A 54592-nucleotide genomic window follows, 5' to 3' on the forward strand; every position below is an offset into this window, starting at 1 on the left:
GCCGACGCGAACACCGGCGCATGGGTCGAGGTCCACCGCCAGGGCGGCCGGGTCGGCGGCGACGGCAATGCTGCGCGTGCGCAGTACAACGGCACCGCAGCGCTGGTCGGCATCGACCGTCAGTTCGATGGCGGCTGGCGGGTCGGTGCCTTCGGCGGCGTCGGCAGCACCGACTTCGACGTGCGTAGCCGCGCCTCCAAGGGCGATGCCGACACGCGGCACGTGGGTGTCTACGGCAGTCAGACCTGGGACGGCCTGGGTCTGCGTGTGGGCTACACCTACGCATGGCATGAGCTCGACGTCGAGCGAGACGTCGCATTCGCCGGCTTCGCCGATGGCGTGCACGGGCGTTACGACGCGACCGCCTGGCAGGCCTTCGCGGAACTGGGCTACCGCTTCGGCAACGAGCGCTGGGAACTGGAACCGTACCTGCAGTACGCCCATGTCGAACTCGACCACGACGGCTTCGTCGAGGACGGCGGCGCCGCGGCGCTGCGCGGCCGCGACGGCGATACCCGCGTCGACCTGACCACGGCCGGCGTGCGCTTCAACGTCAACCTGCGCGGCACCGCCCAGGCGCAGAGCTGGCTGAGCCTGCGCGGCAACCTGGGCTATCGCTACGCCGGTGGCAACCAGGTGCACGACGCGCAGTTGTCGTTCGATGGCAGCCGCTGGTACGGGGTGACCAGCCCGTCGATCGCCGACGAGGCCACCTTGGTCGAGTTGGGCATCGCCGCCCGGACATCGGCCAACAGCCTGCTGGAGATCGGCTACAGCGGCGCGTTGTCGGACGACGCCCGCGACCACGGCGCCAGCGCCCGGTTCTCGCTGCAGTTCTGAGTGCCCCTGCAATCGGCACGAACAAAAGGGGCGGCTTCGGCCGCCCCTTTTCATTGCGGCGGTGGGCCGCGAAAACGAAGGGTCACCCCCGTTACAAGGGCCGCGGTCAGCCGCTGACGCGCGCCACCGCGTCGTGCGCGTGCAGGCTTTCGAAGTGAGCGACGGTCGCCTCGAACCTCGCGACGCGCGGGTCGGCGGTCAGCACCGCGGCGACGCGCCGGGCGGCGTCCTCGCAGAACATCAGGTGCTCGGCATTGAGCGCGGCGAATGCCTGCTCGTCCTCGCGCTTGACCGCAGTCTGGACCGGCGTACCGAGCGCGAGTTCGAGTGCGTCGATCAATGACAGGACCGGCAACGCATCGACATCGGGCGACAGCCGCAGACGCACCGTCGCGCGGCTGCGCTGGGCATGCGGGGTCGCCGCCAGGCCGCGCGGCGAGGCCAGCCAATCGTGCACGGCGTCGAAACTCGGTGCGCTGCCGGCGAAGTCCACTGCGAACCGCGCCGCGTTGAGCTGGCGCGACAGCGCCGCCGAGGCCGGGCAGGTGCTGGAGTACTCGACCGAGAGGGTCAGCGTGAGCGCCAGGCCGTCCGGGCCCAGCACCGCGTCGAGTTCGATCGGATAGGTCTTCCAGCCGCTGTGATCGCTGGCCAGGGCGCGGCGCCGCAGCAACTGGCCGTACTTCAAGGTCAGTTGCACGCGATCGGCGAGGCCGCGCTGGGAGTCGATGCAATCGGCCAGCACGCGTGCAAGCGTGTCGCGCCCGAGCGTCTCGCGCGCCAACGCGTCCTGCAGGTGCAGATACAGCCGCGACATGTGGATGCCGCGCGCATCGGGATCGATCAGGTTGACGCCGATATCGGCGCGCGCCGGCACGGTGACCGCCTGCCCGTCGCCGTCCTCGATACGCAACGGCAGCGCGATCTCCGCCATACCGACCCAGTCGAGCAGGCGCGCCGCCTGGGCCTGGTCGCCAGCGACATCGGGAAGGACGGGGGGACGGACTGGATCGCTCAAGGCTGCGCTCGCGGGGGGGGGACGGGACGACACCCTTGCGGGCGTGGGCCACGCAGTTTAACGACTCTGCCGGCTGCCGCTCTGCAACGCAGCGTGTCGCAAGGGATGTGGCGCTCAACCGCGCGCCGCGCGCCAACCCAGCCAGAGCACGGCCAGTCCGTTCGCAGGACGCAGTTGTCCGTGGCGGGCGAGCGCCCGCAGACGCGCGGCGAGGATCGCGTTGCCGATCCGACGCGGCCGGGTCCCGCCGTCGCGCTGCGGCCAGCGAGCAAGCAGGCGCGCGGCCAGCGACTGGTCGCCGCGCAGCATCGCCTGCGGTGCCAGCAGCGGTGCCGCGGTGATACGTCCGTCCCCGCTGTCGCGGCGTCCGTCGCCGAACAGCACCATCTCGCACGCGGCCACCGCCAAGGCGAGGTCGTGCAGCCGCTCCAGATGCGCGGCCGGCTCGGGCACCGCGTCGCGCGTGGCCGGCAACAGCCGCAGCGCGAGCGCCAGCGTGCCCCAGGGGGCGGCGTGCCGTTGCAGATGCACGGCCAGCGGATGCCGGCGCGCGCCCTTGTCCCAGCCCTGCAGTTCTTCCTGCCACCAGGCCAGCTTGGCCAGTCCGGGTGTCGGGTCGCTACCGCCCCAGGCGGCCTCGCCGAACTCGTCGAGCAATGCGAACCAGGCCTGCACCCGCTCGCGCAGGTCCGGGGCGACGAAGGCCAGGCCGATGCGCCATTCCGGCCATCGCGCCTGCCACTTGGCCAGGAAGTCGTCGTCGTGCGGGGCGGCGCTCATGTCGGACGCGGCCAGGCGGCGGGGTGCGCCAAGGCATCGGGCGTGTCGAGCATCGCATCGCCCTGCCAAGCGATCGGATCGTCGTCGTCCAAGCGATACCCCCACAGCGCGACGATCGACGGCATGCCGGCCGCACGCGCGGCGAGGATGTCGCGCGCGTCGTCGCCGACGTAGACGCAATCGCGTGCTGGAATGCCGATCACACTGGCAGCGTGCAGCAGCGGCAACGGATGCGGCTTGCGCTCGGCCAACGTGTCGCCGCCGATCAGGACCGCGCAGCGGTCCTGCCAGCCGAGCTGCGGCAGGATGCGTTGCGCCAGCCCTTCGGGCTTGTTGGTGACGATGCCCCAGCGCGTGCCGGCGGCCTCGAGTGCGGCCAGCATCGCCTCGACGCCATCGAACGGGCGGCTGTGCCGGCCCAGTTCCTCGCCGTAGACCGCCAGGAACTCCGGTACCAGCGCGACCACGCCGTCGGCATCGAGCTCGGGGAACGCGACCGCGGCCATCGCCCGCGCGCCACGCGAGACCACCGGGCGGATATCGGCCAGCGCCAATGGCGGGCGGCCGCGCGCGTGCCGCATCCGGTTGACCGTCGCCAGCATGTCGGGGGCGCTGTCGAGCAAGGTGCCGTCGAGATCGAACAGCGCGCCGGCCGGGAATGTCGTGGGGACCTGCACTGCCGCGGTGCCGCTCACGCCGGCTTCCGCGCCCAGGCGACGTAGTTGACGTCGGTCCGGCGGACCAGCCGGGCGGCGTTGCGCCATGGCTCGTACATCAGGCCACTGACGTCCTCGAGCTGCAGATCGGCTTCGCGCAGCCAGCTGGCAAGCTCGGAAGGTCGGATGAAGCTTTCGTAGCGATGGGTGCCGCGCGGCAGCAGCCGGGCGACGTACTCGGCGCCGACAATCGCCAAGGCGAATGCGGCCGGGGTGCGGTTGAGGGTGGACACGAACAGGTGGCCGCCTGGGCGCAGCAGCGTCGCGCAGGCCTGCAGGATCGCCGCCGGATCGGGCACGTGCTCAAGCATTTCCATGCAGGTCACGACGTCGTAACTGGCTGGACGCTCGGCGGCCAGCGCCTCGACCGACTGCACGCGGTAGTCGGCCTGGATGCCGGTTTCCAGTCCGTGCAGGCGCGCGACCTTGATGAGGTCCTCGGCCAGGTCGATGCCGGTCACCTTACCGCCGACCCGGGCCATGGCTTCACTGAGCAGGCCCCCGCCGCAGCCGACGTCGAGCACGTCGGCGCCATCGAGCCGGGCGCGGGCGCGCACGTATTCCAGCCTCGCCGGATTGAGCGCATGCAGCGGGCGCTGCGGCCCGTCGACATCCCACCAGCGGCTGGCCAGCGCGCCGAACTTGTCGAGCTCGGCCTGATCGTAGTTCTCGTGTCGAGCGTTCATGCGGACCTCGTCATGCGCCGGTGCGTAGCGTTGAAATGCGGTCCCGCCACTGGCGGGCATTGGCAGTGATCGCCTCGAGATCGAACCCAAGCAGCGCGCGCTCGCGCAGCTTGGGCTGGCCTGCGATCCAGACATCGCTGACCTGGTGGCGACCGGTCGCGTAGATCAGTTGCGAGACGACATGGTGCAGCGGCTGGGTCTCGATCGGCGACAGGTCGACGCAGATGAGGTCAGCCTGCTTGCCGACCTCGATCGAGCCGATCCGATCGCCGAAGCCGATCGCGCGGGCGCCGCCGAGCGTGGCCGCGCGCAGCGCGGTGAACGCGTCGAACCCGGCCGCGTCGCCGGCCACCGCCTTGGCCAGGATCGCCGCGGTGCGGGTCTCGCCGAACATGTCCAGATCGTTGTTGCTGGCCACGCCGTCGGTGCCGATCGCCACGTTGACGCCTGCGCGCTCCAGCGCGCAGGCCGGACAGAAGCCCGAGGCGAGCTTGAGGTTGGACTCGGGGCAATGCACGACGCTGACGCCGCGCTCGGCGCACAGGTGGATCTCGCCCTCGGTCAGCTGAGTCATGTGCACCGCGATCAGGCGATCGTTGATCAGGCCCAGCCGGTCGAGCCGCGCGATCGGCCGCTGGCCGTACTGCTGCAGCGACTGCTCGACCTCCTGGGCGGTTTCGTGCAGATGCAGGTGGATCGGCACGTCGAGCTGGTCGGCGAGCATGCGCACGCGCTCGAAATTGGCGTCGTTGACCGTGTACGGCGCGTGCGGTGCGAACGCGGTCGCGATCAGCGGGTCGTCGCGCCACTGGTCGTGGACCTCGCCGGCGCGATCGAAGTACTCGTCGTCGCTGCTGGCCCAGGCGGTCGGAAAATCGATGACCGGCAGGCCGATACGCGCACGGAACCCGTGCTGGCGGTAGACCGCGGCCTGGACGTCGGGGAAGAAGTAGTTCTCGTTGACGCAGGTGGTGCCGCCGCGCAGCATCTCGGCCAGCGCCAGCGTGATGCCGTCGGCGACGAACTCCGGCCCGATCACGGCGGCCTCGACCGGCCAGATGTGCTGCTGCAGCCACACCATTAGCGGCAGGTCGTCGGCGATCCCGCGCAACAGCGTCATCGGGTTGTGGGTGTGCGCGTTGACCAGGCCGGGCAGCAGCGCCGACTGCGGGCGGCTGACCGTCTGCGCGGGCGCGAAGCGCTGCCGCGCCTCGGCGATCGGCAGCACGGCGACAATCTCGCCCCGGTGCACCGCGACGGCGTGATCGTCGAGGACGACCGCGTGCGGCTCCACCGGCACGACGTGACCGGCTTCGATCAACAGGTCGATGGACTGGGGAGCGGAACTGTCTGTCATGCGTGACCTCGATCGATGCGACGGAAGCGGTCAGCTTGCCAGACCGCAGAGCGCCGCCGCGCGGCGCGCCGAACACGCGTCCCGCCGAAGCGGGAACGCGGCCACCGTCGCGCGGATCGCGCTGCAGTGGCGTTGCGGATCGATCACTTGACGCGGCTGACGTACTCGCCGGACCGGGTGTCGACCTTGATGACTTCCTCCTGGCCGACGAACAGCGGCACACGGACCACGGCGCCCGTCTCCAGAGTCGCCGGCTTGCCGCCGCCGCCCGAGGTGTCGCCGCGTACGCCAGGATCGGTCTCGGTGATCTGCAGTTCGACGAAATTCGGAGGCTGGACCGCAATCGGCGTGCCGTTCCACAGCGTCACCACGCACTCTTCCTCGCCCTTGAGCCACTTCTCCGCGCCCCCCATGCCGGCCTTATCGGCCTGCACCTGCTCGAACGACTCGGGATTCATGAAGTGCCAATACTCGCCGTCGCTGTAGAGGTACTGCATGTCGGTATCGAGCACGTCGGCCGCTTCGACCGAATCGGTGCTCTTCATGGTGATTTCCTGCACCCGGCCCGTGCGGATCTGGCGGTACTTCACGCGCGTGAACGCCTGCCCCTTGCCCGGCTTGACGTATTCGGTGTCGGTGATGACCGCGGGCTCGTTGTTGACCAGGATCTTCTGGCCATTCTTGACGTCGTTCATGCCATAACTGGCCATCGCTCGCTCCTGCTGGGCCGGCGTCGCCGGCGGCTACACTATGAGGTTTACCGGCAGCGGTGCACGCGGCCGGCTCGAATTGGATCGCAGTCGCACATGATACCCGCAGCCCCCCTTCCGACGCAGCCGCGCCGCTGGCAGCAGCTCTGGCGCGATGCCGTGCGCGATCCGCGCGAGTTGCTCGACCTGCTCGGCCTGCAGGCGCAGGCGCTGGGCCTGTCGCCCGAAGCGGCGGCCCAATTTCCGCTGCGGGTGCCGCGCGGCTTTGTGGCGCGGATGCGTCCGGGCGACCCTACCGACCCGTTGCTGCGCCAGGTCCTGCCGCTGGATGACGAACTGCGTCCGGCGCCGGGCTTCGGCCTGGACGCGGTCGGCGACGGCGCGGCCAAGGCCGGCCATGGCGTGATCCAGAAATACGCCGGGCGAGCGCTGCTGGTGGCGACCGGCAGCTGCGCGGTGCATTGCCGCTATTGCTTCCGCCGCCATTTTCCCTACGCCGAGGAAACCGCAGCGGCCGGCGGCTGGGGCGCGGCACTTGCAGCGATCCGCGACGATGCCTCGATCGAGGAGGTCCTGTTGTCGGGCGGCGACCCGCTGTCGCTGTCGACCGCCAAGCTCGTCGAACTGACCGATGCGCTGCGCGGCATTCCGCATGTGCGTCGCCTGCGCATCCATACCCGGCTGCCGATCGTGTTGCCCGAGCGGGTCGACACCGAACTGACCGACTGGCTGTCCGCACTGCCCTGGCCGCTGGTGATCGTGGTCCACGCCAACCACGCCAACGAGTTCGACGGCGAGGTCGATGCGGCGATGCGGCGCCTGCGCGCCACCGGCGCGGTACTGCTGAACCAGGCAGTCCTGCTCAAGGGGGTCAATGACCGCGTCGAGACGCTGGCGGCCTTGGCCGAGCGTGGGCTCGAGGCCGGCGTGCTGCCCTACTACCTCCACCAGCTCGACCGCGTGGCCGGTGCGGCCCATTTCGAAGTCGACGATGCCACCGCACTCGCATTGCACGCCGCGCTGGTCGCCCGGCAATCGGGCTATCTGGTGCCGCGCCTGGTCCGCGAGGTCGCCGGCGACACCTCCAAGCGCGCGCTGACCGGCACGCCGGATGGACGCCTGGCGCCCCCCGTGGCATAAGGCGCACTTCACAGGAGGCCGCCATGCCAGACAGCAACGCCGATTCCGCGCTGCGCCTGTTGATCGTCGACGACCGCGTCGAGGATGCCGAGGCGGTCGTGAGCGGATTGCGCAATGCCGGCATCGCGGTCCGCCCGTTGCGGGCGACCTCCTCAGAGGAACTGGGCCGCCTGCTGGTCGGCCAGGTGATCGATGTGGCGATCGCCGCGCATGCGGCCGTCACCCTGCCCTTCGCCCAGGCGATGCAGTGCATCGCCGACAGCGGCCAGGACATCCCGGTCATCGTGCTCGTCGACGCGCTCGATGAGACCGCATTCGTCGACGTCATGCTCGGCGGCGCGCGCACGATGGCGCTGCGCCACGCGCCGCAGCAGCTGCTGGTGGCGGTGCGCGATGCCTGGGCCGATCGCCAGGCGCGGCGCAACCTGCGACTGCTCGAGGCCCGGCTCCGCGAGAGCGAGCGCCGCAGTGACGCGCTGATCGACTCCTCGCGCGATCCCATCGCCTACATCCACGAGGGCATGCACATCCGCGCCAACGCGGCGTACCTGGAAATGTTCGGCTACGGCGACTTCCAGCAGATCGAAGGCGTCTCGCTGCTGGACATGGTGGCGCCGCAGCATGTCGATGCTTTCAAGGCCCTGCTCAAGTCGCTCAGCCGCGGCGAACCGCCACCGCTGCGCCATGAGATCGAGGCCCGCGATGCCGATGGCCATTCGTTCCCGGCCGCCATGGAGTTCACCGCCGCCCAGTACGAGGGCGAGCCCTGCCTGCAGGTCGTATTCCGGCGTCGGGAGCTGATCGATCCGGAGCTCGCGCACGAGCTCGAAGCGCTCCGCCAGCGCGACCACGTCACCGGCCTGCTCAATCGCCCGGCATTCCTGCGCGAGCTCGAGGACGCTGTCGACGATGCCGCGCGCGGGCAATCGCGGCACGGCTTTCTGCTGATCGAACCCGACCGGCACCAACAGTTGCTAGCCGACATCGGCTTGGACCATGCCGACGACCTGCTCGCCGCGGCCGCCGCCAGGCTCCAATCGCTGCTCGATGCGTCGGCCATCGCCGCGCGCTACGGCGGCACGACCTTCGCCGTGCTGCTGCGCGAGGGCGACTACCACGCCACGGCGGCCCTGGCCGAGCGATTGCGGGCGGGCTTCGCCGACCATGTGTTCGACGTGGGCGCGCGCTCGACCGTGGTGACACTGAGCATCGGCGGCATCCAGATCGGCGAAACCAGCGCCAATGTCGGCCAGGTGCTGGCACGCGCGACGCAGGCGCTGGAGTCGGCATCCGGCGCTGGCGGCGACCAGTGCGAGGTGTTCGACCCGGGCGCTGCTGACCGGCTGGAGCAGGAGCGGCTGCAGCTCTGGATCGCGCGGCTGCGCACCGCGCTCGATCACGATGGGTTCGTGCTGCATTACCAGCCGGTGGTCAACCTGCAAGGCGATACCGCGCCAGTCTACGAATGCCTGCTGCGGCTCGACGGTGGCGATGGCGAACTCGTCGCGCCGGGCACGTTCCTGCAGATCGCCAAGGATCACGGCATGCTCGCCCAGATCGACCGCTATGTGGTCGCCCGCGCGATCGCCGCGATCGCCCGGCGCCTGCACGAGGGGCGGCCCACCACGCTGTTGGTGAAGGTCAGCGAGGCGTCGCTCGAGGCGGCAGGGCTGGCGACGTTCATCGGCGAGCAACTTGCCCGGCATCAGGTGCCGGGCAAGTACCTGGTCCTGCAGTTGCCCGAGTCCAAGGTGTTCACGCATCTCAAGGCGACGCAGGCGTTCGCGGCCCATGTCGCGCGCTTCGACTGCGCATTCGCGCTCGAGCAGTTCGGCGCAGGACTGGATTCGTTCCAGTTGCTGACCCATCTGCAGCCGAATCTGCTCAAACTCGACCGCAGTTTCACCCAGGGGCTGCCGACCAATGCCGAGAACCAGGCGCGCCTGGGCGAGATCGCGGCGCGGGCACGCGCGCTCGGCATCCGCACGATCGCCGAGTTCGTCCAGGACGCGGCCAGCATGTCGATCCTGTTCGCCGCTGGCATCGACTACGTGCAAGGCAATTTCCTCGCGCCCGCCGGCCCGGGCATGCACTACGACTTCGAGTAGCTCATCGGTTTCGCCCTAGGCAGAAATCGGCCTAGGCCGCGTAATAGCGCTGCGCAAAGCGATCCTCGCGGTCGGGAATCCACTTTCCAAGGCAAATCCACACCCGACTCCGGATGGGCATCGGCCTGCCGGCCGGAAGCCGCTCTCCCCTCGGCAGGCCGATGCGCGTCCGAAGGAAGATGGCTCTCACGGCAATCCCCCCTCATCTGAAAAAGGCCAATCAAGAGAAAGCCAAAAGAAAAAGCCCGCCGAAGAGGCGGGCTTTTCGTTTCACTGCAGCGAAAGCTCAGGCCACCACGCCCTGCCGGATGCTGCTGCCGTCGAGATTGGCATGGCGCAGCGCGGTGATGCGCTCCTCGAGCGGCGGATGGCTCATCAGCAGGCGCTTCAGGCCGCCACCGACGCCACCGCTGATGCCGAACGCCGCAACCTGCTTGGGCAGCGTGCTCTCGCCGTAGGTCTGCGCCAGCCGCTCGAGCGCGGCGATCATCTTCTCGCGACCCGCCAGCTGGGCACCGCCAGCGTCGGCGCGGAACTCGCGATGGCGCGAGAACCACATCGCGATCATCGACGCGAACAGGCCGAAGATCATGTCGAGCACGAACACGATCGCAAAGTAGGCAATGCCGCCACCGCCATTGTCGCGGCCGCCGCTCAGGTAGCCGTCGATCGCCCGGCCGACCACGCGGGCCAGGAAGATCACGAAGGTATTGAGCACACCCTGCAGCAGCGTCATGGTCACCATGTCGCCATTGGCGACGTGGCTGACCTCGTGCGCCAGCACGGCCTCGGCCTCTTCGCGGGTCATCGCACGCAGCAGACCCGTCGACACCGCCACCAGCGAAGCGTCGCGGCGGGCGCCGGTGGCAAATGCGTTGATCTCCGGCGCATCGTAGATCGCGACCTCCGGCATACCGATGCCGGCCATCTGCGCCTGGCGCTGCACGGTGGTCAGCAGCCAGCGCTCGGCCTCGTTACGCGGCTCGGTGATCACCTGGGCACCGGTGAAGCGCTTGGCCGACCACTTGGAGATCGCGAGCGTGAAGAAGGCGCCGCCGAAGCCGAACAGGGCGGCAAACACCAACAAGCCGGCGTAGGTGGATGGATTGATGCCGAGAACGGCCATGACGATGCTGACCAGGGCCAGCACGGCAAAGTTGGTGGCAATGAGGAGGGCGTAGCGCTTGAGCATCGGGGGCCTTTTGAAGGTCTGCCTGCGTCTGGCGGGAATCGGAGTGTGTGCGAAGAATTTGCGCACGCACCTCCATGATTTCAATTCACGGGCGGCGATGCCACAGTGTGCGCCCCGTGACAGTTCATGTTCGAGACAGTTCCGGCGCGATGTCGCCCCCTGCCCCGCCTCCATGCGGCCGCTTCGCGCCGTCCCCGACTGGCCCCCTGCATGCCGGCTCGCTGGTCGCCGCGCTCGGCAGCTGGCTGATGGCCCGCCGCAGCGGCGGGCAGTGGCGGGTGCGAATCGAGGATGTCGACCGACCACGCGAGGTCGCCGGCGCCGCCGACGCGCAGTTGGCGATGCTGCGCGCCTGCGGCCTGGACTGGGACGGCGAGGTCGTGCGCCAGAGCGCGCGCGGCGCCCTGTACCAGTCGGCGCTCGACCAGCTGCTGGCCGACGGCCACGCGTTCGTCTGCCACTGCAGCCGCAGCGCGCTGGCGGCGTCCGGCGGGATCCATCGTGGGCGCTGCGTTGCCACCCACCCTCGCCCGGACCCGGCGATCCGCTTGCGCGTGCCGCCGGATACGCGGATCGCCTTCGACGATGGGCTGCGGGGACGGATCGAGCAGGACCTGTGGGCGGAGGTCGGCGACTTCGTGCTGCGGCGGGCCGACGGGTTGTGGGCGTACCAGTTGGCCGTGGTCGTCGACGATGCCGACCAGGGCATCACCGACGTGGTCCGCGGCGCCGACCTGCTCGATTCCACGCCGCGGCAGATCCTGCTCCAGCGACGGCTCGGGCTGCCCACCCCGCGTCATGCGCACTTGCCGCTGCTGCGCGACGCCGCCGGGCGCAAGCTGTCCAAGTCTCTGGGTGCGCAGGCGCCCGACCCGGCCGATCCCCTGCCTGCGCTGCGCGCGGCCTGGCAGGCGCTGGGGCAATGGCCGTTCACTGCCGACAACGTGCAGGCCTGGCGCGTGCACGCGCTCGAACGCTTCGATCCGGCACGGATTCCGATCGCCGATCCGGTGGGTGCATCGCCCACTGGACGCGCTTGTCAGCATGACTAGACTGGCTGGTCGTCGCCATGGGGGCGACGCCTGCATCGCAACGGGAGGGCGGCAATGAGCGCACGCGTGGCATTGGTCACCGGCGGCACCGGCGGTATCGGCACGGCCATCGTCAGGCGCCTGGCCGACAGTGGCTATCGCGTCGCCACCAACTACCGCAACGCCGAGAAGGCCGAGGCCTGGCAGCAGCAGCTGCGCGAGGCCGGCTACGAGGTTGCGATCGCGTCCGGGGATGTCTCCGACCACGTCGAGGCCGAGCGCATGGTGCGCGAGATCGAGTCCCAGCTCGGGCCCATCGACATCCTGATCAACAACGCCGGCATCACCCGCGACGGCACCTTCCACAAGATGCACGCGCTGCAGTGGCAGGACGTCATCAACACCAATCTCAACTCGGTCTACAACGTCACCCGCCCGGTGATCGAAGGCATGCGCGAGCGCAAGTGGGGGCGGATCATCCAGATCAGTTCGATCAACGGCCTCAAGGGCCAGTACGGCCAGGCCAACTACGCCGCCGCCAAGGCCGGCATGCACGGCTTCACGATTTCGCTGGCGCGCGAGAACGCCAAGCTCGGCATCACCGTCAACACGGTCTCGCCCGGCTACGTCGCCACCGACATGGTGATGGCGGTGCCCGAGGAGGTCCGCGCCAAGATCGCCGCCGACATCCCGACCGGCCGGCTGGGACGCCCGGAGGAGATCGCCTACGCGGTGAATTTCCTGGTGGCCGAGGAAGCGTCGTGGATCACCGGCTCCAACCTCGACATCAACGGCGGCCACCATATGGGGTGGTGAGGGCGCGATCGCGCCACGCGTCCATACTGCGGCGGACGGTCCACGGCGCCTTGCGGCCGGCCGCATTCATGCCTTGTTCCAGTTGCGCCCCCTTCCCCGCTGCGCCATGCTGCGCGGCATCAAAGACTTGAGTACCGGCTTCATGGGCGCCACGCGCATCATCAAGAAGTACCCGAACCGTCGGCTCTACGATACGGAAATCTCCAGCTACATCACCATCGAGGACGTGCGCCAACTCATCGTCGACGGCGAAAACTTCGAGGTGCGCGACGCCAAGAGCGGCGAGGACCTGACCCGCTCGGTCCTGCTGCAGATCATCTCCGACCAGGAGTCGGACGGCGAGCCGGTGCTCTCGACCCAGCTGTTGAGCCAGATCATCCGCTTCTACGGCGATTCGATGCAGGGGTTCATGGGCAGCTACCTGGAACGCTCGATGCAGGTCTTCCTGGACCAGCAGCAGCAGTTCCGCCAGCAGATGGGCGGCCTGCTGGGGCAGACGCCGTGGGCGATGATGAACCAGCTCACCGAGCGCAATCTGGAGATGTGGAAGGAGTTCCAGAAGACCATGACCGGCGGCGTCCACAACGACCGCCCGGGCGACAAGCGCGGCCGCTGAGCCGGCACGCATCGTGTCCGCGCCCGACCGGACGCCCGCGCACATGCGCGCGTCGCCTCGGATCGCATTGGTCACCGGCGGCCTGGGTGGAATCGGCCGCGCGATCTGCAGGCGTCTGGCCGCCGATGGCTGCCACGTGATCGCCGCCGACCTGGCGCGCGATCCTGCGCGGCCCGAGAGCGGCCGCGACCCGGCCGCGCCGCAGGTGGAAACGCTGGCGCTGGATGTCAGCGACTTCGACGCCTGCGCGGCGGCGGTCGCCGACATCGAGGCACGGCATGGCCGGCTCGACATCCTGGTCAATGCCGCCGGCATCACCCGCGACGCCACCCTGCGCAAGATGACGCGTGCGCAGTGGGATGAGGTGCTGCACATTGACCTGGGCAGCGTGTTCAACCTCTGCCGCCACGCGGTCGAGGGCATGACGACGCGCGGCTTTGGGCGCATCGTCAACATCGGCTCGGTCAGCGGCCAGACCGGCAATTTCGGCCAGACCAACTACGCCGCGGCCAAGGCCGGCCTACACGGGTTCACGATGTCGCTCGCACGCGAGGTTGCGGCCAAGGGTGTCACCGTCAACAGCCTGTCGCCCGGCTACGTCGCCACGCCGATGACCGCGGCGATGCCGCCCGAAGTGCTGGCGCGCACCGTCGCCAGCGTGCCGGTGGGCCGCGTCGGCCAGCCCGACGACATCGCCCGGGCGGTCGCGTTCCTGGCGGCCGACGACGCCGGCTACATCACCGGCGTCAACCTGCCAGTCAACGGCGGCTTGTTCATGAGCTTCTGAAGCGCCCGGCCGCGCGCGGTCAGCGTGCGGCGGTCTGCGCGTCCTCGCAGAACTTCGCCCGGTACTCGAGCGCCTTGGGCATCAGCGCTTCCAGGGTCTGGATGCGGGTGCCGGGATTGGGATGGGTCGAGGAGAACTCCGGCGGCGCCTGCCCGCCGCTGGCCTCGCCCATGCGCTGCCACAACGGCACCGCTTCGCGCGGATCGAAGCATGCCGCCGCGGCGAGCATCAGCCCGACCTCATCGGCTTCGGTCTCGTGCTTGCGCGCATAGGGCAGCAGATAGCCGTAGCCCATTGCCGCCATGACCATCTGCTGTTGCTGGGGATCCATGCCGCTCATCGCGCCGGCGGTCTGGCCGATCTGGGTCAGCCGCTGCTGGGCCATGCGCTGGGCGCCGTGCCGCAACAGCGCATGCGCGATCTCGTGGCCCATCACCACCGCCATCGCATCGGCGTTCTGCGCCACCGGCACCAGTCCGGTGTAGACCGCCATCTTGCCGCCGGGCAGGCAGAAGGCGTTGGCCTGGTCGGACTCGATGACGTTGACCTCCCAGTCGAAGTTCTCGGAAAAGCGTGTCGGTGCCAGGCCGTGCTCGCGCGCCAGCTCGGCCTCGACCACGCCGACCTTGGCGATCAACCGGTCGGCGATCGCGCGCACATCGCGGGCGACCGGGCTGTCAGGCGCCACCGCACGCTCCTGGCCCAGGATCTCCTGATAGGCCTGCAGGCCGAGCGTCTTCTCGTCGTCGACGCTCAGGCCACGGTCGATCAGCACAGTCTCGCCGGTGACCGGATCGACCGAGCGGTTGGAGATGTAGTAGTACGCGCCGTAGAGCCCGAACAGCAGCAGGATCACCCACCGCAGGTTGAAGCCGCGACGTGGCGCACGGCCGGGCTGTTGCCTGTCGCGCCCGAAGGGATCCTGTCTCATCTCGTTCTCCAGTGCCGGCAGGACCGGCGGCAGTCAAAGGTCGCGGACGACGCGGAAGCCGATTCTGGCATTGGTCGTGTCGACGGAGGCAAGTGCCCGCCAGCTGGCCCGGGTCTGCGCCGGCGAGCTCGCCCACGAGCCACCCCGGATCACCTGGTCGCGGCAGCCCGGGTTCACCCAGGCCGAGCCATCCTCCGGCGCCCGGCGGTAGGTCGCATGCCAGCAATCGGCCATCCACTCGCTGACATTACCCGCCAGGTCGTACACGCCCCAGCGATTGGGCGGGAAGCTGGCGACCGGGGCCGGTCCCCAGTAGCCGTCGCCGTAACCGGGGAATGCATTGCCCCAGGTCCGCCCCGAGGGCGAACGGTCGAGTGCGCCGGTGACGTTGCCGGCCTCCGGCGGCGGGGTCCCCTCGCCCCACGGCCAGCGCTCGCTGGTGCCGGCGCGATAGGCGTATTCGAACTCGGCCTCGCTCGGCAGCCGGTAACGCTGCCCGCTCTGCGCCGACAGCCACTCGACATAGGCCTGGGCGTCCTTGGCGCTGACGTGCAGCACCGGCATGGTGTCGCCGGCCGGGCGGCCGACATAGTCCGAGCGCCAGTCGACGTTGCTGCGGCGCAGGAAGTTGCCGGTGCGTTCGTCGTAGACCATCGAGAAGCCGCGGCGCATGGCGCGGGTCTGATAGCCGGTCGCCTCGATGAAGCGACGGAACTCGGCGACGCTCACTTCGCGCACGCCCATCGCGAAGCCGCGTTCGAACCGGATCGCATGGCGGGGCTTTTCGTTGTCGTCCGCGATCTCGTCGCCAGGCAGCGCGCCCATCATGAAACCGCCGTGCGGCAGCACGACCAGCTGCGGCCCGCGCGCGCCGCCTTCCAGCGCATCGGTGAACACCTGGCCGGGCCGGAAGTCGCCGTAGTGGACCGCCCGATCGATGCGCTCGCGCAGGTCCAGCGCCACCGGGTCACCGGGGGACGCGATCGCCAGAATCTCGGCCAGCCGTGCACGTGCGGTCGCCACGCCGTTGATCTTCGGCAGCGCCTCGACGCCGGCATCGCGCAGCCGCTGGATGCGCACCGCGCGCATGTGTGCGATGCGCCGCTCGGCATCGGGCACGGTCGCAAAGCCGGGCCGGACGGTCGTGGCGTACGCCAGCCAGCGCGCGGCGGTGCGGAAATCGCCCTGCGTGCCGGCGTCCTCGGCGCGCCGGATCAGCGCGCTCTCGACCGCGGCCAGCCCCTGCAGCGCCCGCGGCTGGCCCGGTCGCAACGCCGCCGCCTCGCGGAAACCGGCCAATGCGCCGCCGCCCTCCTCGCCCAGTTCGCCGGCGGCGAGCGCGCGCTCGGCCTCGCGGTTGAGGTCCCACAGCCGGTCGCTCTCGTCGACGCGTTCCAGATACCGGACCACGGCCTCGTCGTCGGCCGCGAGGTAACGCGCGACTGCGGCGAACTCGTGCGCGGCGCGCAGGCCGGCGATCGAATCGCGGTTATCGGCCTCGTCCAGCGCGCGATCGCCCAGTGCGAGCAGTTTGGCCTGCGCCCGGCGCAGTCCAGAGCGCGCCGCGCGCTCCTGACCGGGCACCTGCTGCAAGGCCAGATACAGCGGGATCGCCGAGTCGGCGGTCGCATGCAGGTCGTCGGCGGCCAGCGCGTCGGCGGCACGCTTACGGGCCTCGTCCGCCGCTTCGGGGGCGATCGCGACCGGTGGCGGCTGCCAGTTGAGCTCGCCGGCGATCCGGTCGTCGCCGCTGATGGTCACGCTGCCATCGCCGCCCGAGACCTTTTCGCTGCGCGTATCGCCGTCGCAGCCGCTGCCCAGCAGCAGCAACGCGCTCAGCACTCCGACCACGACGACTGCGCGCAACGCTGGCTCCCATGACCGCATCGCGTCAGATTAATCGATCACAGCCGGGGCGACGATGCGCCGGCCTCACGATTGCCGCTCCCGCATGCCGCCGTTAGGCTGTCGCGCATGCCTTCTTCCAATGCCTGCTGGATCGACGATCCGGCAACCCTCCAGACCCGACTCCAGACGGCATTCGCCCGCGTCGGGCTCGACACCGAATTCATCCGCGAGCGGACGTTCTGGCCCCAGCTGGCCCTGGTGCAGGTCGCGCTCGAACGCGACGACGGCGGCATCGATGTGCTGCTGGTCGACCCGCTGGTGCCCGGCATGCTCGACGCGCTGCGCCCGCTGCTGGCCGATCCGGCCATCGTCAAGATCATGCACAGCGCCAGCGAGGACCTGGTCGCGCTGGGCCATGCCTGCGGCGTGGCGCCGGCGCCGTTGTTCGACACCCAGATCGCCGCGGCGCTGGCCGGCACCGGCTCGGGGATGGGCTACCAGCGGCTGGTGCAGGACACGCTCGGCATCGCGCTGCCCAAGGGTGAAACCCGCTCGGACTGGTTGCGGCGGCCGCTGTCGCCGACCCAGCTCGACTACGCCGCCGACGATGTCGAGCATCTGTTCGCGCTGCACGAAACGCTGGCCGCGAAGATCGCGGTGCTCGGCCGCGAGGCCTGGCTGCAGGAGGACTGCGCGCGGCTGGTCGCGACGGCCGGCAACATGGAAGGCGAGCGTTGGCCGCAACTGGGCGGACGCACCGGCCTGTTCCTCGATGCCGACGCGCAACGCCGCTTGTTGCGTCTGCTGCGCTGGCGCGAACACTACGCCCGCAGCCACGACCGGCCACGCAGCTGGATTCTCGACAACGAACTGGCAACGCTGCTCGCACGCGACCCGCCGGCCGATCCCGACGCCCTGCAGCGCCGGCTCGACGCCCATCCCAAGGCCCCACGCAAGCTCGGCGCCGCGATCTGGGACGCGCTCGTCACCGAACTGCCCGATGAGGCCGAGGCGCCGATCGCGCGCGCCGAAGAGCCTGACCGCAAGCGCCTGAAGCAACTGCAACAGGCGGCGTCCGCACGCAGCGCCGAACTCGGCCTGCCCGACGGCGTGCTCGCCTCGCGCAAGTGGCTCGAAGCCTTGGTCGAAGGCGCCGACTGGCCCGGCGCGCTGTCGGGCTGGCGCCGCGCCCAGCTCGAGCCCACGCTCGCGCCGTTGCTCGAAAAGGCTGGCGGCCTGCTCGAACGCTCCGTATAATCGCGTCCATCGTGGGGCGGTAGCTCAGCTGGGAGAGCGTCGCGTTCGCAATGCGAAGGTCGGGAGTTCGATCCTCCTCCGCTCCACCAAGTCATTCCCGGCTCGAAAACGAAGGGTTGGACGGTCCGCCGTCCAACCCTTCGTCGTTATGGCGCAGATGCACGCCGATGCGCTTGGCGATGCACGCTACTTGCCCAGATGGCGACGCACATCCTTCGCCATCGGCCCCACGGCCGCGACCGCGTCGCGCAACTGCTCGGGGGTGACATCCAGCGCCTGGGTCCAATAGCGAAGCTCGTAATCCTCGTCGACGTTGATGCGATCGCGATCGGCGGCGCCGGTCTTGCTTTTGTCGTCCGACATGGTGATCTCCCAAAGGCTGCGGTGCCGCCAGCTTCCCGCTGCGGGCGTGGGCCGTGTGTGAACCGCGTCAGCCGACCGCGACCTCGATCCAAGTCGGCGCATGGTCGCTGGCACCGGGCTCGAGCCGCAGCCAACGGTCCACGCCCGCCTTGCGCAGCCGGTCGGCCAGTACCGCGTTGACCAGCAGATGATCGATGCGCAGGCCGCGGTCGCGCTCGGCGTGCTGCCGGAAATGGTCCCAGAACGTGTAGACCCGCGCCTCGTCGCCGAGCACATGCCGCAGCGCATCGGTCCAGCCCTGCGCCAGCAGCCGCTCGAACGCATCCCGCACCTCGGGCTGGATCAGCGCGTCCTTGCGCCAGGCCTTGGGATCGTAGACATCCGCATCGGTCGGGATGACGTTGTAGTCGCCCATCAGCACCACCGGATGCGCCAGTCCGACCAGCGCGCGCGCATGCTTGGCCAGCCGCCGCATCCACGCGAGCTTGTAATCGAACTTGGGGCCGGGCTGCGGATTGCCGTTGGGCAGGTACAGCGCGCCGACCACGATGCCGTGCACCGCCGCCTCGATGTAGCGGCTCTGCGCGTCATCCGGGTCGCCGGGCAGGCCGCGCCGGCTCTCGACCGGGACCGTATCGCGGCCAAGCAGTGCGACGCCGTTCCAGGCGCGCTGCCCCTGCCAGATCGCCCCATAGCCGGCCGCTTCCAGCGCCTGGGCCGGGAACGCGGCATCGGCGGCCTTGAGTTCCTGCAGCGCGACGATGTCCGGGCGCGCCGCCTCCAGCCAGGCCAGCAACTGCGGCAACCGCTTGCCGATGCCGTTGACGTTGAACGTGGCCAGCTTGAGGGTCTTCTTGCGCGCCATGGCGCCGGGCTCCGGTGACGGGACTGCGTGCGTGGCCGATGTATCGGCGACCGCCCGCGGTGGGCCCCGACCATAGGATCGGCGCGATGGCCGGCGGGTGAAAAAGCGCTTCGCCGACATCAGGAAAACCGGGGTCAGAGTGCATTTTCGCCTGGCGAAATTGCACTCTGACCCCGGTTTTCACTCGCCAACCTGGGCCGGAAGGTGTACAAATGTACACCATGACTCCGCTCCCGCCCCAACGTGCCGCCGTGCTGGCCTTCATCGGCGACCGAATCCGCGCCGGCCGACCGCCGAGCCTGGCCGAGATCGCCGCGCACTTCGGCTTCGCCTCGCGCAGCGCCGCGCACAAGCATGTGCAGGCCCTGACCGCAGCGGGCCTGCTGGAGGCGCATCCGCATCACAAACGCGGCCTGACCCTGCCCGGCGAGGACGCGCGCCCGCCGCTGCTGGCGCTGCCGGTGCTGGGCCGGGTCGCAGCGGGCGTGCCGATCGGCGCCGACATCGGGCTCGACCGCCAGCTGTGGCTCGATCGCGGCGTGTTCTCGCTGCGGCCCGACTACCTGCTGCAGGTGCAGGGCGACTCGATGATCGACGACGGCATCCTCGACGGCGATCTGGTCGGCGTGCACCGCAGCGCCGATGCCCGCGACGGGCAGACGGTGGTCGCCCGGCTCGACGGCGAACTGACGATCAAACGGCTGCGCCGCGAGGCCGACGGCATCCGCCTGCTGCCGCGCAACCCGGCCTATGCGCCGATCGTGGTGCCGCCGGGCGCCGACTTCGCGATCGAGGGCCTGTTCTGCGGACTGGTGCGGCAGGGCTGATGGGCCAGGTCCTGCCCCTGGATGCCTTGCTGGCCGCACGCACGGTCTGGCACGCCGGCCGCGGGACGGCGACGGCCGGCGATGGCGAACCGACCGGCCTGGCCGCGCTCGATGCGGTATTGCCCGACCGCGGCTGGCCGCGCGGTGCGCTGACCGAACTGCTGCTGCCGGCCGATGGCGTCGGCGAGATCGCGTTGTTGCTGCCGGCGCTGGCGCGCATGACCGCCGCCGGCGGACGGGTGGTACTGGTCGATCCGCCCTACATCGCCTATGCGCCGGCCTGGCAGGCCGGCGGCGTCGATCTGGCCCGGCTGGAGATCGTGGTCGCACCGCCGCGCGATGCCCTGTGGGCCTTCGAGCAGTGCCTGCGCAGCGGCGCCTGCGCGGCGGTGCTCGGCTGGCCGCGCACCGCCGACGACCGGGCGCTGCGCCGGTTGCAGGTCGCGGCCGACGCCGGCGACTGCTGCGCCTTCGCCGTGCGCGACCGCCGGCATGCGGTCAACGCCTCCCCTGCCGCGCTGCGATTGGAATATCTGCCTGCCGACGATGCCTGGCAGGTGCGCAAGTGCCGCGGCGCGCAGCCACCGGCGCGCCCGATCCGACTGGCTCACTGATGTCCCCGCGCCCGCACCCACGCCACGCGGCCCCGACCGCGCAGCTGCCTGCCCGTCGGCTTCCGTGGCGCCGGCCGCGCGCCGTCGCCCGCGCGCAGGCGTGAGCCCGCCATGCTCTGGACCTGTCTGCTGCTGCCGCAACTGGCGCTCGACGCCGTCCTGCGCCGCCTCGACGATCCCGACGCGCCGCTGGCGCTGGTCGAAGGCCCGGCGCAGTTACGGCGCCTGCACGCGGTCAACGCGGCGGCGGCCGCCGCCGGCCTGAAAGCCGGCATGCGGCTGTCGGCCGCGCATGCACTGCTGGCCGACGTGAGCACCGTCGATCACGACGCCGGGGCCGAGGCGCGCTGCCAGCGCTTCCTCGCCGCCTGGGCCTATCGCCACAGCTCGCTGGTCAGCGCGCAGTGGCCGCGTGCGATCGTGCTCGAGGCCCAGGCCAGCTTCCGTCTGTTTGGCCCCTGGCCGACGTTCGAACACCGGCTGCGCCAGGAGCTCGACACGCTCGGCTTCCGGCACCGCATCGCGCTGGCGCCGACGCCGCGTGCGGCGCACGTGCTCGCCGGACTGCGCGACGGCCTGGCGGTGACCGAGCCGGGCGCACTGCGGGCCCTGCTCGACCGCGCCCCGATCCGGCGCGCGGCGCTGCCCGACGACGCCGGCGAGCGCCTGCACCGCATGGGCCTGCGCCACCTGGCCGACGTGCGCGGCTTGCCGCGCGATGCGCTGCGGCGCCGTTGCGGGGTCGCGGTGCTCGACCACCTCGACCGACTCTATGGCGACGTCGACGACCCGCTCGACTGCTATGCCCCGCCCGACCGCTTCGATGCCCGCGTCGAGCTGGGCTACGAGGTCGAGAGCCACACCGCGCTGCTGTTCCCGCTGCGCCGGCTGATCGGCGATCTGGCGACCTATCTGTCGATCCGCGACGGCGGCGTGCAGCGCTTCACGCTGCGGCTCGAGCACGCCAGCGGCCACACCGATGTCGAGGTCGGCCTGCTCGCGCCCGAGCGCGACCCGGCGCTGCTGTTCGAACTGGCGCGCAGCCGGCTCGAGCGCACCGGGGTCGACCGCCCGGTCGTCGCGCTGGGGCTGGTCGCCCGCCAGTTGCCGCCGTTCGTGCCGGCCAGCCGCGACCTGTTCGATCCGCGTCCGCAGCAGTCCGTGGACTGGCCACAACTGCGCGAGCGCCTGCGCGCGCGACTCGGCGACGAGGCCGTGCATCGCGTCGCCCCGGCCGGCGATCCGCGTCCCGAACGCGCGTGGCGACGCGTGTCCGGCGACGACGCCGCCATCGAAGCCGCTCCGCCCCGGCCGCCGCGCCCGGCGTGGCTGTTGCCCGAGCCGGTCCCGCTGCGCGACCCGCGGCTGCGCGTGCTGTCGGGGCCCGAACGGCTGGAAAGCGGCTGGTGGGACGATGGCGACGCGCGCCGGGACTACTACTGCGTCGAGACCTCGAACGGGCAGCGCGCCTGGGCCTTCGTGCCGGTCGGCGAACGCGACGGCTGGATGCTGCACGGGTGGTTCGCGTGACCGGCGCGCGCGGGCCGGTTGCAACGCCTGCGGAACGGCTGCGATGAGCACGATCGACGGCGTCGACCGCGACACGCCCGGCGGCCAAGCGCCACGGGCCTGGACGGTCGCGCACCGGTTGCGCGAGGCGGCCAACGACGCGGTCGCTCCCGATGCGCGCGATGCCGGATCGCCGCCGTACGCGGAATTGCACTGCCTGTCGGATTTCTCGTTCCTGCGCGGTGCCTCCGATGCCGAGCAGTTGTTCCAGCGTGCGGCGCATTGCGGCTACGAGGCGTTGGCGATTACCGACGAGTGCTCACTGGCCGGGATCGTGCGCGCGCTCGAAGCCTCCGAAGGCACCGGGCTCAAGCTGATCGTCGGCAGCGAGTTCCGGCTCGTCGACGGCCTGCGCTGCGTGCTGCTGGTCGAGACAATCGCCGGCTACCGCAGGCTGTGTGCACTGATCACCCGGGCGCGCCGTGCCGCCGCCAAGGGCCACTATCGGCTCACGCGCGAGGATATGGCCGCCGTGCTGCAGGGCGATCCCGATGGGCTGTTCGCGCTGTGGCTGCCGGGCGAGACGCCCGATCCGGACGAGGGCCGCTGGCTGCACGGCCTGTTCGGTGCGCGCGTGTATCTGGCCGTGGAGCTGCACCGCGAATGCGACGACGCCGCGCGCCTGGGCGCGCTGCTGGCATTGGCGCGCACGCTTGGGCTGCCGGCGCTGGCCAGTGGCGACGTGCACATGGCCACCCGGCGCGAACGCATGCTGCAAGACACCCTCACCGCGATCGCCCACAACACCCCGCTGGCCGATTGCGGCGCGCACCTGTTCCGCAACGGCGAGCGCCACCTGCGTACCCGGCGCGCACTGGGCAACATCTACGGGCCTGCGCTGATGGAGGCGGCCGCGGCGTTGGCGGCGCGCTGCAGCTTCAACCTGCGCAGCATCCGCTACGACTACCCGGTCGAGCTCGTCCCCGACGGCTACACCCCGACCACCTGGCTGCGGGTACTGACCGAGCGCGGCATCGTCGAGCGTTGGCCCGACGGGCCCACGCCCCAGGTGCGCGAGCTGATCGAATTCGAGCTCGCGCTGATCGCCAAAAAGGGCTACGAGGCCTTCTTCCTGACCGTGGCCGACATCGTCGCCTTCGCCCGCAAGCAGGAGATCCTGTGCCAGGGCCGCGGCTCGTCGGCGAACTCGGCGGTCTGCTACGCGCTCGGCATCACCGCGGTGAACCCTGACGAGACCCGGCTGCTGATGGCGCGCTTTCTGTCCGAACAGCGCGACGAGCCGCCCGACATCGACGTCGACTTCGAGCACCAGCGGCGCGAGGAGGTCATCCAGTATGTCTACGCCAAGTACGGCCGCGAGCGGGCGGCACTCGCCGCGACGGTGATCAGCTACCGCGGCAAGAGCGCGGTGCGCGACGTCGCCAAGGCCTTCGGCCTGCCCGACGACCAGATCGCGCTGCTGGCCACCTGCTACGGCTGGGGCAACGGCGACACCCCGATGGAGCAGCGCATCACCGAGGCGGGCTTTGACCTGCACAACCCGCTGATCCGCAAGATCCTGCTGGTGACCGAGGGATTGCGCGGCCATCCGCGGCACCTGTCGCAGCACGTCGGCGGTTTCGTCATTTCCGATGCCCCGCTCTCGCATCTGGTCCCGGTCGAGAACGCGGCGATGGCCGACCGCACGATCATCCAGTGGGAGAAGGACGATCTGGAAACGATGCAGTTGCTCAAGGTCGACTGCCTCGCCCTGGGCATGCTGACCTGCATCCGCAAGACGCTGGACTTGGTGCGCGGCCATCGCGGGCGGGACTTCGCGCTCGCGACCCTGCCCCGTGAGGACGAGGCGACCTACCGAATGATCCAGATTGCCGACACCGTCGGCGTGTTCCAGATCGAATCGCGCGCACAGATGGCGATGCTGCCGCGCCTCAAGCCGGCGCGCTTTTACGATCTGGTGGTGGAAGTGGCGATCGTGCGCCCCGGCCCGATCCAGGGCGACATGGTGCATCCCTATCTGCGCCGGCGGCAGGGCCGCGAAGCGGTCGACTATCCCAACGACGAGATCCGCAGCATCCTCGAACCCACGCTCGGCGTGCCGCTGTTCCAGGAGCAGGTCATGGAACTGCTGATGAAGGCGGCCAACTACACCGACAGCGAGGCCGACCACCTGCGGCGCTCGATGGCGGCCTGGCGGCGCGGCGGCGACATGGAGCAGCACCGGGTGCGGGTGCGCGAGCGCATGCTGGCGAAGGACTACTCGCAGGAGTTCATCGACCAGATCTTCGACCAGATCAAGGGCTTCGGCTCCTACGGCTTTCCGCAGAGCCACGCGGCCTCGTTCGCCAAGCTGGTCTACGCCAGTTGCTGGCTCAAGCGCCACGAGCCGGCCGCATTCGCCTGCGGCCTGCTCAACGCCCAGCCGATGGGCTTCTACTCGCCCAGCCAGATCGTGCAGGACGCCAGCCGCGGCAGCGCGCAACGCGCACGCGTCGAGGTGCTGCCGGTCGACGTGCTGCACAGCGACTACGACAGCACCCTGGTCGGTGGCCGGCCCTGGCACAGCGAAGCCGATCCGGGCATTCAACCGGCAATCCGGCTCGGCCTGCGCCTGGTGACGGGGCTGCCCGAGACGGCCGCGCACCGCATCGTCGCCGAACGCGCGCGCCGCCCGTTCGCCGACATCGCCGATCTGGTCCTGCGCGCCGGCCTCGATACCAAGGCGCGCCAGGCGCTGGCCGAGGCCGATGCGCTGCGCAGCCTGGCCGGCCACCGCAATGCCGCGCGCTGGGCGGTGGCTGGTATCGAGCAGCGGCGACCGCTGCTGCCCGGCAGCCCCGACGAGACCGCGGTCGCCCTGCCCGCGCCCGCCGCCGGCGAAGAGATCCTGTCCGACTACCGCGCCCTGGGCCTGAGCCTGGGCCCGCATCCGATGGCACTGCTGCGCCCACAGATGGCCGCGCGCCGGATCATCGGCCTGCGCGAGTTGCAGGCCCGGCGCCACGGCAGCGGCGTGCATGTCGCCGGTTTGGTGACCCAGCGCCAGCGCCCGGCCACGGCCAAGGGCACGATTTTCGTCACGCTCGAGGACGAGACCGGCATGATCAACGTCATCGTCTGGTCGCACCTGGCGATCCGCCGCCGGCGCGCCCTGCTCGAATCCCGCCTGCTCGCCGTGCGCGGCCGCTGGGAGCGGGTCGACGGGGTCGCCCACCTCATCGCCGGCGACCTGCACGACCTCAGCGACCTGCTCGGCACGATGCCGCTGCCCTCACGCGATTTCCATTGAGCGGCGGTGAATGGCCGACGACGCATGGCAACCGCGCCATCCTATGGCGGCTCACTGCCTTCGCAGACGACGCTTGCGATCGCGCATCCGCCACGTCTGGAAGGTCGTCGTCCAGCACACCGTGCGCACAGGTGACCTACAATACCCCGATGGCCCCGTAGCTCAGCTGGATAGAGCATCCCCCTCCTAAGGGGAAGGTCGCACGTTCGAATCGTGCCGGGGTCGCCAGGTCCGCGACCATCCCCCAGCGGCTGTCCTGCCGCGTCGCACCCCCTTCTTGGCCAGCGCCGCCCTGCGGCGCCGGCGCACACCAGGAGTTTTTCGCGATGTCCCATCCCGTCCTTACCGCGCTCGGCCTCGAGACCACCGAATCGGGCACCTATCTCGGCAACAACGAATGGGCCCGCGATACCGGTGCCGGCACGCTGACCCCGGTGAACCCGGCCAGTGGCGAGTCGCTGGCGCAGGTACTGGCGACCTCGCAAGCCAACTACGAGACCATCGTGACCCGCGCCCAGGCCGCATTCCGCGAATGGCGCACGACGCCGGCGCCGCGCCGCGGCGAGGCGATCCGGCTGTGCGCCGAGGCGCTGCGCACGCACAAGGACGCGCTCGGCTCGCTGGTCGCGCTGGAGATGGGCAAGTCCAAGCCCGAAGGCGACGGCGAAGTGCAGGAGATGATCGACATCGGCGAGTTCGCCGTCGGTCTGTCGCGCCAGCTCTACGGCCTGACTATGCATTCCGAGCGCCCCGGCCATCGCATGTACGAGCAGTGGCATCCGCTGGGTCTGGTCGGCGTGATCAGCGCGTTCAACTTCCCGGTCGCGGTCTGGGCCTGGAACAGCTTCGTCGCCGCGGTCTGCGGCAACGTCACGATCTGGAAGCCGTCACCGAAGACGCCGCTGTCGGCGATCGCCTCGATGAAGATCTGCAACGAGGCGCTGCGGGCCGGCGGGTTCCCGGACATCTTCTTCCTGTTCAATGACGCCGGCAGCGATCTCGCCCAGGCGTTCGTCGACGACAAGCGCATCGCGCTGGTCAGCTTCACCGGCTCGACGCGGGTCGGCCGCCATGTCGGCGAGCGCGTCGCGCGTCGCATGGGGCGTTCGCTGCTCGAGCTGGGCGGCAACAACGCGATCATTGTCGACCCGACCGCCGACCTGAAGCTGGCGATCCCGGCGATCGTGTTCGGTGCGGTCGGCACCGCCGGCCAGCGCTGCACGACCACGCGCCGGCTGTTCGTGCACGCCTCGATCTTCGACGACGTGCTGGCCAAGCTCAAGACCGCTTACGCCCAGGTCGAATCGCGGATCGGCGACCCCACCGATGCGGCCAACCTGATGGGGCCGCTGAACTCGCGCGACGCGGTGGACGCCTACCTGGCCGCGATCGAGAAGGCCAAGGCCGCCGGCGGCACGATCGAGAGCGGCGGCAAGGCGCTCGACGACCGCAAGGGCTTCTTCGTGCTGCCGACCCTCATCACCGGCCTGTCGAACGATGCCGAGGTGGTGCAGGCCGAGACCTTCGCGCCGATCCTCTACGTGATGAAGTACGAGAATCTCGACGAGGCGATCGACATGCAGAACGACGTGCCGCAGGGCCTGTCGTCGGCAATCTTCACCAACGACCTCAAGGCCTCCGAGCGCTTCCTCTCGGCGCGCGGTTCGGACTGCGGCATCGCCAACGTCAACATCGGCACGTCCGGTGCCGAGATCGGCGGCGCGTTCGGCGGCGAGAAGGAAACCGGCGGCGGCCGCGAGTCGGGCTCAGATGCCTGGCGCGCCTACATGCGCCGGCAGACCAACACCATCAACTACTCCGACGCCCTGCCCCTGGCCCAGGGCATCAAGTTCGACCTGTGAGACGAACCAGCGCCCTGGCGGTCACCAGCCTGGTCTGCGGCCTGTTGGGCTGGAGCCTGCTGCCTTGGCTGGGCAGCCTGGTGGCGGTGATCACCGGCCATCTGGCGCGCGCGGAAATCCGCCGCACGCCCGAGCTCGACGGCGACGGCATGGCCGTGGCCGGGCTGGTGCTGGGCTATGTGCAGTTCGTCGCGACGGTCGTCGGCATCGTGGTGCTGATGCTGTTCTTCGGCGGCCTGTTCTGGCTCGGGACGGCGAGCTGAGGTGTACGGACTCGCCCGACCGCTGCTGTTCCGGCTCGATGCCGAACGCGCCCACCATCTGACGCTGGCCGCGCTCGATGCCGCACACCGCGCCGGCCTGTCGTCGATGCTCGGCGGTGCGCCGGCGCCGCTGCCGACCGAGGCGTTCGGCCTGCGCTTCCCCAATCCCGTTGGCCTGGCCGCCGGGCTGGACAAGAACGGCGCGCACATCGATGCGCTGTTCGCGCTGGGGTTCGGCTTCGTCGAGATCGGCACGGTGACCCCGCGCCCGCAGGCGGGCAATCCGAAGCCGCGGATGTTCCGGCTGCCGCAGCATCGCGCGGTGATCAACCGGTTGGGCTTCAACAATGCCGGGGTCGATGCGCTGGTCGCCAATGTCGAGCGCGCGCGCCGCAAGGGCGTGCTCGGCATCAACATCGGCAAGAACAAGGACACTCCCAACGACGCGGCCGCCGACGACTACCTGCATTGTCTGGCGCGGGTCTATGCGCTGGCCGACTACGTCACCGTCAACATTTCCTCGCCCAATACCGCGGGGCTGCGCGACCTGCAGGAAGCGCAGGCCCTGCAGCGCCTGATCGGCAGCCTGCGCGAGGCGCAGGAGCGGCTGGCCGCCCAGCACGGGCGACGCGTGCCGGTGCTGGTAAAGATCGCCCCCGACCTCGACGACGGCGGCATCGAGGCCGCGGCCCGGGTCTTCGGCGACCTGGCGGTGGATGGCGTCATCGCGACCAATACCACCATCGCACGCACCGGCGTCGAAGCCGATGCGACCGCCGCGCAGGCCGGTGGCCTGTCCGGTGCACCGTTGATGGACCGGGCCACCACGGTGCTGCGCAGGCTGCGTGCGCAACTGCCCGCGACCATCCCGCTGATCGGCGTGGGCGGCATCGTCTGCGGCGCCGACGCCGCCACCAAGATCGCGGCCGGTGCGTCACTGGTCCAGGTCTACTCGGGCCTGGTCTATCGCGGGCCGGCCCTGGTCGGCGACTGCGTGGAGGCGATCCGCGCGCGCCGCGATACCGCCGACCGCAGCCTTGCCCCGGAGCGCTGAGCCGCCGATGTCCGCCCCGTTCGATCTGCGCGAACGCGTCGACCTGCGCCCCCGCAACACCTTCGGCGTCCCGGCGCAGGCGCGTCGGCTGCTCGAGGTCGGCGATGCCGCGATGTTGCCGCAGGCGCTCGACGCACTCGGCGAGATGCCACCACTAGTGCTCGGTGGTGGCAGCAATCTGCTGTTCGTCGACGATGTCGACACGGCGCTGGCGATCGTCGACACCCGCCGGGCGCTCGTCGCCGATGACAGCGTCCAGGCGCAGGTCCGCGTTGCTGCCGGCGCGTCCTGGCACGATGTGGTGATGTGGTCCCTGGCTCAAGGGCTGGGCGGCCTGGAAAATCTCGCGTTGATCCCCGGCACTGTGGGCGCGGCGCCGATCCAGAACATCGGCGCCTACGGTGTCGAGGTCGCTGACCGCATCCATGCGGTCGAGGCCTTCGACCGCACCCGCGGTGCCCTGGTCGCGCTCGACGCAGCGGCCTGCGGCTTCGGCTACCGCGACAGCGTGTTCAAGCAGACGCCCGAGCGCTGGATCGTCACCGCGGTCACCTTCGCGCTTTCGCGCCGCGCCGCACCGGTGCTCGACTATGCCGGCATCCGCGACGCACTCGCCGCGCGTGGCATCACCGCGCCGACGCCGTCCGATGTCGCCGACGCGGTGATCGCGATCCGCCGCAGCAAGCTGCCCGACCCGGCCGTGATCGGCAACGCCGGCAGCTTCTTCAAGAACCCGATTATCGACGCCGCGATCGCCGCTGCGCTGCGCGAGACGCATCCCGAGCTGCCGGTGTTTCCGGTCGACGGCGCGCGCTGCAAGCTTTCGGCCGCGTGGTTGATCGACCGCTGTGGCTGGAAAGGCCATCGCGATGGCGATGCCGGCGTCTCGGCCGGGCACGCCCTGGTGCTGGTCAATCATGGCAACGCGCACGGCCGCGACCTGCTGGCGCTGGCGCGGCGCATCGCCGCGTCGGTGCGCGCCCGCTTCGGCGTGGACCTGGCCCCCGAGCCACGCATCGTAGGGGCGACCTGGTGAGCGGCCTGACGCGACGCTGGCAGCCGACCTCGGCATCCGGGCAGGCCGCACTGCTGATGCTCGGCAGCACGTCGGCATTCGCGCTGATGGCGATCACGATCCGCTTCGCGTCGGCGACCATCCCGACGACCGAGGTCGCGTTCTTCCGCAACTTCTTCGGCCTGCTCGCACTGTTGCCGATCCTGCTGCGCGCCGGCGGCGGACTGCCGCGCACGCACCATCTCGGCCGCTACCTGGTGCGTACGCTCGTCGGTCTGGGCTCGATGCTGTGCGCGTTCTGGGCGATCGGCCACCTGCCACTGTCGCAGGCGATCTCGCTGTCGTATGCCGCGCCGTTGTTCGCGACCATCGCCGCGGTGCTGTGGCTGGGCGAGATCGTGCGCGTGCGGCGCTGGATGGCGGTGTCGGCAGGCTTCGTCGGCGTGCTGGTGATCCTGCGCCCGGGCGTGGCGTTCTCACTGCCGATGCTGATCCCGGTGCTCGGCGCCCTGCTCGCGGCGCTGGTCGCGATCCAGATGAAGCAGCTGTCGAAGATCGATCCGCCCGACACGATCGTCTTCTACACCTATCTGCTGTGGGTGCCGCTGTCGCTGGTGCCGGCGCTGTTCCAGTGGGTGTGGCCCGGTCCGGTGACCTGGCTGTGGCTGATCGCCACCGGCGTGCTGGGCACGCTCGGCCAGTGGCTGTGGACGCGCGCGCTGCGCCTGGGCGAGGTCTCGGCCCTGCAGCCGATCAGCTTCGTGCAGTTGCCGATCGTGGTGCTGTTCGGCTGGTGGTTGTTCGACGAGACGGTCGACCTGTGGACGATGATCGGCGCGGCAATCGTGTTCGGCGCCAACGGCTACATCGCCCATCGCGAAGCGGTGCTCGCGCGCCGCGCCGCCTCCCAGCGCCCGACCGAGGCGGCCAAGCCCAGCGAGTAGCGCGGACTTCGGGCAGCTGGGCAGCGCCGCCAAGCGAGGCGCGCGGTTCGCCCTCAGACGTCGTCGCGCGCGACCTCGCGCAGCTTGCCCTGGTGCAGTTCCATCACCCGGTCGAGCTTGCGCGCCAGCCGGCGGTCGTGGGTCACCAGCACCAGGCTTGTGCGCTGCGCGCGGTTCATCTCCAGCATCAGCTCGAACACGGTCGCGGCGGTGCGCTCGTCGAGATTGCCGGTGGGTTCGTCGCCCAGCACGCAGGCCGGCTTGTTGACCAGCGCCCGCGCAACGGCCGCGCGCTGGCGCTCGCCCCCCGACAGCTCGCCCGGCTTGTGACCGAGCCGGTGGCCGAGCCCGACCGTCTCCAGCAGGCCGCGCGCACGCGTGGTCGCATCGCTGTCGCTGGCGCCGTTGAGCAGCGCCGGCAACATCACGTTCTCCAGCGCGGTGAATTCGGGCAGCAGGTGATGGAACTGGTAGACGAAGCCGAGCGCACGGTTGCGCAAGGTGCCGCGAGCCGCATTCGACAGCGCGCTCATCTGCTGCCCGGTGACGAACACCTCGCCCGCGCTCGGCACATCGAGCCCACCAAGCAGGTGCAGCAGCGTGCTCTTGCCGGCGCCCGAGGCACCGAGGATGGCGACGGTCTCGCCCGCCTGCACGGCGAAGTCGAGCCCGTCGAAGACCGGCGTATGCAGCTTGCCTTCGGCGTAGGTCTTGCCCAGGCCTTCGGCCGCCAACACGACGGTACCGGCTGTTTGCGGGTTCTCACTCATAACGCAGCGCCTCCGCCGGTGCGGTGCGCGCCGCGCGCCATGCCGGATACAGGGTGGCCAGGAACGCCATCAGCAATGCGATCACGCCGATCATCGTCACGTCGCTGGCCTGCAGGTCGATCGGCAGGCCGGTGACGTAGTAGACGTCTTCTGGCATCAGCACCACGCCGAACAGGCGCTCGAGGGCGCGCAGGATGTGTTCGAGATTGAAGGTCAGCAGCAGGCCGCCGCAGACCCCGAGCACCGTCCCGATGACGCCGATCATCGTGCCCTGCACCATGAACACCTGCATGACTCCGCGCGGGGTCAGACCCAGCGTGCGCAGGATCGCGATGTCGGCATGCTTGTCGGTGACCAGCATGACTTGCGAGTTCAACAGCGAGAACGCGCCCATCAGGATGATCAGCGACAAAAGGATGCCGATCATCGTCTTCTCGAGCTTCAGCGCCCGGAACATGTTGGCGTTCTCGCTGCTCCAGTCGCTGACCCGGTAGACCCCGCCCAGCCTGTGCACGAGGTCACGGGTGACCTGCTGGGCGAGATCCATGTCGTGCAGTTTCAGGCGCACGCCGGTCACGCCGTCGCCGATGCGCAGCAGCCGCTGCGCGTCCTGCAGGTTGACCACCGCCAGCCGGCGATCGAAATCCTGGTAACCGGCCTCGAACAGACCGCTGACGGTGAAGCGCTTGAGCTGCGGCACCGCGCCCATCGGCGTGACCTGAAAATCGGTGGTCACGATGACGCTGTCGCCGACGCCGACGCCGAGCCACAGCGCAAGTTCGCGGCCGAGCACGATGTTGAAGCTGCCCGGCTGCAGGTCCGACAGTTGGCCGACCACCATCGAGGTGGTGAGGTCGGAGACCTGGCCCTCGTCCTCGGGCGAGATCGCACGCACCGCGGCCGGCTCGTTGCGGCGGCCGCGCAGCAGCGCCTGCGTGTCGATGTACGGCGCCGCGCCGGCCACGCGTGGATCCTCGCGCGCGACATCGACCGCGCGTGCCCAGTTGTGCAGTGTGTCGCCCTCGGCGCTGATGGTCGCGTGCGCGACCATGCCGAGCATGCGGTCGCGGATTTCCTTCTGGAAACCGCTCATCACCGCCAGGGTCGTGATCAGCACGGTGACGCCGATCGCGATCGCGAAAATCGAGGCCAGCGAAATGAAGGAGATGAAGCCGTTGCGCCGTTTCGCCCGGAGATAACGCAGGCCAATGGCGGCGGGAATGGGTCTGAGCATGGGCGTCCGTCGATGGATGCGGGTCGTTGGCGATGGCGCGATCGCCGTGCCCGTCCCGCCGGGCAGCGGCTATGGTGCCATCGATTCCGCTGCGCGTGGCAGCGGACGCATCGCTGTAGCCAGACGCAGTTCACGGCGCCGCGGTGCCGGCAGGGTATCGGGCCACCACAGCAGTCTGTGCGTGCGCCGGCCCTCGCGCCAGGTCAGACGGACGATCGGCCCCCGCCAATGCAGGCGCGGGGCCTCGAGTGCCCGCCCATCGAGCAGCACCTGACCCGCCGCCTGCACGACGATGCGATGCGGCGGCTGTCGTGCGGTGCGCAGGATCGTGCGCAGGCCGCTGGCCAGGACGCAGGCGATGCCGAGCCAGGCGATCGGGCCCTGCAGTTCGGACAGCCGCAAGGCGCCGCAGGCGGCGAGCGTGAGCAGGCCCAACGCAGCGATCAGCAGACGCGACGGCCGCCAGTGCAGCCGAGCCGGCTCAGGGATCGGGCGGCAGCGCGCGGATGGATTGGACGAGGGCGTCGAGTTGCGCATCGGGCGACCGCTCATGGCCGAGGAACCACTTCCAGAGCCTATCGTCCTCGCATTCGAGCAGCCGTCGGAAAACATCCCGCTCGCTTTCAGAGGATGTCGCCCAACACCGATCAAGCCAGCGCTCGAACAGCCGATCGAGCTCGCGCATGCCGCGGCGGCTGCGCCAGCGCAGGCGCCGCAGTTCGGTGGTGTCGTCGTGATCGGTCACGGGCGTGCGTTCTGGGTGCGGGCGTTCGCGGCTGCGGCCGATGCGGATGCGTCGGCTTGGCGCTTCCACATCATTGGGGATGTTCTATGCCATCCATGGCGGCGCACTGCCGACTCCGGAGAGACCGGCCCGCACATCCGTGTGCGGGCGTTCGCGAGCGCAGCCGACGCGGATGCGTCGGCTTGGCGCTCATGACGCATCAGGCTTGTTCGGCGCCGTCCATGGCGTGGCAGTGCCGGCTCCGGTGAGACCGGCCCGCACATCCGTGTGCGGGCGTTCGCGAGCGCAGCCGACGCGGATGCGTCGGCTTGGCGCTCATGACGCATCAGGCTTGTTCGGCGCCGTACATGGCGTGGCAGTGCCGGCTCCGGTGAGACCGGCCCGCACATCCGTGTGCGGGCGTTCGCGAGCGCAGCCGACGCGGATGCGTCGGCTTGGCGCGCTCGCTCACCCACGTCGTGCGAGCATCAGTTGCTTGATCTGGCCGATCGCCTGGGCCGGGTTCAGCCCCTTGGGGCAGGTCCGCGCGCAGTTCATGATCGTGTGGCAGCGGTAGAGCTTGAACGGATCTTCCAGGTCATCCAGGCGCGCGCCGGTGTCCTCGTCGCGGCTGTCGATGATCCAGCGATAGGCTTGGAGCAGGATCGCCGGCCCCAGATAGCGTTCGCCGTTCCACCAGTAGCTCGGGCAGCTGGTCGAGCAGCATGCGCACAGGATGCACTCATAGAGGCCATCGAGCTTGTCGCGGTCCTCGGGCGACTGCAGCCGCTCGCGATCCGGCGCTGCCGTCTGGGTGCGGATCCACGGCTGGATCGACGCGTACTGCGCATAGAAGTGCGTGAGGTCGGGCACCAGATCCTTGACCACACTCATATGCGGCAGCGGGTAGATCGGCACCTCGCTCTTCTTGCAGTCGTCGATCGCGCGCGTACACGCCAGCGTGTTAGTGCCGTCGATGTTCATCGCGCACGAGCCGCAGATGCCCTCGCGGCACGAGCGACGGAACGTCAGCGTCGGATCGATCTCGTTCTTGATCTTGATCAGCGCGTCCAGGACCATCGGCCCGCACTTGTCGAGGTCGAGCTCGTAGGTGTCGGTGCTGGGGTTCTCGCCGGAATCGGGATTCCAGCGATAGATCTTGAACGTGCGCGTGCGCTTGGCGCCCGGCGCGGCCGGGAAGTGCCGGCCCTTCTTGATCTTGGAGTTCTTCGGGAGCGTGAATTCGGCCATGTGGGGTCTCCCGGCTCAGTAGACGCGTGCTTTGGGGGGCACGACTTCGACTTCGTCGTCGAGCGTGTACATATGCACCGGACGATAGTCGATCTTCGTGTTGCCGGCCTCGTCCGCCCAGCACAGGGTGTGCTTGTGCCAGTGCTCGTCGTCGCGGTCCGGGTAATCCTCGTGGGCGTGCGCGCCGCGCGATTCCTTGCGGTTCTCGGCCGAGACGATCGTCACCAGCGCTTGGCCCAGCAGATTCTCCAGTTCCAGCGTCTCGATCAGATCCGAGTTCCAGACCAGCGAGCGGTCGCTGACCTTGACGTCGGCGAACGAGGCGTGGATCTCGCGGATCTTGTCCACGCCCTGCTTGAGCGTCTCGCTGGTGCGAAACACCGCCGCGTCGTTCTGCATCGTGCGCTGCATGCGGTCGCGGATCACCGCAGTCGCGGTGTCGCCCTTGGCATTGCGCAGCTTGTCCAGGCGCGCCAGCGACTTGTCGCAGGCATCGGCCGGCAGAGGCTTGTGGCGCGCGTCGGGCTGGATCGTCTCCGCGCAGCGGTTGGCCACCGCGCGGCCGAACACCACCAGGTCGAGCAGCGAGTTGGAGCCCAGGCGGTTGGCGCCGTGCACCGACACGCAGGCCGCTTCGCCGATCGCGTACAGGCCGGGCACGACCGCATCCGGGTTGCCGTCCTTCAACTGCACGACTTCGCCGTGATAGTTGGTCGGGATGCCGCCCATGTTGTAGTGCACGGTCGGGATCACCGGGATCGGCTGCTTCTCCACGTCGACGCCGGCGAAGATCCGCGCGCTCTCGGCGATGCCGGGCAGCTTCTTGTGGATGTCGGCCGGGTCCAGATGGGTCAGGTCGAGATGGATGTGGTCCTTGTGCTCGCCGACGCCGCGCCCCTCGCGGATCTCCATCGTCATCGAACGGCTGACCACGTCGCGCGAGGCCAGGTCCTTGGCGTTGGGGGCGTAGCGCTCCATGAAGCGCTCGCCGCTGGCGTTGCGCAGAATGCCGCCTTCGCCGCGCACGCCCTCGGTGATCAGACAGCCCGCGCCGTAGATGCCGGTCGGGTGGAACTGCACGAACTCCATATCCTGCAGGCCGAGACCGGCGCGCAGCGCCATGCCGCCGCCGTCGCCGGTGCAGGTGTGCGCCGAGGTCGCCGAGAAATAGGCGCGTCCGTAGCCGCCGGTCGCCAGCACCACGCCCTGGGCGCGGAACAGGTGCAGCGTGCCCTCGGCCATGTCGAGTGCGAGCACACCGCGGCAGGCGCCCTCCTCGTCCATGATCAGATCGAGCGCGAAGTACTCCACGAAGAAACGCGCATCGTGCTTGAGCGACTGCTGGTAGAGCGTGTGCAGGATGGCGTGGCCGGTGCGGTCGGCGGCCGCGCACGTGCGCTGGGCGATGCCCTGGCCGTAGTGCGTGGTCATGCCGCCGAACGGGCGCTGGTAGATCTTGCCTTCCTGGGTGCGCGAGAACGGCACGCCCTGGTGCTCGAGCTCGATGATCGCCGGGATCGCCTCACGGCACATGTACTGGATGGCGTCCTGATCGCCCAGCCAGTCCGACCCCTTGATGGTGTCGTAGAAGTGGAAGCGCCAGTCGTCCTCGCCCATGTTGCCGAGCGCGGCCGAGATGCCACCCTGGGCGGCGACGGTATGCGAGCGGGTCGGGAAGACCTTGGTCAGGCACGCGGTCTGCAGGCCCTTGTGGGCCAGGCCGAAGGTCGCGCGCAGGCCGGCGCCACCGGCGCCGACGACGATCATGTCGTACTTGTGTTCGGTAATCGGGTAAGCGGTCATCACGGACTCAGGCAGTGAAGGCGATGCGGGCGATCGCGTACAGCGAGGCGATGGCGCCCAGCCCGCAGAGGAAGGTCACGAGCAGCTGGAGGGCCAGCTCGATGGACCGCTTGTGCACGTAGTCCTCGATCACGACCTGCAGGCCGAGCTTGGCGTGCCAGAACAGCGTGACCAGGAAGATCGAGAACAGGATCGCGTTCCACGGCCGGGCGATGATCGCGCGTGCCGTCTCCAGCTCCGCGCCGACCAGCGACAACAGGGTCAGCACGAACCAGACGACCAGCGGCACCAGGATGATCGCGGTGACCCGCTGCTTCCAGAAGTGCGTCGTACCCGACTTGCCCGAGCCCAGGCCCTGGGCGCGCTTGACCGGCGTGCGCAGCGGCACTGCGCGCGAGGTCTCTCCACCGCCGCCGCTCATGCCGCACCCCGCAGGCCGAAGAACCAGATGATGCCGGTGATCAGGAAACCGAGCACGAACACCGCGTAGCCCGAGGCATAGGCCTTGGGAATCTCGAAGCCCCACCCCGCATCCCAGAGCAGGTGGCGGATGCCGTTGAGCAGGTGGTAGATCAGCGCCAGCGTGAAGCCGAACAGGAAGATCAGCCCCATCGGCGAGGCCCATTGCCGGGAGGCGAACGCGTAGGCGTCGCCGCCTGCGGCGATGGACATCAGCCACCACACCAGGGAAATGCCGCCGACCGCCAACGAAACGCCGGTGATACGGTGGAGGATGGACATGGTCGAGGTCATCTGCGGTCGATAGACCTGCAGATGCGGCGACAGAGGACGGTTGGGATGTGCCATCGCTGGCTGGTCTCCTCGCTGGCGGCGTCGCGCCGCGTGGCTGGTGGTACACAGGGCCGCTCGCGCCGACGCGATGCGGCGGCGATCAGAAATCGATGCAGCGGCCGTTCTTTTCCCAGTCGCCATAACGGGTGGGATCGAGACCGTCACGGCCCCCGATCTCGACCGCTGGCTCCGGCTCGGGTGCCGGAACGGGCGTGACCGCCGGTTCCGGCCGCGGCGTTGCCGCGTCGTCGCCTATGATGTCCGGGGTGATCATTCGTTCAATTTTAGTTCCCACACCCATGGTAAACAAGCCACATCCCCTACCCGACGCGGATTTCGCCCTCTCCGGCCTGTATGTGCTGCGTCTGTCGGGCCGCGATGCGCTCGCATTCGCACAGGCCCAGTTCATGAACGACGTGTCCGCGCTCGCTGATGGCCAGTGGCAGTGGAGCGGCTGGCTGACGCCCAAGGGCCGCCTCGTCGCGCTTTTCGCGCTGCTGCGCCGCGACGCGCAGACACTCGACCTGGTCCTGCACGACGGCGATCCCGCCGTGTTCGCCGATGCGCTGAAACGATTCGTATTCCGCAGCAAGGTCACGATCGCGATGGCGGGCACGACCGCCACCGGCCGGTTTGCCGCCCCGGCGGTCGCGCAAGGCGCTCGGGCCGCATTCGATGGCGAGGCGACGGAACTGGACCTTGGCGTGCCATCGCAGCCGCGCACCTTGCGCCTGCAGCCGGTTGTGCCGGACGCAGCCACGACGCCGGCAGCCGATGCTGCGCCGCAGGCCGAGGCCGATGCGCACTGGCGCGCGATCGATCTGGCGCACGGGCTGCCGCGTTTGGCCGCCAGCGAGTTCGACCGCTGGACGCCGCAGCAGCTCTCGCTTGACCGCCTGCGGGCCTACAGCGTCAAGAAGGGCTGCTACCCGGGCCAGGAGATCGTGGCGCGGACGCATTTCCTGGGCCAGAGCAAGCGCGGCCTGGTCGCGCTGCACGGTGCCCACACCGCACAGGCCGGTCATGACGTCGCCGCCGACGGCGCGTCGGTCGGTCGGATCGTCGCCCTTTCGACGCAGGTCCAGCTTGCGGTGCTGCCGCTGGATCTGGGACCTGCGTCACTGACGGTCGATGCGTATCCAGTGACGGCCGTACCACTGTGCGACGGCTTGCTGCGCTGAGCGCCCCGCCCCCCCTTTTCATGCCCGACGCGACTGCTATGCTCGGCCGCTGACAGGGCGCGCAAGCGTTGGGGAATGTCGAAGCAGTCGCCGGACCGGCTGCGGTCCGGCGGCAGGGGAAACGGGAAAGCTCAAAGGGGATGTCATGAAGCGCACTCGCTTGTCCGCGGCCTTCGCCGCGTCCGTTGTTTCGCTCGCATTGGCGGCCTGCTCGTCCACACCGAAGACGCAGCCGCCGGCACCGCAGCCGCCCGCACCGTCGAGCGCCTTTATCGAGAAGCTCGATGCAGACGGTCTGTTCGCGTTCGGCAAGGCCGGCATCCGCGACCTCAGCCCGGATGGACGCACTGCGCTCGATGCGATCGCCGCCCGGCTCTCGGAAAACGCGCACCGGCTGGATATCGTCCACGTCATCGGCCACAGCGACCGCATCGGCAACGCCAAGGGCAACCTGCGGCTATCCAACCAGCGGGCCGAAGCGGTCCGCGCGTATCTGGTCGAACACGGCGTGCCCGCCGACCGGATCACCGCGGTTGGGCGCGGCGATGTGGAGCCGGTGGTCGAGTGCCGCAGCGAGCGCGGCCAGGCCTTGATCGCCTGTCTGGCGCCGAACCGCCGCGTCGAGGTCCGGGCCCGCTTCGCGGACTGATCGGACCAAACCCCAGGAGGGCCGGCGCATTTCGCCGGCCCTTTCGCGTCAGGCCATCGCCGACGCAGCGGCGACGATGTCGGCCTCCGACGGGATCACCAGGAACGCGGCCCCGGCCAGTGGCGTGAACGTGTCCGCGCCGACCACCCGGCGCAGCGGCCGGTCGCCGAAGCCCGCTTCGGTGATCGCGGTCACAATGCCCTCGCCCACCCCGGCGCTGCGCCGCCCCTCGTCGACGACCAGCACCCGCTCGCATTCGGCCACATGCCGGGCGATCGCCCCTTCGTTGAGCGGCAACAGCCAGCGCAGGTCGACCACGCGCACGCGCCAGCCGCGCTCGGCCTCGATCGTGCGCGCCGCGCGCAGACTCATCGGCACGCCGTTGCCGAACGTCAGCACCAGCAGATCGGTCGCCTCGGGCGCGTATACCCGCTCCTCGCCGAAGCCCATTGCCTGGTCCGGCGGCGGATACGCGGTCAGCCAGCCACCGTCGCCGGCCTCGTAGAGATCCTTGGTCATGTACAGCGCGATCGGCTCGAGAAACGCGCAGACCCGGCCGTCGACCTTCGCCAACGCGGCCAGCGTGCGCAGCATCGTCGCCGCGTCGTCGCCACGCGACGGGCAGCCGACGACGAGTCCCGGGATGTCGCGCAGCGCGGTGATCGAGTTGTCGTTGTGGAAGTGGCCGCCGAAGCCGCGTTGATACCCCAGCGAGGCGATGCGCATGACCATCGGGTTGCGGTACTGGCCGTTACTGAAGAACTGCAGGCTCGCCGCCTCACCGCGGATCTGGTCGCCGGCGTTATGGAAGTACGCCAGATACTGGATCTCGGGCAGCGGCAGCAACCCCATGTTGGCGTAGCCCTGCGCCAGCCCAAGCACGATCGTCTCATCGAGCAGGGTATTGAACACCCGACGCGGGCCGAAGGCCTTCTGCAGACCCTTGGTGACGGTGTACACACCGCCCTTCTGCGCGACGTCTTCGCCGAACAGCAGCGCTTCTGGATACTTGGCGAACAGGTCGTGCAGTGCCTGGTTGATCTGGATCGCCAGGTGCCGCGGCGGTTGCGCCTCGGGCAGCTTGGCCTCGCCGCCGAACACGGCCGCGCGCGCGGCGGCGTACTCGTAGCGCGTGGCCTCGGCCTGGACCTGGGCCGGCGAGTACGGGGCCAGCGGCTGCATGACCTCGGCCAGCGTTTCCAGCCGCGGCCGGCTGTCGGCGTCGTGCGCGGCCGCGAAGCAGCGCGCGCGCGTGTCCTCGTACAGCGCCAGCAGTGCATCGGCGCTCAGCAGGCCGGACTCGAGCGCGATTGCCGCCGACCGCAGCAGGGGATCGGTCGCCTCGACCGCGCACAGCTCTTCGAGCGAACGCCACTCGATCTCGAAATCGGTGCCCGCGTGCCCCATGATCCGGGTCGTGCGCAGGTGCAGAAAGGTCGGCCGGCGCGTGCGCCGGCAATGCGCGACCGCGCGCTCGACCTCGCCGTAGCCCGCAGCCAGGTCCAGGCCATCGGCGGCGAAGTAATCCAGATCGGGGCGCTGGGCGAAGTTGCGCGCGATCCAGCCGTCGGGCGTCTTGACCGAGATGCCGATGCCGTTGTCTTCGCAGACGAACAGCACCGGCGCCGGGAGCTTCTGATAGGCGGTCCAGGCGGCAGCGTTGAAGGCGGTCTGCGCGGTCGCGTGGTTGCTGGATGCATCGCCGAACGAGCACACGACGATGCTGTCGTCGGGCACCGGCAGCGCGTGGCCGATGCGCCGCGCCTGCTCGATCGCGACCGCGGTGCCGAAGGCCTTGGGCAAGTGCGAGGCGATCGTCGAGGTCTGCGGCAGCACCCACAGCGGCTTGCTGCCCCAGACCTTGTGGCGACCGCCGCTGGCGGGGTCTTCGCGGCTGGCTGCGAACGACAGCGCCGAATCCATCACCGGGTCCATGCCGGGGAGCTTGCGGAAGCGCTCGGCCATGAAGCCGCCGCTGCGGTAGTGCAAGAACGCGGGGTCGGTATGCCGGGTCAGGCGCGCGACCATCGCATTGCCTTCGTGGCCGCTGGACCCGATCGTGTAGAAGACCTTGTTCTGCACGCGCAGCACGCGCGCCATCAGGTCCAGGTGCCGGCTGATCAGCTGCGACTCGAACAATTCAACAAAATCGCGCGCATCCAAGGCACTGCCGGGCAGCACCGCCTCGGTATCGGCCGGGCGCGTCCGCACCGGGCCGCGCCAGTCCCGGACGAACTGCTGGAAGTTCGCGTCGCAGATCTCGGCGCGGTTGAGGCCCTTCATGCGGGCGGGGATCGGGGTCGGGACGGTGGCGAACATGCAGTCGGGCCTGCTAGCGGGAGGCCGCGATCAACGCGGCGTGTTCGGGTGCGGGCGCCGGCATCGCGACGAACCGCGGCGTCGCGCGCACGCGGGCCAGCCAGTCGCGCAGCGCCGGGTACGGCGACAGGTCGAATCCCCCGTCTGCGGCCGCATCGGTGTAGGGAAACAGCGCGATGTCGGCAATGCCATAGCGCGGGCCGGTGAACCAGGGATGCGCCGAGAGGTGCGTCTCCATGACCGCCAACGCCTGAGCGCCGCGTTCGTGCAGGCGCGGCAGTTCGGCACGGCGCGGCGAATCGAGCGGTGTCCAGCCACGGATGAAGCGGGCGACGGCGAGACAGGGTTCGTGGCTGTACTGCTCGAAGAACATCCACGACAGCGCCTGTGCCCGTTGCCAGGCATCGTCCGGCACGAACCCGCTGCCCTCCGCCAGCCAATGCAGGATCGCGTTCGACTCCACCAGCACCCGGCCGTCGTCGAGCTCCAGCATCGGCACCTTGCCGTTGGGATTCTTGGCGAGGTAGTCCGGGGTACGGGTCGCGCCACGGCTGCTGTCGGTCTCGATCCAGCGGTACGGCCGGCCGAGCTGTTCGAGCAGCAGCCGCAGCTTGTGGCAATTGCCGGACGGCGAGTAGCCGTGAATGGTGGTCATGCGAAGCGCGTTCGGTGCTCGCGCCATTGCGCGCGTGTCTGGCCCCAGATGTCGATGGGGAGGTCCTCGACTGGCGCCGGCAGCTGGCCGGAGCACAGACGGGTCGATCCCAGACGTCGGGCGACCTGCTGGGACGCGACGTTCGCCGGGTCGATGCAATGGATGATGTCGTCCCAGTGCAGCGCCGAGAACGCCCAGTCGATGGCCGCCACGGCCGCTTCCACGGCGTAGCCCTGGCCCCAGGCATCGGGATGGAACGCGTAGCCGATCTCGTTGCCCGGCCAGCCCTCCGGGCGCCACGGCCCAAGCTGACCAAGCCAGCGCCCGCCCGCCCGATCGACGACCGAGAACATACCGAAGCCCTGCAGCAACCAGGCGCCCGGCTGCTGCAAGAACTTGCGCCATGCGGCCGCGCGCGGCTGGCACCCGCCGATGTAGCGCGCCGCGGTCTCGTCGGCCAGCAGTTCGGCGTAGCGGTCGAAATCCTCGGCCTTGGGCAGGCGCAGGATCAGGCGGTCGGTTTCGAGGATCGGCGAAGCAGCGAAGGAAGGGATCGTCGACATCGTGCAGGTCTCAGAGACTGCCGGCCTTCTCGATCACGAGGATGCGGGCCTCGCCGATCGGATGGGCGACATGCGCGTCGCCCGCGCCGGCATGGAACAGATCGCCGGCCTCCAACACGACCGCGTGCTCGGCCTCGCCCTGGCGATAGCGCATCTCCACGCGTCCATCGAGTACGGCGAAGACTTCCTCGCCGTCATTGACGTGCCATTGGTAGGGACGATCGGTCCAGTGCAGGCGGACGGTGGCGCCCTCGATGGCGGCGACATCCAGCGCGCCCCACGCGCGGTCGGCGGTGAACTCGCGAGATCGAATCGTGCGCATGGTCAGAACGCGTTGATGCCGGTCAACTCGCGCCCCACGACGAGCTGGTGCACGGTCTCGGTGCCTTCGTAGGTGATGACCGATTCGAGGTTGAGCGCATGGCGGATCGGCGAATGCTCGGTGGTGATGCCGGCGCCGCCCAACAGATCGCGCGCCTCGCGGGCGATGTCGATCGCCATGCGGCAGTTGTTCCACTTCGCCAGCGAGACCTGGGTCGGCTGCATCTTGCCGGCGTCCTTCAGGCGTCCGAGTTGCAGCGACAGCAGTTGCGCGCTGGTGATCCGGCGCGCCCAGTCGGCGAGCTTGATCTGCGCGCTCTGGGTCGCGGCCACCGGGCGGTCGAACAGGATGCGTTCCTTGGAATAGCCCAGCGCCTCGTCCAGGCACGCGATCGCCGCGCCGATCGGCCCCCAGGTGATGCCGTAGCGCGCCTGGGTCAGGCAGCCCAGCGGGCCCTTGAGTCCCTTGACGTTCGGCAGGCGGTTGGCATCGGGCACGCGCACATCGTCGAAGTACAGCGCGCTGGTGACCGAGGCGCGCAGGCTCATCTTGTGCTTGATCTCCTGGGCGGAGAAGCCGGCGAAGTCCTTCTCCACGACGAAGCCCTGGATGCCGTCGTCGGTCTTGGCCCAGACGATCGCGATGTCGGCCAGGTTGCCGTTGGTGATCCACATCTTGGCGCCGTTGAGGATCCAGTCGCCGCCGTCGCGGCGCGCATGGGTCTTCATGTTCGCCGGGTCCGAGCCGCCGTGGGGCTCGGTCAGGCCGAAACAGCCGATGACCCGGCCGGCCGCCATGTCGGGCAGCCAGCGGCGGCGCTGTTCTTCGCTGCCGTAGGCATAGATCGGATACATGCACAGCGACGACTGCACGCTGGCGAAGCTGCGCAGGCCGCTGTCGCCGCGCTCGAGCTCCTGGCAGATGAGGCCGTAGCTGACCGCGTTGAGGCCAGAGCAGCCGTACTCGGTCGGCAGCGTGGCGCCCAGCAGGCCCAACTCGGCCATTTCGGGGATCAGCTCGGTCGGAAACCGCCCCTCGTCGAAGCAGCCGCCGATGATCGGCAGCACGCGCTCGTTGGTGAAGCGGGCAACGGCGTCCTGGACCGCGCGCTCATCTTCGTCGAGCAGCGAGCGCACGTCGTACAGATCGTAGGGATGCAGGGCCATGGCGGTCCGGTCTGGGCGGGATGCCGGCCATTGTAGCGATCCGCACGCCAGCGGCGGCGGGGCCCCGACGCAAGAAGGCCGGCGATGCGCCGGCCTTCTTTCAAGACAGCAATGTCGTCGTGCTCAACCGCGCTCGGGCGCGTCGTCGAGCGCTGCGGTCATCACCCGACCGTTGAGCACCGGCAGGCGCTCGCCCGGAGCTTCCCGCATGCGCAGCGTGTGCTCGGTACCCTCATAGCGATAGGTGACGTCGTAGCCGACCGTCTTTTCCTGGTCGCCCAGCAGGATCCGGTTGCCCGGCTTGCTGTCAGTGCGCATCGAACCGGTGGTGCCGTCGGGGTTGCGATAGGTCACGTTGTAGGCGACCACGCGCGAAGACTGCGAGGAATCCTGCACGGTGCGGCACTGGCGATCGACACGCTCGACGACGCGGCCGCCGACATGGTTGCGGTCGACCCGGTTGCCGATGAAGCCACCGGCGGTCGCGCCGGCGGCCGTCGCAAGCTTGCGGCCGTTGCCGCCGCCGACCTGATTGCCGACCAGACCGCCGACCAGCGCACCGACCACGGTGCCACCGACGTTGCCGTCGCGCTCGGGCAGACGCTCTTGGACCACCACGTCCTCGCAGACCTCGCGCGGCGAGGTCGAGGTCATCGTCTCGCGGATCGGCTCGCTGCCCAGCACGGTCGCGTAGAGCTTTTCGGTCTCGGTGACCGGGTGCGTCGCCACCACCTCGGCATAGTCGAGCTTCTCATCCTTGTCCTCGACGCGCTTGTCCTCGACGCTTGCGGCAGTGTCGCCCGCGAAGGATGCGCCCGCCCCGTCGCGGCTGTTGTGGTACGCGCCAACGGCCACGCCCCCTACCAGCAGAGAAGCCAGCGCAATCGCGATCGTGTTGCTTTTCATCGGGATCTCCTTGCGGCCATCGGCCTGTACGTCGTGGCAGTGATTGCACCATTACCAAGCTGAACAGGCACACGCACACGGCCCGCTCAGGCTGACCTGGCGCTAAACCGGGGCGTTCGCACACCGTGCTAGCGTGTGCTGCATCAAATCTCTTCTCTCTTCGCGAGGCCCGCGATGCCCAGTCCCTTCACCGTGCCGCTCGTGTCGTGGCTGTCCCGGTTGAGTCACCCGCGGCTGTTCGTGGTCGTGGCCGTGCTGTTCGGGATCAATCTGGTCGTGCCCGATCCGATCCTCCTGATCGACGAGGTCCTACTGGGGCTGGCGACGGTCGCCCTGGCCAGACGCAAGCGCATCCCCGCTGCGCCGGCGAACGTCGATCCGCGCCCCCCGATCGACGGCCAGGCGCGCCGGCCCTGATGCTGGTCGACAGCCACTGTCATCTCGACGCCCCGGAGTTTGACGACGACCGCGCGGCGGTGCTGGCGCGCGCGCGCGCAGCCGGCGTCATGCAACAGGTGGTGCCGGCCGTCGCCCGCGCCGAATGGCCGGGTTTGCGCGCTGTCTGCGCCACAGACGCGGGCCTGTTCCCCGCCTACGGACTGCACCCGATGTTTCTGGCCGAGCACCAGCCCGAGGATCTGGACGCATTGGACGAGTGGATCGTGCGCGAGCGCCCGGTGGCGGTGGGCGAGTGCGGCCTGGATCATTTCGTCGACGGGCTCGACCACGCGGCGCAGGCGCGTTACTTCGAGGGCCAGTTGCGCCTGGCGCATGCCCACGACCTGCCGGTGATCGTGCACGCGCGCCGTGCGGTCGATCCGGTGATCGCGGCGCTCAAACGGTTCGACGGCGTGCGCGGCGTGGTGCACAGCTTCGGTGGCAGCGCCGAACAGGCGCGCCAACTGTGGCAGCGCGGCTTCATGATCGGGCTCGGAGGCCCGTTGACCTACGACCGCGCCCGCCGCCTGCACCGAGTGGCCGCGACGATGCCGATCGAACAGCTGCTGCTCGAGACCGACGCGCCCGACCAGCCCGACAGCCGTCACCGTGGCCAGCGCAACGAGCCGGCGCGCCTGGTGCACGTCGTGGAAGCGGTCGCGCGCCTGCGCGGCGAACTCCCGGAGATCGTGGCCGCGCAGACGCGCGACAACGCCGCGCGGCTGTTCGGTCTACCGCCGCTCTAGCCGCCGCGTCGATCAGGCTGCGGCATCGGCCGCCGGCCGCAACAGCAGTTCGAGCGCCTTGCCGGCCGCGGCGAATGCGAACGCACCGGTGATGTGGGTAGCCGCCCCCAGGCCGCTGCCGCAATCGAGATTGAGCGCGGCATCAGGCCCCAACTGCGGACGGAGGCCGCAGACACTGCCATCGGCCTGCGGGTAGCGCACGTTCTCCAGCGAATAGATCGCCGGCACCCCGAAATAGCGCTTGGGGCCCTTGGGGAAATTGAACTCGGCGCGCAGCTTCTTGCGGATCAGCGCGAGCATCGCATCGTGCTCGGTCCGCGACAGGTCGCGCACGCGCACCAGCGTCGGGTCGATGCGGCCACCGGCGGCGCCCACCGTGATCACCGGCAGCTTGCGTCGCCGACACCAGGCGATCAGTTCGACCTTGCTGCGGAAGCTGTCGCAGGCATCGATCACCAGATCGTAGCCTCGTCCCAGCATCGCCTCGAGATTGGTCGGCGTGACGAAGTCCTCCAGCGCATGCACGGTCGCGCCCGGGTGGATGGCCAGACAGCGCTCGGCCATGACCTGGGCCTTGTTGCGTCCGTACTGACCCTCAAGCGCCGGCAACTGCCGATTGGTATTGGACACGCACAGATCGTCGGCATCGATCAGCGTCAGCGTGCCGACACCGCTGCGCGCGAGCGCCTCTGCCACCCACGAGCCGACCCCGCCCAGCCCGACCACCGCGACGTGTCGGCGCAACAGGCGCGCGACCGTGCCCTGCCCATACAGGCGTTCGATTCCGGCAAAGCGTGCGCGTGCGTGTTCGTCCATGGTGCGCATTCTAACGGGCGCTCTGTCCGGCCGGCCGGCCATGCTAAGGTCGCGCCGCCTCTCGCCACCACCAGGAGCGCAGGATGTCGATGCCCGAGCCCCCGCCTGTCGCGTGCACGGCGCCGTCGGCGGCCGCACGCTACGCGGTGGTGTTCGTCCTGGGCCTCGTGGTCGGGGTATTCGCGCTCGTCGTCGTGCTGCGCGCGCTCGAGAGCCGGCGCGATTGGCAGGACCACTACCCCAGCGCGCTGATGCGGCTCTATCAGGCGCATATGGCCGGCCTGGAGGCAGCGGTCGACACGGGCCGCTGCCCGCAGGCCGGCAGCGCAGCCCATCTGCGTGCACTACGCCTGTTGTCTGATGATCTGGAACCGGCGTTTCCCGACCTGCGCGACCATCGCGGTTTCAGCGCGCATGCCGACGCGGCGCGGCGCGCGCTCGATGCGGCACTGGCCACGCCGCCGACCGATTGCGCGCAATTGCGCGTCGCGGTCGACGCGGTCGGCGAGACCTGCGGCGGGTGCCACCGGGATCTGCGCTGAGTCCTGAATACGGGTCTGAATCGAGGCTGGACGCCCGTCCCGATCGCGGCGGCGAGTCGACCGAATTGCTGCGTCATTCACATCGTCGCCACTACGTTGGCGACGTCGGGCAGCGGGCCCGCTCGCGCTAGGAGATCCCATGAATTCTCGTCTGATCGGTACCGCCGCTGTCGCCGTCTCAATGGCATTGGCCGGATGTGCGTCCTCGCCCGGTTATTCCAATTACGGCCGTTACGATGGCTACGGCAACGGGTATGGCGGCGGTTATCGCGGTGAATGCTACGACTGCGGCACCGTAACCCGCATCGAGGTGGTCGGTGGCGAGCGTGGCCCGAATGTCGCTGGACCGCTGATCGGCGGCATCGTCGGCGCGGTGGCCGCCAAGGAGCTTGCCCGGCACAACACCGACAGCCACGGCCGCCGGAATGTCGCGATCGGCGCGGGCGCCGTCGGTGGCGCGGTCGCCGGCAACGCGATCCAGAACCGCGCCGAAGGCGCCCGTCATTTCAATGTGCATGTGCGCATGCAGGACGGCCGCACAGTCGTGCTCAGCCAGGGCGACCTGGACGGCATCCGCGAAGGCTCCCCGGTCCGCGTCCAGAACGGACGCGCCTACGCCTACTGACTTGGGATGCACTTGGCATCTGCTCGCTCGCTGCCACTCGTCTTCGGAGCGAGCGTCGCGCCAGCCGGGGATTGCTCCCCGGCTCGGTCAGCCATCCATGGATGGCGCGCGCCCGAGTCAAGGCAGAGGGTGAGCATGGATGGCGTGCGCGGCACTGCCGCGCATCCATGCGAGCGCCACGCGTGCTTCGCGTGGCCGGACCGCGAAGCGGCCTTGACCGAGGGAGGAGCGGCTTCCGGCTGGCAGGCCGCTGCCCACCCGAAGTGGGGCTGCATGTCCCAACTAGGAAGAAGACATAAAAAAACCCGGCCAATGGCCGGGTTTTTCCTGAAGCGTCGCAGCTGGTCAGAGCGGCGTCACGGCGTCGGCCTGCAGGCCCTTCTGGCCCTGGACGACGGTGAAGCTGACCTTCTGGCCTTCCTGCAGGCTCTTGAAGCCCGTGCCCTGGATGGCGCGGAAATGCACGAAAACGTCTTCGCCGCTTTCACGGCTGATGAATCCGAATCCCTTGGCATCGTTGAACCACTTCACGGTACCGGTTTCGCGCTCTGCCATGTTGCTCTCTCTCCCTGAAACTGTTCGATGTATCGAGCGATTACGCCTGTCGGGCGGCTGGTTGCAAGGAGAACACGGGTGCGACGATGCAGCGGACCGGTGGAACGAGCCAGCGACTTGATGCAGGGTCACGATTCACGGTGACCTTGACAAACACAGCGGCTGCAAAGTAACCCGGCATTTATGAAAATGCAATCGCCCCCCAAAGTCCCGTTGCGGGCGCCCACAGCCCCCCATCCAGGGGGGCGGATATGGACCTGAGCCTGGCGCTGTACCTGCTCGCCGGCCTGCTGGTCGCCGCCGGCCTGGCCGGCGTCATATTGCCGGCCCTGCCTGGTCTTCCGCTGGTGTTCGCCGGCCTGCTGGCGGCGGCTTGGGCGGACGATTTCCAGCGCGTGGGCGCAACCCCGCTCGTCCTGCTCGGGCTGCTGACGGCCATCTCGTTCGCGGTGGACTTCTGGGCCACCGCGGTCGGCGCCAAGCGCGTTGGGGCGAGTCCGCTGGCGCTGCTGGGCACGGTGATCGGCACCTTCGTCGGTCTGTTCTTCGGCCTACCGGGCCTGTTCGCCGGCCCTTTCGTCGGCGCGGTGGTGGGCGAGTTGATCAGCCGCCGCACGCTCTATCCTGCCGGCCTCGGGCATGCGGCCAAAGTTGGCATCGGCACGTGGCTGGGCATCGCACTGGGCGTGGCACTGAAACTCGCACTGGCGATCTCGATGCTGGCGATCTTCGCATTCGCCTGGTGGTTCTGAGTCCACAATGACGCGATGACCGAATCCCCTTACGCCGCCTCCCCGACGCCCCGCCGTGGGCGATTCCGCAGCCTCTCGGCCGTCGTGTTACTGGCGCTCGTGGCCGGCCTCCTTGCCGGGCCGAACCTGGCCGCACCGAGCCCGACGCCGAATGCAGTGCAGGCCGCATCGGCAGCCCCCGACTCTGGCACGGCCGCCGGCCTCCAGGCAATCGACACCCTGCCGCCGAGCCCGGCGCAGGCGTTCGAAGAGGCCGATGTGCGCGGTCGCTTCGATGCGGTGTACGACGAAACCGTCAAGCGTTTCACGCGCCTGCTCGCGAACCTGCCACTGCTGCTGGCCGCACTGCTGGTCGTGGCGCTCGCCGCGTGGCTGGGCCGGATGGTGTCCCAGCGTCTGCATTGGTTGCACCTGCGCACGCGTAATCCCTATCTCGACAACCTGCTGCGTCGCATGGTGCAGGCCGCGATCCTGCTACTGGGCATCGTGATCGCACTGGACCTGCTCAACGCGACCGCGGTGATCGGCGTGGTCTTCGGCTCGGCCGGCGTGCTGGGCATCGCGATGGGCTTTGCGTTCAAGGACATCGCCGAGAACTACATCGCCGGCATCCTGTTGAGTCTTCGCCGGCCGTTCGAACCAGGCGAGACGGTCAAGATCGACAGCTACGAGGGCCGGGTCGCCTCGCTGAGCTCCCGCGCGATGGTGCTGGTCACCGCCGAGGGCAACGAGCTGCGCCTGCCCAATGCGCTGGTGTTCAAGGCGGTGATCCTCAACTACAGCAGCAACCCGCGCCGTCGCTTCGATTTCGTAATGAACATTGACGCCAGCTATTCGATCCGGCAGGCGCAGGCGATCGGCCTGGCCGAGATCGCCGCGATCGACGACGTGCTCACCGACCCCGGCCCGTCGTGGACGCTGGTCGAGTTCGGCCCTTCGGGCAGCGTGCTGCGCTTCTTCGGCTGGGTGGACCAGCGCAAGAGCGACCTGGGCAAGACCCGCGGCGAGGCGATCCGCCGGGTCAAGGGCGCCTTCTGGCGCGCCGGCATCCAGGGTCCGCGCAATACCACCCACGTCGTCCTCACGCGGGACGAGGGCGCCGTCCCCAATCATCACGACATCGAACCGGCGACCAGCGTCGGCGTCGACACCTCGGTCAACCGCGACATCGACGAACATGTCGCCGAAGTCGTCAATGCCGACCCTCAGAACCTGCTGATCGCAAAGGACGCCCCGCAATGAATGTCCGTCTCGCCCTGCTTCCTGCCGCGCTCGCGAGCCTGTCCACGCACGCCCTGGCACAGGCCCCCTCGGTTGCACCGTCCGCCCCCGCCAGCCTCGAGGCCTGCCTGGCGGTCGAGCAGGACGCGCAGCGTCTGGCGTGTTACGACGCCTTCGCCGGCCGCCAGGCGCCGCCGACGCCGCAGGCCGACGTCACCGCCGAGCGCGCTCGCGAGCTGCGACGCGACCCGGCCGCGCTCGCCGAGGTGCTGTCCGCCGAACCGGCCAGCCGCAACCTCTACGCGCGCGACACCACCCGCGGCCTCGAAGACGCCATCGCCAACGCCGGCCAGGGCTCGCTGCTCGACAGCCGCTGGGAACTGGCCAAGGACTCCAAGCTGGGCATCTTCAACCTGCGTGCCTACAAGCCGCTGTACCTGCTGCCGGTGTTCTGGACCTCGGACGTCAACCGCACACCCAGTTCGCCCAATCCGGCCAATACGGTCACCGACCCGATGGCGCTCGACAGCACCGAGGCCAAGTTCCAGATCAGCTTCAAGACCAAGGCGGTCGAAAATCTGTTCGGCAACAACGGCGACATCTGGATGGGCTACACCCAGAGCTCGCGCTGGCAGGTCTATAACAGCGAGGCCTCGCGCCCATTCCGCGAGACCAATTACGAGCCCGAAGTGCTGATGGTGTTCCGCAACAACTACGGCCTGCCGGGCGGCTGGCGCGGGCGCATGACCGGGATCGGCATCAACCACCAGTCCAACGGCCGCGGCGACCCGCTGTCGCGCAGTTGGAACCGGGTGATGTTCAACTTCGGCTTCGACCGGCAGAACTGGGCGCTGACCGCACGGCCGTGGATCGTACTGGACGAAGGCAGCGACAGCGACAATCCCGATATCGCCGACTACATGGGCCGCGGCGACCTGACCCTGAGCCATGTCCGTAACGGCCACCAGTTCACGCTGATGGCGCGGCATTCGCTGCGCGGTGGCGACCGCTCGCACGGCGCGCTGCAGTTCGACTGGGGCTTTCCGATCCACCGCAATTTCCGCGGCCATCTGCAGGTGTTCGACGGCTACGGCGAAAGCCTGATCGATTACAACCACAAGGCCACCTACGTCGGCCTGGGCATCTCGTTGATGGACTGGTTCTGATCGGCGGCGCGGGCGGCCGGCCCGCGCCACCCGGCACCGCAGGCCCCGAACGGGGGCTTGCGGCGCTACCGCCGCCAACGGCTATGATCGGCTCGCCCGCGGCGCTGCCGCATGTCAGGACCTGCGCATGGAGGCCGCCACCACCCCGCCCCCGCCGCAAGATACCGCCCCGGTCGCGCGTCCGCGCCGCTCGTTCTTCGCCTACGCCTCGGCCCTGCTGGGCCTGCTGAGCGTCTTCGGCGTCGTCTGCTTCCATTTTCCCGAGGTGCTGACCAGCAAGGAGTTCCGCGCGGTCTACGACGAGGGCTTTGCGCGCAACCTGTTGCTGATCGGCCTGGTCGCGGCGTTCGTGCTGGGCACGTGGGCGATTCTGCGCGACCGCAACAAGCGCATCGCCACGATCGGCGTCGCCGGCGCGACGCTGGCGGTGCTGCTGGGCGGCACCAATGTGCAGTTCGACGCCATCGGCCACACGCCCTACTCGCTGGGCCTGGACTGGTTCGTGATCTCGCTGTTCTTCTCGGCGCTGGTGTTCGTCCCGCTGGAGCACTACCTGGGCAAGCGTCGTGTGTCGCCGCTGCGCCCGGGCTGGCGCACCGACCTGACGTACTTCTTCATGAGCCATGTGCTGGTGCAGTTCATCCTGATCCTGGTCACGGCTTCGACCTCCACGATCGCCAATTTCGCCGCGTTCCCGGCGCTCGAGCGCGCGATCCAGTCGCTGCCGGTGTGGGCGCAGTTTCTGATCGCGGTGTTCGTGGCCGACATGGCCCAGGCGCTGCTGCACCGCGCCTATCACAACATTCCCTGGCTCTGGCGCTTCCACGCGGTGCATCACTCCAGTCGCCAGATGGACTGGCTGGCCGGCTCGCGGATCCATTTCGTCGAGATCGTGCTCACGCGCAGCGTCGTGCTGCTGCCATTGCTGGTGCTCGGCTTCTCGACCGCGGCGGTCAACGCCTACGTCATTCTGGTCGGCCTGCAGGCGGTCGTCGCCCACGCCAACATCGGCGTGCGCTTCGGCTGGCTGGAGTACGTGTTGGTGCTGCCGCGCTATCACCACTGGCACCACGCCCGTCAGCAGGACTACATCGACGTCAACTACGCGATCCACCTGCCGCTGGTCGATATGCTGATGGGCACGTTCAAGCTGCCGCGCGAGCGCGATGCCTGGCCGCAGGCGTACGGTGTGATGAAGCTCGAGACGGTGCCGCGCGGCATCATCAGCCAGCATCTGATGCCGTTCCGTCGGCGCAAGACCTTCGACGAATACGTCGACTGAGTACGCGGGCCGCGAACACGCGAATGGCGCCCGCAGGCGCCGTTCAATCTGTCATCCGGCGGGTCGCAATCAGGCGATCTCGACCACCGGGATGCCGGCGATCTTGGCCTTCCAGGTGCGCGGGCCGGTCTCGTGCACCGATTCGCCATTCGCATCTACGGCCACGGTCACCGGCATGTCCTTGACCTCGAACTCGTAGATCGCTTCCATGCCCAGGTCCTCGAACGCGACGACACGGCTGGCCTTGATCGCCTTGGACACCAGATAGGCCGAGCCGCCGACCGCCATCAGATACACGGCGCGGTTGTCGCGAATCGCCTCGATCGCGGCCGGGCCGCGTTCGGCCTTGCCGACCATGCCCAGCAGGCCGGTCTGCTCGAGCATCTGCCGGGTGAACTTGTCCATGCGCGTGGCGGTGGTCGGTCCGGCCGGGCCGACGACCTCTTCGCGGACCGGGTCGACCGGGCCGACGTAATAGATGAAGCGGTTGGTGAAGTCCACCGGCAACGTCTCGCCACGGTTGAGCATGTCGACCATCCGCTTGTGGGCGGCGTCGCGGCCGGTCAGCAGCTTGCCGTTGAGCAGCACCACTTCGCCAGGCCGGAAGCTGGCGACCTCTTCGCGGGTGATCGTGTCCAGGTCGACCCGGCGCGCGTTGCGCGGGTTATAGGTGAGCTCGGGCCAGTCGGCGAGCGACGGCGGGTCGAGGGTCACCGGGCCGCTGCCGTCGAGGGTGAAGTGCGCGTGCCGGGTCGCCGCGCAGTTGGGGATCAACGCCACCGGCAGGTTCGCCGCGTGCGTCGGGTAATCCTTGATCTTGATGTCGAGCACGGTGGTCAGGCCGCCGAGTCCCTGCGCGCCGATGCCCAGCGCGTTGACCTTCTGGTAGAGCTCGACGCGCAGTTCCTCGATCCGGTTCGACGGCCCACGCGCGATCAGGTCCTGGATGTCGATCGGCTCCATCAGCGATTCCTTGGCCAGCAGCATCGCCTTTTCGGCGGTGCCGCCGATGCCGATGCCGAGCATGCCAGGCGGGCACCAGCCCGCGCCCATCGTCGGCACGGTCTTGAGCACCCAGTCGACGATCGAGTCGGACGGGTTGAGCATCGCAAACTTCGACTTGGCCTCCGAGCCACCGCCCTTGGCGGCCACGATCACCTCGACCGTGTTGCCGGGCACGACCTTGACGTTGACCACAGCCGGTGTGTTGTCACGGGTGTTGCGGCGCGCGCCGGCCGGATCGGCCAGCACGCTGGCGCGAAGCTTATTGTCGGGATCGTTGTAGGCGCGGCGCACGCCCTCGTTGACCATGTCCTCGACGCCCATCGTGGCGTCGTCCCAGCGTACCTGCATGCCGATCGCAAGGAACACGGTCACGATGCCGGTGTCCTGGCAGATCGGACGGTGGCCCTCGGCGCACATGCGCGAGTTGATCAGGATCTGCGCCATCGCATCCTTCGCCGCGGGCGAGGCCTCGCGCTCGTAGGCATCGGCGAGATTGCGGATGTAATCGACCGGGTGGTAGTAGCTGATGTACTGCAGCGCATCGGCGACCGACTGGATCAGGTCGTCCTGGCGGATCGACACGGGCGCGCCCGACGGCGCGGCATGTGGGGAGTGGCTTGCGGACACGGCTGGCTCGAGGCTGGCGGGAA

At 69.3% G+C, this 54592-nt stretch carries 56 protein-coding genes and 2 tRNA genes (1 of these 58 cut by a window edge); 29 read left to right on the forward strand and 29 right to left on the reverse strand.

What is annotated here, in order from left to right; translation table 11 throughout:
- A protein-coding gene (locus tag MNO14_RS08775; RefSeq protein WP_241943394.1) for an autotransporter serine protease crosses the window boundary here: on the forward strand, nt 1–840 show its end. 2460 nt of this gene lie to the left of the window's left edge; 840 of the gene's 3300 nt are visible here — the last part of the coding sequence; the start codon falls outside the window, past its left edge; it ends in the stop codon at nt 838–840.
- Between the two features lie 106 nt (nt 841–946).
- Here MNO14_RS08775 and folE2 read toward each other — a convergent pair whose 3' ends face one another.
- The 6 genes from folE2 to efp form a co-directional block, all read right to left on the reverse strand.
- Nucleotides 947–1858 carry a GTP cyclohydrolase FolE2 gene (gene folE2, locus MNO14_RS08780; RefSeq protein ID WP_241943395.1) on the reverse strand — a complete coding sequence of 304 codons (912 nt, stop codon included), beginning with the start codon at nt 1856–1858 and terminating at the stop codon, nt 947–949.
- A 114-nt stretch (nt 1859–1972) separates the two neighbouring features.
- A complete protein-coding gene (locus MNO14_RS08785; protein ID WP_241943396.1) occupies nt 1973–2638 on the reverse strand; it encodes a phytoene/squalene synthase family protein in 666 nt (221 codons plus the stop codon).
- Complete coding sequence (locus MNO14_RS08790; RefSeq protein WP_241946305.1) at nt 2635–3315, reverse strand: phosphoglycolate phosphatase; 681 nt, start codon at nt 3313–3315, stop codon at nt 2635–2637. The genes MNO14_RS08785 and MNO14_RS08790 overlap by 4 nt, the downstream gene beginning before the upstream one ends.
- A 14-nt stretch (nt 3316–3329) precedes the next feature.
- Entirely contained in the window at nt 3330–4040 is a 711-nt protein-coding gene (gene ubiG, locus MNO14_RS08795; RefSeq protein ID WP_241943397.1) for a bifunctional 2-polyprenyl-6-hydroxyphenol methylase/3-demethylubiquinol 3-O-methyltransferase UbiG, read from the reverse strand.
- 10 nt (nt 4041–4050) lie between these two features.
- Entirely contained in the window at nt 4051–5397 is a 1347-nt protein-coding gene (locus MNO14_RS08800; RefSeq protein WP_241943398.1) for a TRZ/ATZ family hydrolase, read from the reverse strand.
- A gap of 143 nt (nt 5398–5540) precedes the next feature.
- On the reverse strand, nt 5541–6107 hold the full coding sequence (efp, locus tag MNO14_RS08805) for an elongation factor P (RefSeq protein WP_047135839.1): 567 nt from the start codon (nt 6105–6107) through the stop codon (nt 5541–5543).
- Nucleotides 6108–6203: 96 nt separating this feature from the next.
- Here efp and epmB point away from each other — a divergent pair, with 96 nt between their 5' ends.
- Nucleotides 6204–7247 carry an EF-P beta-lysylation protein EpmB gene (epmB, locus tag MNO14_RS08810; protein WP_241943399.1) on the forward strand — a complete coding sequence of 348 codons (1044 nt, stop codon included), beginning with the start codon at nt 6204–6206 and terminating at the stop codon, nt 7245–7247.
- Between the two features lie 23 nt (nt 7248–7270).
- Nucleotides 7271–9355: an EAL domain-containing protein gene (locus tag MNO14_RS08815; protein WP_241943400.1), complete on the forward strand. Its 2085-nt coding sequence runs from the start codon at nt 7271–7273 to the stop codon at nt 9353–9355.
- A gap of 286 nt (nt 9356–9641) precedes the next feature.
- On the opposite strand, the gene htpX is transcribed toward MNO14_RS08815, so the two are convergent.
- Complete coding sequence (gene htpX / locus MNO14_RS08820; protein ID WP_241946306.1) at nt 9642–10547, reverse strand: protease HtpX; 906 nt, start codon at nt 10545–10547, stop codon at nt 9642–9644.
- Nucleotides 10548–10696: 149 nt separating this feature from the next.
- Here htpX and gluQRS point away from each other — a divergent pair, with 149 nt between their 5' ends.
- From gluQRS to phbB (MNO14_RS08840), 4 genes are all read left to right on the forward strand, one after another.
- Complete coding sequence (gene gluQRS / locus MNO14_RS08825; protein WP_241943401.1) at nt 10697–11599, forward strand: tRNA glutamyl-Q(34) synthetase GluQRS; 903 nt, start codon at nt 10697–10699, stop codon at nt 11597–11599.
- Nucleotides 11600–11653: 54 nt separating this feature from the next.
- A complete protein-coding gene (phbB, locus tag MNO14_RS08830; RefSeq protein ID WP_241943402.1) occupies nt 11654–12394 on the forward strand; it encodes an acetoacetyl-CoA reductase in 741 nt (246 codons plus the stop codon).
- A 142-nt stretch (nt 12395–12536) separates the two neighbouring features.
- Nucleotides 12537–13010: a polyhydroxyalkanoate synthesis repressor PhaR gene (gene phaR / locus MNO14_RS08835; RefSeq protein WP_241946307.1), complete on the forward strand. Its 474-nt coding sequence runs from the start codon at nt 12537–12539 to the stop codon at nt 13008–13010.
- 43 nt (nt 13011–13053) lie between these two features.
- Nucleotides 13054–13797 carry an acetoacetyl-CoA reductase gene (gene phbB / locus MNO14_RS08840; RefSeq protein WP_241943403.1) on the forward strand — a complete coding sequence of 248 codons (744 nt, stop codon included), beginning with the start codon at nt 13054–13056 and terminating at the stop codon, nt 13795–13797.
- A gap of 19 nt (nt 13798–13816) precedes the next feature.
- Here the strand turns inward: phbB (MNO14_RS08840) and MNO14_RS08845 are convergent, their stop codons facing one another.
- Nucleotides 13817–14728, reverse strand: a complete 912-nt coding sequence (locus tag MNO14_RS08845; protein ID WP_241943404.1) for a M48 family metallopeptidase — start codon at nt 14726–14728, stop codon at nt 13817–13819.
- A 33-nt stretch (nt 14729–14761) separates the two neighbouring features.
- Entirely contained in the window at nt 14762–16594 is a 1833-nt protein-coding gene (locus MNO14_RS08850) for a formylglycine-generating enzyme family protein (RefSeq protein WP_241943405.1), read from the reverse strand.
- Between the two features lie 108 nt (nt 16595–16702).
- On the opposite strand from MNO14_RS08850, the gene rnd reads away from it, so the two are divergent.
- Both rnd and MNO14_RS08860 read left to right on the forward strand, forming a co-directional pair.
- Nucleotides 16703–17833, forward strand: a complete 1131-nt coding sequence (rnd, locus tag MNO14_RS08855; RefSeq protein WP_241943406.1) for a ribonuclease D — start codon at nt 16703–16705, stop codon at nt 17831–17833.
- Nucleotides 17834–17846: 13 nt separating this feature from the next.
- Nucleotides 17847–17922 (forward strand) — tRNA-Ala (locus tag MNO14_RS08860).
- A 97-nt stretch (nt 17923–18019) separates the two neighbouring features.
- Here MNO14_RS08860 and MNO14_RS08865 read toward each other — a convergent pair.
- Nucleotides 18020–18196, reverse strand: coding sequence for a DUF3606 domain-containing protein (locus MNO14_RS08865; RefSeq protein WP_241943407.1), 177 nt, complete (start codon nt 18194–18196; stop codon nt 18020–18022).
- Between the two features lie 67 nt (nt 18197–18263).
- On the reverse strand, nt 18264–19061 hold the full coding sequence (locus MNO14_RS08870) for an exodeoxyribonuclease III (RefSeq protein ID WP_241943408.1): 798 nt from the start codon (nt 19059–19061) through the stop codon (nt 18264–18266).
- A 221-nt stretch (nt 19062–19282) separates the two neighbouring features.
- On the opposite strand from MNO14_RS08870, the gene lexA reads away from it, so the two are divergent.
- From lexA to MNO14_RS08920, 10 genes are all read left to right on the forward strand, one after another.
- Nucleotides 19283–19888, forward strand: coding sequence for a transcriptional repressor LexA (lexA, locus tag MNO14_RS08875; protein ID WP_241943409.1), 606 nt, complete (start codon nt 19283–19285; stop codon nt 19886–19888).
- Nucleotides 19888–20502: a translesion DNA synthesis-associated protein ImuA gene (gene imuA / locus MNO14_RS08880; protein WP_241943410.1), complete on the forward strand. Its 615-nt coding sequence runs from the start codon at nt 19888–19890 to the stop codon at nt 20500–20502. Before lexA ends, imuA begins: the two co-directional genes overlap by 1 nt.
- A gap of 111 nt (nt 20503–20613) precedes the next feature.
- On the forward strand, nt 20614–22032 hold the full coding sequence (locus tag MNO14_RS08885; protein WP_241943411.1) for a DNA polymerase Y family protein: 1419 nt from the start codon (nt 20614–20616) through the stop codon (nt 22030–22032).
- Nucleotides 22033–22075: 43 nt separating this feature from the next.
- The gene (locus tag MNO14_RS08890; protein ID WP_241943412.1) at nt 22076–25321 is read left to right on the forward strand and encodes an error-prone DNA polymerase; all 3246 of its coding nucleotides are present in this window, start codon (nt 22076–22078) and stop codon (nt 25319–25321) included.
- A 151-nt stretch (nt 25322–25472) separates the two neighbouring features.
- Nucleotides 25473–25549, forward strand: a tRNA-Arg gene (locus MNO14_RS08895).
- Nucleotides 25550–25647: 98 nt separating this feature from the next.
- Nucleotides 25648–27183, forward strand: coding sequence for an aldehyde dehydrogenase family protein (locus MNO14_RS08900; RefSeq protein ID WP_241943413.1), 1536 nt, complete (start codon nt 25648–25650; stop codon nt 27181–27183).
- Nucleotides 27180–27446 (forward strand): DUF4190 domain-containing protein, encoded by a 267-nt coding sequence (locus MNO14_RS08905; protein WP_241943414.1) that lies wholly within the window; start codon nt 27180–27182, stop codon nt 27444–27446. The genes MNO14_RS08900 and MNO14_RS08905 overlap by 4 nt, the downstream gene beginning before the upstream one ends.
- A 1-nt stretch (nt 27447) precedes the next feature.
- The gene (locus MNO14_RS08910; protein WP_241943415.1) at nt 27448–28500 is read left to right on the forward strand and encodes a quinone-dependent dihydroorotate dehydrogenase; all 1053 of its coding nucleotides are present in this window, start codon (nt 27448–27450) and stop codon (nt 28498–28500) included.
- Nucleotides 28501–28507: 7 nt separating this feature from the next.
- A complete protein-coding gene (gene murB / locus MNO14_RS08915; protein WP_241943416.1) occupies nt 28508–29536 on the forward strand; it encodes a UDP-N-acetylmuramate dehydrogenase in 1029 nt (342 codons plus the stop codon).
- A 56-nt stretch (nt 29537–29592) separates the two neighbouring features.
- Complete coding sequence (locus MNO14_RS08920; protein WP_241946308.1) at nt 29593–30459, forward strand: DMT family transporter; 867 nt, start codon at nt 29593–29595, stop codon at nt 30457–30459.
- A gap of 53 nt (nt 30460–30512) precedes the next feature.
- On the opposite strand, the gene lolD is transcribed toward MNO14_RS08920, so the two are convergent.
- The 9 genes from lolD to MNO14_RS08965 form a co-directional block, all read right to left on the reverse strand.
- A complete protein-coding gene (gene lolD, locus MNO14_RS08925) occupies nt 30513–31229 on the reverse strand; it encodes a lipoprotein-releasing ABC transporter ATP-binding protein LolD (RefSeq protein ID WP_241943417.1) in 717 nt (238 codons plus the stop codon).
- Entirely contained in the window at nt 31222–32463 is a 1242-nt protein-coding gene (locus MNO14_RS08930) for a lipoprotein-releasing ABC transporter permease subunit (protein WP_241943418.1), read from the reverse strand. The genes lolD and MNO14_RS08930 overlap by 8 nt, the downstream gene beginning before the upstream one ends.
- Before the next feature lie 69 nt (nt 32464–32532).
- Entirely contained in the window at nt 32533–33015 is a 483-nt protein-coding gene (locus tag MNO14_RS08935) for a hypothetical protein (RefSeq protein WP_241943419.1), read from the reverse strand.
- Complete coding sequence (locus MNO14_RS08940; RefSeq protein ID WP_241946309.1) at nt 32945–33148, reverse strand: succinate dehydrogenase assembly factor 2; 204 nt, start codon at nt 33146–33148, stop codon at nt 32945–32947. The genes MNO14_RS08935 and MNO14_RS08940 overlap by 71 nt, the downstream gene beginning before the upstream one ends.
- Before the next feature lie 507 nt (nt 33149–33655).
- Complete coding sequence (locus MNO14_RS08945; protein ID WP_241943420.1) at nt 33656–34438, reverse strand: succinate dehydrogenase iron-sulfur subunit; 783 nt, start codon at nt 34436–34438, stop codon at nt 33656–33658.
- 15 nt (nt 34439–34453) lie between these two features.
- Nucleotides 34454–36241: a succinate dehydrogenase flavoprotein subunit gene (sdhA, locus tag MNO14_RS08950; RefSeq protein WP_241943421.1), complete on the reverse strand. Its 1788-nt coding sequence runs from the start codon at nt 36239–36241 to the stop codon at nt 34454–34456.
- 7 nt (nt 36242–36248) lie between these two features.
- Nucleotides 36249–36662, reverse strand: a complete 414-nt coding sequence (sdhD, locus tag MNO14_RS08955; RefSeq protein WP_241943422.1) for a succinate dehydrogenase, hydrophobic membrane anchor protein — start codon at nt 36660–36662, stop codon at nt 36249–36251.
- The gene (gene sdhC / locus MNO14_RS08960; RefSeq protein WP_241943423.1) at nt 36659–36982 is read right to left on the reverse strand and encodes a succinate dehydrogenase, cytochrome b556 subunit; all 324 of its coding nucleotides are present in this window, start codon (nt 36980–36982) and stop codon (nt 36659–36661) included. Before sdhC ends, sdhD begins: the two co-directional genes overlap by 4 nt.
- A gap of 151 nt (nt 36983–37133) precedes the next feature.
- Nucleotides 37134–37307 carry a DUF1674 domain-containing protein gene (locus tag MNO14_RS08965; RefSeq protein ID WP_082132192.1) on the reverse strand — a complete coding sequence of 58 codons (174 nt, stop codon included), beginning with the start codon at nt 37305–37307 and terminating at the stop codon, nt 37134–37136.
- Between MNO14_RS08965 and MNO14_RS08970 the strand changes: the two genes are divergently transcribed.
- On the forward strand, nt 37300–38214 hold the full coding sequence (locus tag MNO14_RS08970) for a folate-binding protein (RefSeq protein WP_241943424.1): 915 nt from the start codon (nt 37300–37302) through the stop codon (nt 38212–38214). The genes MNO14_RS08965 and MNO14_RS08970 overlap by 8 nt on opposite strands.
- 145 nt (nt 38215–38359) lie before the next feature.
- Nucleotides 38360–38863 carry an OmpA family protein gene (locus MNO14_RS08975; protein WP_241943425.1) on the forward strand — a complete coding sequence of 168 codons (504 nt, stop codon included), beginning with the start codon at nt 38360–38362 and terminating at the stop codon, nt 38861–38863.
- Nucleotides 38864–38911: 48 nt separating this feature from the next.
- On the opposite strand, the gene MNO14_RS08980 is transcribed toward MNO14_RS08975, so the two are convergent.
- From MNO14_RS08980 to MNO14_RS09005, 6 genes are all read right to left on the reverse strand, one after another.
- The gene (locus MNO14_RS08980) at nt 38912–41182 is read right to left on the reverse strand and encodes a thiamine pyrophosphate-dependent enzyme (RefSeq protein ID WP_241943426.1); all 2271 of its coding nucleotides are present in this window, start codon (nt 41180–41182) and stop codon (nt 38912–38914) included.
- Nucleotides 41183–41195: 13 nt separating this feature from the next.
- Nucleotides 41196–41837, reverse strand: coding sequence for a glutathione S-transferase family protein (locus tag MNO14_RS08985; protein ID WP_241943427.1), 642 nt, complete (start codon nt 41835–41837; stop codon nt 41196–41198).
- Nucleotides 41834–42400 (reverse strand): GNAT family N-acetyltransferase, encoded by a 567-nt coding sequence (locus MNO14_RS08990; RefSeq protein WP_241943428.1) that lies wholly within the window; start codon nt 42398–42400, stop codon nt 41834–41836. Before MNO14_RS08990 ends, MNO14_RS08985 begins: the two co-directional genes overlap by 4 nt.
- 10 nt (nt 42401–42410) lie before the next feature.
- Nucleotides 42411–42722, reverse strand: coding sequence for a cupin domain-containing protein (locus MNO14_RS08995; RefSeq protein WP_241943429.1), 312 nt, complete (start codon nt 42720–42722; stop codon nt 42411–42413).
- 2 nt (nt 42723–42724) lie between these two features.
- Nucleotides 42725–43888, reverse strand: a complete 1164-nt coding sequence (locus tag MNO14_RS09000) for an acyl-CoA dehydrogenase family protein (RefSeq protein ID WP_241943430.1) — start codon at nt 43886–43888, stop codon at nt 42725–42727.
- A 123-nt stretch (nt 43889–44011) separates the two neighbouring features.
- A complete protein-coding gene (locus MNO14_RS09005; RefSeq protein ID WP_241943431.1) occupies nt 44012–44794 on the reverse strand; it encodes a glycine zipper 2TM domain-containing protein in 783 nt (260 codons plus the stop codon).
- Between the two features lie 174 nt (nt 44795–44968).
- On the opposite strand from MNO14_RS09005, the gene MNO14_RS09010 reads away from it, so the two are divergent.
- Nucleotides 44969–45211 (forward strand): DUF6116 family protein, encoded by a 243-nt coding sequence (locus MNO14_RS09010; protein WP_241943432.1) that lies wholly within the window; start codon nt 44969–44971, stop codon nt 45209–45211.
- Nucleotides 45208–45978 (forward strand): TatD family hydrolase, encoded by a 771-nt coding sequence (locus tag MNO14_RS09015; RefSeq protein WP_241946310.1) that lies wholly within the window; start codon nt 45208–45210, stop codon nt 45976–45978. Before MNO14_RS09010 ends, MNO14_RS09015 begins: the two co-directional genes overlap by 4 nt.
- Before the next feature lie 12 nt (nt 45979–45990).
- Here the strand turns inward: MNO14_RS09015 and MNO14_RS09020 are convergent, their stop codons facing one another.
- Nucleotides 45991–46794: a tRNA threonylcarbamoyladenosine dehydratase gene (locus MNO14_RS09020; RefSeq protein ID WP_241943433.1), complete on the reverse strand. Its 804-nt coding sequence runs from the start codon at nt 46792–46794 to the stop codon at nt 45991–45993.
- Between the two features lie 83 nt (nt 46795–46877).
- On the opposite strand from MNO14_RS09020, the gene MNO14_RS09025 reads away from it, so the two are divergent.
- Nucleotides 46878–47336, forward strand: a complete 459-nt coding sequence (locus MNO14_RS09025; RefSeq protein ID WP_241943434.1) for a hypothetical protein — start codon at nt 46878–46880, stop codon at nt 47334–47336.
- Between the two features lie 139 nt (nt 47337–47475).
- Nucleotides 47476–47961 (forward strand): peptidoglycan-associated outer membrane lipoprotein precursor, encoded by a 486-nt coding sequence (locus MNO14_RS09030; RefSeq protein ID WP_241943435.1) that lies wholly within the window; start codon nt 47476–47478, stop codon nt 47959–47961.
- A gap of 345 nt (nt 47962–48306) precedes the next feature.
- Here the strand turns inward: MNO14_RS09030 and MNO14_RS09035 are convergent, their stop codons facing one another.
- On the reverse strand, nt 48307–48516 hold the full coding sequence (locus tag MNO14_RS09035) for a cold-shock protein (RefSeq protein WP_047135804.1): 210 nt from the start codon (nt 48514–48516) through the stop codon (nt 48307–48309).
- A gap of 251 nt (nt 48517–48767) precedes the next feature.
- Between MNO14_RS09035 and MNO14_RS09040 the strand changes: the two genes are divergently transcribed.
- The 4 genes from MNO14_RS09040 (at nt 48768) to MNO14_RS09055 (ending at nt 52937) form a co-directional block, all read left to right on the forward strand.
- Nucleotides 48768–49268, forward strand: a complete 501-nt coding sequence (locus tag MNO14_RS09040) for a DUF456 domain-containing protein (protein ID WP_241943436.1) — start codon at nt 48768–48770, stop codon at nt 49266–49268.
- A gap of 15 nt (nt 49269–49283) precedes the next feature.
- Nucleotides 49284–50510: a mechanosensitive ion channel domain-containing protein gene (locus MNO14_RS09045; protein WP_241943437.1), complete on the forward strand. Its 1227-nt coding sequence runs from the start codon at nt 49284–49286 to the stop codon at nt 50508–50510.
- Entirely contained in the window at nt 50507–51655 is a 1149-nt protein-coding gene (locus MNO14_RS09050; RefSeq protein ID WP_241943438.1) for a phospholipase A, read from the forward strand. Before MNO14_RS09045 ends, MNO14_RS09050 begins: the two co-directional genes overlap by 4 nt.
- Before the next feature lie 127 nt (nt 51656–51782).
- A complete protein-coding gene (locus MNO14_RS09055; protein ID WP_241943439.1) occupies nt 51783–52937 on the forward strand; it encodes a sterol desaturase family protein in 1155 nt (384 codons plus the stop codon).
- Between the two features lie 69 nt (nt 52938–53006).
- On the opposite strand, the gene MNO14_RS09060 is transcribed toward MNO14_RS09055, so the two are convergent.
- The gene (locus MNO14_RS09060) at nt 53007–54524 is read right to left on the reverse strand and encodes a fumarate hydratase (protein ID WP_241946311.1); all 1518 of its coding nucleotides are present in this window, start codon (nt 54522–54524) and stop codon (nt 53007–53009) included.
- Nucleotides 54525–54592: the final 68 nt, after the last annotated feature.

Origin of the sequence: Luteimonas sp. S4-F44, assembly GCF_022637415.1 — a bacterium.
Classification (GTDB): domain Bacteria; phylum Pseudomonadota; class Gammaproteobacteria; order Xanthomonadales; family Xanthomonadaceae; genus Luteimonas.

Bases quoted from the DNA above. Each gene is read 5' to 3' on its own strand.
- MNO14_RS08785 (WP_241943396.1), bottom strand. From the start codon at position 2,638: ATGAGCGCCGCCCCGCACGACGACGACTTCCTGGCCAAGTGGCAGGCG.
- ubiG (WP_241943397.1), bottom strand. From the start codon at position 4,040: ATGAACGCTCGACACGAGAACTACGATCAGGCCGAGCTCGACAAGTTC.
- MNO14_RS08800 (WP_241943398.1), bottom strand. From the start codon at position 5,397: ATGACAGACAGTTCCGCTCCCCAGTCCATCGACCTGTTGATCGAAGCC.
- efp (WP_047135839.1), bottom strand. From the start codon at position 6,107: ATGGCCAGTTATGGCATGAACGACGTCAAGAATGGCCAGAAGATCCTG.
- epmB (WP_241943399.1), top strand. From the start codon at position 6,204: ATGATACCCGCAGCCCCCCTTCCGACGCAGCCGCGCCGCTGGCAGCAG.
- MNO14_RS08815 (WP_241943400.1), top strand. From the start codon at position 7,271: ATGCCAGACAGCAACGCCGATTCCGCGCTGCGCCTGTTGATCGTCGAC.
- htpX (WP_241946306.1), bottom strand. From the start codon at position 10,547: ATGCTCAAGCGCTACGCCCTCCTCATTGCCACCAACTTTGCCGTGCTG.
- gluQRS (WP_241943401.1), top strand. From the start codon at position 10,697: ATGTCGCCCCCTGCCCCGCCTCCATGCGGCCGCTTCGCGCCGTCCCCG.
- phbB (WP_241943402.1), top strand. From the start codon at position 11,654: ATGAGCGCACGCGTGGCATTGGTCACCGGCGGCACCGGCGGTATCGGC.
- phaR (WP_241946307.1), top strand. From the start codon at position 12,537: ATGGGCGCCACGCGCATCATCAAGAAGTACCCGAACCGTCGGCTCTAC.
- phbB (WP_241943403.1), top strand. From the start codon at position 13,054: ATGCGCGCGTCGCCTCGGATCGCATTGGTCACCGGCGGCCTGGGTGGA.
- MNO14_RS08845 (WP_241943404.1), bottom strand. From the start codon at position 14,728: ATGAGACAGGATCCCTTCGGGCGCGACAGGCAACAGCCCGGCCGTGCG.
- rnd (WP_241943406.1), top strand. From the start codon at position 16,703: ATGCCTTCTTCCAATGCCTGCTGGATCGACGATCCGGCAACCCTCCAG.
- MNO14_RS08865 (WP_241943407.1), bottom strand. From the start codon at position 18,196: ATGTCGGACGACAAAAGCAAGACCGGCGCCGCCGATCGCGATCGCATC.
- MNO14_RS08870 (WP_241943408.1), bottom strand. From the start codon at position 19,061: ATGGCGCGCAAGAAGACCCTCAAGCTGGCCACGTTCAACGTCAACGGC.
- lexA (WP_241943409.1), top strand. From the start codon at position 19,283: ATGACTCCGCTCCCGCCCCAACGTGCCGCCGTGCTGGCCTTCATCGGC.
- imuA (WP_241943410.1), top strand. From the start codon at position 19,888: ATGGGCCAGGTCCTGCCCCTGGATGCCTTGCTGGCCGCACGCACGGTC.
- MNO14_RS08885 (WP_241943411.1), top strand. From the start codon at position 20,614: ATGCTCTGGACCTGTCTGCTGCTGCCGCAACTGGCGCTCGACGCCGTC.
- MNO14_RS08890 (WP_241943412.1), top strand. From the start codon at position 22,076: ATGAGCACGATCGACGGCGTCGACCGCGACACGCCCGGCGGCCAAGCG.
- MNO14_RS08900 (WP_241943413.1), top strand. From the start codon at position 25,648: ATGTCCCATCCCGTCCTTACCGCGCTCGGCCTCGAGACCACCGAATCG.
- murB (WP_241943416.1), top strand. From the start codon at position 28,508: ATGTCCGCCCCGTTCGATCTGCGCGAACGCGTCGACCTGCGCCCCCGC.
- MNO14_RS08920 (WP_241946308.1), top strand. From the start codon at position 29,593: ATGCTCGGCAGCACGTCGGCATTCGCGCTGATGGCGATCACGATCCGC.
- lolD (WP_241943417.1), bottom strand. From the start codon at position 31,229: ATGAGTGAGAACCCGCAAACAGCCGGTACCGTCGTGTTGGCGGCCGAA.
- MNO14_RS08930 (WP_241943418.1), bottom strand. From the start codon at position 32,463: ATGCTCAGACCCATTCCCGCCGCCATTGGCCTGCGTTATCTCCGGGCG.
- MNO14_RS08935 (WP_241943419.1), bottom strand. From the start codon at position 33,015: ATGAGCGGTCGCCCGATGCGCAACTCGACGCCCTCGTCCAATCCATCC.
- MNO14_RS08940 (WP_241946309.1), bottom strand. From the start codon at position 33,148: ATGCGCGAGCTCGATCGGCTGTTCGAGCGCTGGCTTGATCGGTGTTGG.
- MNO14_RS08945 (WP_241943420.1), bottom strand. From the start codon at position 34,438: ATGGCCGAATTCACGCTCCCGAAGAACTCCAAGATCAAGAAGGGCCGG.
- sdhA (WP_241943421.1), bottom strand. From the start codon at position 36,241: ATGACCGCTTACCCGATTACCGAACACAAGTACGACATGATCGTCGTC.
- sdhD (WP_241943422.1), bottom strand. From the start codon at position 36,662: ATGAGCGGCGGCGGTGGAGAGACCTCGCGCGCAGTGCCGCTGCGCACG.
- sdhC (WP_241943423.1), bottom strand. From the start codon at position 36,982: ATGTCCATCCTCCACCGTATCACCGGCGTTTCGTTGGCGGTCGGCGGC.
- MNO14_RS08965 (WP_082132192.1), bottom strand. From the start codon at position 37,307: ATGATCACCCCGGACATCATAGGCGACGACGCGGCAACGCCGCGGCCG.
- MNO14_RS08975 (WP_241943425.1), top strand. From the start codon at position 38,360: ATGAAGCGCACTCGCTTGTCCGCGGCCTTCGCCGCGTCCGTTGTTTCG.
- MNO14_RS08980 (WP_241943426.1), bottom strand. From the start codon at position 41,182: ATGTTCGCCACCGTCCCGACCCCGATCCCCGCCCGCATGAAGGGCCTC.
- MNO14_RS08985 (WP_241943427.1), bottom strand. From the start codon at position 41,837: ATGACCACCATTCACGGCTACTCGCCGTCCGGCAATTGCCACAAGCTG.
- MNO14_RS08990 (WP_241943428.1), bottom strand. From the start codon at position 42,400: ATGTCGACGATCCCTTCCTTCGCTGCTTCGCCGATCCTCGAAACCGAC.
- MNO14_RS08995 (WP_241943429.1), bottom strand. From the start codon at position 42,722: ATGCGCACGATTCGATCTCGCGAGTTCACCGCCGACCGCGCGTGGGGC.
- MNO14_RS09000 (WP_241943430.1), bottom strand. From the start codon at position 43,888: ATGGCCCTGCATCCCTACGATCTGTACGACGTGCGCTCGCTGCTCGAC.
- MNO14_RS09005 (WP_241943431.1), bottom strand. From the start codon at position 44,794: ATGAAAAGCAACACGATCGCGATTGCGCTGGCTTCTCTGCTGGTAGGG.
- MNO14_RS09010 (WP_241943432.1), top strand. From the start codon at position 44,969: ATGCCCAGTCCCTTCACCGTGCCGCTCGTGTCGTGGCTGTCCCGGTTG.
- MNO14_RS09020 (WP_241943433.1), bottom strand. From the start codon at position 46,794: ATGGACGAACACGCACGCGCACGCTTTGCCGGAATCGAACGCCTGTAT.
- MNO14_RS09025 (WP_241943434.1), top strand. From the start codon at position 46,878: ATGTCGATGCCCGAGCCCCCGCCTGTCGCGTGCACGGCGCCGTCGGCG.
- MNO14_RS09030 (WP_241943435.1), top strand. From the start codon at position 47,476: ATGAATTCTCGTCTGATCGGTACCGCCGCTGTCGCCGTCTCAATGGCA.
- MNO14_RS09035 (WP_047135804.1), bottom strand. From the start codon at position 48,516: ATGGCAGAGCGCGAAACCGGTACCGTGAAGTGGTTCAACGATGCCAAG.
- MNO14_RS09040 (WP_241943436.1), top strand. From the start codon at position 48,768: ATGGACCTGAGCCTGGCGCTGTACCTGCTCGCCGGCCTGCTGGTCGCC.
- MNO14_RS09045 (WP_241943437.1), top strand. From the start codon at position 49,284: ATGACCGAATCCCCTTACGCCGCCTCCCCGACGCCCCGCCGTGGGCGA.
- MNO14_RS09050 (WP_241943438.1), top strand. From the start codon at position 50,507: ATGAATGTCCGTCTCGCCCTGCTTCCTGCCGCGCTCGCGAGCCTGTCC.
- MNO14_RS09055 (WP_241943439.1), top strand. From the start codon at position 51,783: ATGGAGGCCGCCACCACCCCGCCCCCGCCGCAAGATACCGCCCCGGTC.